This is a genomic window from Desulfocurvus sp. DL1XJH-121, from assembly GCF_054819825.1.
In genome coordinates this window covers 57,672-113,397 of sequence record NZ_JBTVWW010000003.1, presented here as the reverse complement: position 1 = coordinate 113,397, position 55,726 = coordinate 57,672, and the positions used below count along the sequence as shown (strand labels likewise).

The following is a 55,726-nucleotide window of genomic DNA, read 5'->3' as shown; positions in this document are numbered from 1 at the left end:
TTTCGAAATGGATCAGGTTCACGGCCTCGTAGGCCTTCTTCTTGGCCCCGGCCAGGTCCGCGCCCCGGGCCGTGACGCCCAGCACCCGCCCTCCGGAGCTGAGTATCTTGCCGTCCGCGGCCTTGGTGCCCGCCTGGAAGACCTTGACCCCGGGCAGGGCGTCGGCCGCCTCCAGCCCGGTGATCTCCATGCCCTTGGGGTAGGACTTGGGATAGCCCTCGGCGGCCATGACCACGCACACGCTGGTCTCGTCGCTCCAGGTCACGTCCGCCTGGTCGAGGCTGCCCTCCACGCAGGCCGTCATGATGGCGGCCAGGTCCGAGTCCAGGCGCATCAGCAGCGGCTGGCATTCGGGATCGCCGAAGCGCACGTTGTATTCCAGGACCATGGGGCCGTCCGCCGTATACATCAGGCCCGCGTAGAGCACGCCCACGAAGGGGTTCCCCTTGGCGGCCATGAAGTCCACGATGGGCCGGATGACCATCTCGGCGGTCCGCTCGTAGTCCGCCTTGGGCAGGATGGGGGCCGGGGTGTAGGCGCCCATGCCGCCGGTGTTGGGGCCCTTGTCGCCCTCGTAGATGGCCTTGTGGTCCTGGGACGAGGGCATCACGCGGATGGTCTTGCCGTCGGAGAAGGCCAGGAACGAGGCCTCCTCGCCCCTCAGCGCATCCTCCACCACCACGCGTTCCCCGGCCGCGCCGAAGATCTGCCTGACCATCATCTCGTCCAGGGCCGCGAGGGCCTCCTCGCGGGTGGCGGCCACCACCACGCCCTTGCCCGCGGCCAGGCCGTCGGCCTTGACCACGCAGGGCATGGGGCGCGCCAGGATGTGGGCCTTGGCGTCCTCGTAGTCGTCGAAGACCTCGAAGTCCGCCGTGGGCACCCCGGCGGCGCGCATGACCATCTTGGCGAAGGCCTTGGAGCCTTCGAGCTGTGCGGCGTAGGCGCCCGGGCCGAAGCAGGCGATGTTCTCGCGGTCCAGGACCTCCTTCAGGCCCAGCACCAGGGGCAGCTCCGGTCCCGTGACCACCAGGTCCACGGCCTGCTCCCTGGCGAAGGCGGCCAGGGCGGGCAGGTCGTCGTCCATGATGTCCACGTTTTCGCCCACCTGGGCGGTGCCGCCGTTGCCCGGGGCGATGAACAGCTTGTCCACCTCGGGGCTCTGGGACAGCTTCCAGGCCAGGGCGTGTTCCCTGCCGCCGGAACCGACGATGAGTATGCGCAAAGCGTCCTCCTTGCATGAGCGGCCCTGTGGCCGCGGGGTAGTCTCGGGTGCGGGCGTGGCGCGCGGCGGCGGGCCGTGTCGGCCGCGCCTGGATCCGCCCGGCGAACGGGCGGATCAGTGGGGTTTTCCTATCGTATCGGGGGGAGGAAGGCAAATGGCGCGGGCCCCGGCAAAAGCCGGGAGCAAGGCCGCAGCAAGGCCTCAGGGCACGAGGCCCCGGAAGAACATGTCCGTGAGCTCGTCGGCGTTCCGCTCCAGGGAAAAGTGGTCGGGCGCGGCTATCGCGTGGCGGATCAGGCCCGTGCAATGGGCCATCATGGAGCGGGCCACGAGTTCGGGGTCCAGGCCCGGGCGCAGGTCCCCGCATTCGATGGCCCGGCGGATCAGGGGAATGGCCGCGTTCACGTATTTCTCCACCAGTTCGCGTTCGCGCCGGGCGATGGGCGCGGCGTCCGGGGAGTGTTCCACCTTGAGGAACACGATCTCGAACACGCGGCGCAAGCGCTCGTCCGAATGGAAGGCGCGGAGCATGGCCAGATGCTTTCGCCGCAGCTTGGCCAGGGGCGGGTCGTCTCCGGCCTCGGCCTGTTCGATGACGGCCTCCATGGGCTCCATGATCCTGTCCACCAGGGACAGGAACACGTCCACCTTGCTGGCGAAATGCCAGTAGAAGGCCCCCTTGGTGACTCCGGCCCGCAGGGAGATGCCCGCCAGGGTGGTCCGGGAGTAGCCCTTTTCCAGGAACAACTCCAACGCGGCCTCCTGGACGGCCTGCCGGGTCTGTTCCGCTTCCTGCTTGGTGCGTCTGGCCATGGGTCAGCCTCCCTGCCCGTCGAAGCGCACGCGGTAGAAGAGGGCGTAGAGCACGGGCACCACCACCAGGGTCAGCACCGTGGCGAAGGTCAGGCCGGCCATGATGGTCACGGCCATGCCCACGAAGAACGCGTCGGGCACCAGGGGGATCATGCCCAGGATGGTGGTCAGGGCGGCCATGCACACCGGGCGCACGCGGGACACGGCCGATTCCGTGATGGCTAGGTGCGGCTCCTTGCCCTCGCGCCGTTCGGCGTCGATCTGGTCCAGGAGCACGATGGCGTTCTTGATGAGCATGCCCGAGAGGCTCAGGAACCCGAGGATGGCCATGAAGCCCATGGGCAGGCCCGTGGCCAGCAGCCCCGCGCTGACGCCGATGAGGGCCAGGGGCAGGCAGGCGAAGATGATGACCGGCTGCCTGATGGCGTTGAAGAGCATCACCGTGATCACGAACATGGCCGTGAAGTACACGGGCAGCGAGGCCATGATGGGGGCCAGGGCCTCCTGGCTGCTCTCGTGGTCCCCGCCCCAGTCGAGCTCGTAGCCCGGGGGCAGGGGGATGGCCTCGATGGGCCCCCGGATGCGGCGCAGCAGGGCGTCGGCCGTGCCGCTCACCGGGTCGCACTGGGCCGTGATCGTGCGCTTGCGGTGGCGGTGCTGGATGGCGGGGTATTCGTATTCCACCCGGGTCCTGGGGGCCACCTGGCGCAGGGGCACGGCGTGGATATGCACGTCCTGGAGCTGCCCGGCGTCGCTGCGTTCCTCTCGGGGCGCGCGCAGCACGATGGGCAGGAGATCGTCGCCTTCGCGGTACACGCCCACGCTCAGCCCGGAGAAGGAGGCCGCGATGGCCCGGGCCACGTCGGGCCGGGTCAGGCCGGTGCGCCGCGCCTGGACCTCGGAGAACTCGGAGCGCGCCACCTTGACCATCTGCCGCCAGTCGTTGCGCACGAAATGGGCCCCGGGGTCGGCGCTCATCACGTCCTCGGCGCGCCGGGCCAGGGAGCGCAGCACGGCCGGGTCCGGGCCGCTGAAGCGGGCTTCGATCATGGCCTTGTCCGGCGGGCCGAACACGAAGCGCTTCACGCGCGGCTCGGCCTCGGGGAAGTTCTCGTCCAGCCAGCGCTGGAGCCCGGGGACGATGGCGTCGATGGCCTCGTGGTCGTGCACCGTGACCAGGAGCTGGCCGTAGGCGTCCTTGGGCGTCTCGGGGTCGTAGGTCAGCATGAAGCGCAGGGCGCCCTGGCCCACCAGGGTGGCCACGCTGTCCACCTCGGGCATGTCCAGGATGTGGCGCTCAATGCGCTTCATGTCCGCGGACGTGGCCCGGATGTGGCTGCCCTCGGGTCGCCAGAAATCCACGTAGAACTGCGGGCGGGTGGTGTCCGGGAACAGGTTCTGGGGGATGCCCGTGAAGCCCCAGAAGGCCAGGCCCAGGATCAGGCCCAGGGCGGCGATGGTGCGCAGGCGGCGGCGCAGGCACCAGAGGAGCAGGCCGCGGTAGATCCTGAACACGGGATGGCCGTACGGGTCCTTGCCCTGGGTCTTGGCGCTGGGGCGCAGGAAGTCGTGGCATAAGAGCGGGGTTACGGTCACGGCCTGCAGCCAGCTCACGGACAGGGAGATGAGCAGCACCTGGAACAGGGAGCGGCAGAACTCGCCCGTGGCGTCCTGGGAGGTGCCGATGGGCGCGAAGGCCAGCACCGCCACCACCGTGGCCCCGAGGAGCGGCCAGGCCGTGGCCGCCACGGTGCTGGTGGCGGCTTCGCGGCGGGCCGCGCCGCGCTGGAGCTTGATGAGGATGCCCTCGGTGACCACGATGGCGTTGTCCACCAGCATGCCCAGGGCCAGGATCAGGGCGCCCAGGGAAACCCGCTGCAGGGTGATGTCGGCCAGGGCCATGAACACGAAGGTCACGGCCACGGTCTGCAAGAGGCCCACGCCGATGATCAGGCCCGAGCGCAGGCCCATGGTCAACAGCAGCACGCCGATGACGATGGCCAGGGCCTCGGCCAGGTTCAGGAGAAAGCCGTTGACCGCCTTCTGCACGGTCTCGCCCTGGAAGGAGACCGCGTCCAGTTCCATGCCCACGGGGGTTTGCCCTTCGAGTTCGGCCAGGCGCGCGCGCACGGCGCGGCCCATGTCCACCACGTTGCCCCCGGGCACGGTGGAGATGCCCAGGCCCACGGCGGGCTTGCCGTTGAAGCGCATGATGCTGTCCGGCGGGTCCTCTTCGCCGCGCGCCACCCGTGCGATGTCGCCCAGGCGGATCATGCGGCCGTCCGCCCCGGCCACCAGCAGGGACGAGAGGTCGTCCACGGATTCGAACAGCCCCGAGGGCGCGATGCGCAGATACTCGTCGCCCACGCGCACCCGGCCCGCGTCCGTGACCAGGTTGCGGGCGTTGAGGGTGGCGGCCACCTGGGCCATGCTCACGCCGAGGCGCGCCATGCGCGCCCGGGACAGCTCCACGAACACGGCCTCGTCCGGGTCGCCCCAGAGGCTGACCTTGGCCACCCCGGGCACCAGGAGCAGCTCGCGCTTGAGGAGCTCCGCGTGGTCCGCCAGCTCCTTGCGCGTGTAGCCCTGGCCCGTGATGGCGAAGAACACGCCGTACACGTCCCCGAAATCGTCCTTGACCACGGGCGGCCCGGCCCCGGAGGGCAGGGTCAGGGCCGCGTCGCCGACCTTGCGCCGCAGTTCGTCCCAGACCTGGGGCATGGCCCGGGTGTCGTATTTGTCCTTGATCTCAACCCAGAGGATGGAGGAGCCAGCCCGGGACTCCGAGCGCACCACCTTGAGCTGGGCCAGCTGCTGCACGGCCTTTTCCAGCTTGCAGGTGACCTCCTCCTCCACCTCGGCGGGGGAGGCCCCGGCATAGGAGGTCAGCACCAGGGCGGTCTTGAGGGTGTAGTCCGGGTCTTCCAGGCGGCCCAGGTCGAAAAAGGCCGCGAAACCGGCCACAAAGGTCAGCACCGTGAGCACCAGGAACACGGTGCGCTTGCAGATGGCGATGCCCGCGAGGTTCATGTCAGCGCTCCCGGCCCAGGGGGCGCACCTTCTGGCCTTCGCGCAGGTAGTGCACCCCGGCGCTGACGATGGCCTCCCCCGGGTTCAGGGGGCCGCTGACCTCGATGGTCTCGCGGCCGAGTTTGCCGGGCTCCACGGCCACGCGGTGCACCTCGCCCGTGGCCGGGTCGAAGCGCCAGACGTGGGCCTGGCCCGCGTCGTCGGCGAACAGGGCGGACACGGGGATGCGCAGGCCCGGGTTCGCATCCCCGGCGGCGGCCAGCTCCACCTCGGCGGTCATGCCCGGCAGCAGGGCCGGGTGCTTGTCCGCGTCCAGGGCCAGGGTCACGGCGTAGGTCCGGGTGGAGGCGTCGGCCCGGGCCGCCATTTCCGTGACCGTCAGGCCCAGGGCCGGGCCGGGGAAGGCCTCGAAACGGGCCGTGGCCCGGCCGCCTTCGCGCACCCTGGCGATGTCCGCCTCGGGCACGTCGATGACCACCTCCAAATGTTCGGTGTCCTGGAAGCTGGCCACGGGCTGCTGGGCCTGCACGGTCTGGTGGTCCTCCACGGCGAGGGCGGCCACGGTGCCCGCGAAGGGTGCGCGCAGGTCCGCGTAGTCCAGGTTGTTGCGGGCCTGGGCCAGCTGGGCCGTGGTGCTCCCCACGGCGGCCCTGGCCTGGTCGCGGGCGGACAGGGCGTTGTCCAGGGAGGCCTTGGCCACCAGGGCCTGGGCGTACAGGGAGCGGGTGCGCTCAAGGTTCAACTCGGCCTCGGACAGGGCCGCGCGCGCGCCGGACAGGGCCGCCTCCAGGGAGGACACGGCCTGCTGGAAGTCGGAGCGGTCCAAAAGGGCCACGCGTTCGCCCCTGGCCAGGCGCTGGCCCTCGCGCACGGGCAGGGACTCGATCTGCCCGGGCACGCGGAAGGCCAGGTCCACCCGGCGCTGGGCCTGCACGGTGCCGGGCAGGCTGCGGCCCGCTCCCGCGCCCCCTTGCAGGGTGAACAGCTTCACCGGCCGCACGGCCTCGGGGGCCGCGGCGCGCTTTTCGCGATCCTGGCCCCGGCCCAGGGCCAGGGCCGCGCCCAATGCCAGGGCGCAGGCAAGGAAGATCAGGGCCTTGGGACTCAGGCGCGGGGGCATGGCGTTTCCTCTTCGGGCCGCAAGGGCGGTTGGGTTTTACATACCTTCGGGATGTTTAATGGCGTACCGTGGGTATGTTTGTCAAGGGGGATGGGGTTATTGGTGGGCGTTGAGGGGGAATCGGGGGAAGGGGAATGGGTGACGTGAAGGCGGGGTGAGGGGGGCAAATATCGTGTGCGGCGGGCGGGGCTATTTTGTCGTGGCGCAAAACCAATTGTGCCCTCTCGCCCGCCCACCGCGTTCCCTCGCGGGTAGGGCGTTGGTTTGTCGGGAATGAGGGAAGAGGTGACGCGGCCGCGCCCCGGGCGGGTACGGGGGGCTTCGCTTCGAGGGTTACCACCCAGGTCGCTGCGCCCCCCGCACCCGCAGGGGGCGCTCGGGCGAATGCAGTAGTGCGGACCCGGGAGGGTAGCGCCCCTCGTGTCGCGGCACAGGTAGTGCCGCCCCGTCGCACGATCCCGGCTTCGCTTCGCTGATTACCATCACAGCCGCTTCGCCGGGCAGCGCGCCGGGGCTCGGGGAGTCCCGGAGGGCGGGGCGCAAGTAGCGCTGCGGTCCGGGCTGAGAATCATAGCATGGATCATGCGGAGAGATTTGGAGTCCCTGATGGCGCGGCACGAGTGATGCGGCAATCCATGGAAAAGAACCCTCGCGTCGGGCAATGTCCACGGATACCGGCCCTCATCCGCTCAACGTCCAAGCTCATCAGCCGACTTCAGCGGCGCACATCCATACCCACCCCGAAAATCGGGACCGTAAAGCGAATTCCCGGGCGTACCGTGTAGCCCGAGGAATTACGCAGGGACCGCCTGCGCCCTCGTCGTCATGACTCTGCGGCCATTCTCTTCCAGCAACGCGACTGCCGGACGCACACGCCCACCCCCTGCATCGGGGCGATCGGGGCGACGCGGAGGCGTATCGCGTAGCCCCGCCAAAGCCCCTGCTCCGCCGACACGTATGGCCTTCATGGGAGGGCATGCCTTCGCTTAGGCAATGGATTTACTTGGCCCGACATCACCCCTGCTCCAAAAGGGGGGCAGGGGAGTGCAGAGGGGCCTGGGGGGAGCCGCCCCCCGGCCCCTCTGCCAGCCGATTCAAAAGCTCCCGCTTTTGAATCGGCTGTTCCCCCCACAATGAATTTCTGCCGTGGCGCAACAGCAACGTCTCCTTCATTGCCACCCGACGAAAAAGCCCCCGCGTGTCCAACACGCGGGGGCTTGATTCCATTCCTTGAGGTCGATTATCCACCCAAATACGACTTCTGCACTTCCGGATCATCCATGAACTCGCTGGTGGGCCCTTCCTTCAGCACCTTGCCGTGCTCCAAGAGGTAGGCCCGCTGCGCGAACTTCAGCGCCATGCGCGCGTTCTGCTCCACCAGCAGGATGGTGGTGCCCTGCTGGTTGATCTCCTTGAGCGACGCGAACACGCGCTTCATCAGCAACGGCGACAGGCCCATGGACGGCTCGTCCAGGATCATCAGCTCGCGGCCCGAGACGAACGCCCGGCCCACGGCCAGCATCTGCTGCTCGCCGCCGCTCATGGTCCCGGCCTTCTGGGTCTTGCGTTCCAGGAGGCGCGGGAAGATCTCGAACACGCGCTCGATGTCGTGGGCCACGGCCTCGGTGTCCTTGCGCGCGAAGGCCGCCAGCTTGAGGTTCTCGTGCACCGTCAGGTTGCCGAACAGCCTGCGGCCCTCGGGCACGTGGGAGATGCCCAGCTGGGAGACAACCTTGTCCGGGGCGTAGGAGCGCAGGTCCTTGCCCTTGAAGGTCATCACGCCCTCGCTGATGGGCACCACCTGCGAGATGGCCCTGAGCGTGGTGGTCTTGCCCGCGCCGTTGGCCCCGATGATGGTGACGATCTCGCCTTCCTCGATGTGGAAGTCGATTCCCTGCAGGGCGCGGATATTGCCGTAGGATACGTGGAGGTTTTCTACCTTGAGCATTAGTCTTCCTCTTCTCCCAGGTAGGCTTCGATGACCTTGGGGTGGTTCTGCACCTCTTCGGGGTCCCCTTCCACCAGCACCTCGCCGAACACCAGGGCCTGCACGTGGGAGCACAGGTCGCGCACGAACTTGAGCCGGTGCTCGATGAGGAAGATGGCCAGGTTGAAGCGCTCGTGCACCAGGCGCACCACGTCGATGACCTCCTGGAGTTCCTCGGGGGTCATGCCCACGGTGGGCTCGTCCAGGAACAGGACCTTGGGCTCGGTGACCATGGCCCGGGCCATCTCCACCCGGCGCTGGGCGCCGTAGGGCAGGTTGACCACCAGGGCCTCGGCGAACTGGTCCACGTGGAATATCTTGAGGTATTCCATGGCTAGGTCCGTGGCCTCCTGCTCCTGGCGGTTGCGCTCCGGCGTGTCGAAGAACGCGCCCAAGAGCCCGTAGCTGAGCTTGGAGTAGCGCGCCATCTTCACGTGTTCGAGCACGGTCATGTGCCGCCAGAGGCGCATTTCCTGGAAGGTGCGCGCCAGGCCCAGGCCCGCGATCTCGTTGGGCCGCTTGCCCCGGATGCTCTGGCCGCCGAAGCGCACGTCCCCGTCCGTGGGCGTGTAGATGCCGGTGATGAGGTTGAAGATGGTGGTCTTGCCCGCGCCGTTGGGCCCGATGAGCCCGGTGATCTGCCCCGGGTCCAGGGTCAGGTTGTATTCGTTCACCGCGCGCAGGCCGCCGAAGTTGTGGCCCATGTTGATGACTTCGAGGAGTGCCATGCTATTTCTCCTCCCTGGGTCCGAAGACGCTGCGGATGTTGAAATCCCTGAAGGAGAAGAGCCCGGTGGGCCGGTAGATCATGACCAGGATGAGCAGGAGCGGGATGCAGATCCATTTGATGATGCCCAGAGGCCGCAGGGCCTCGCCCAGCACGCTGATGCTCACCGCGCCGACGATGGAGCCGGTCACGGAGTTCAGCCCGCCGAAGTAGACCATGGCCAGGACCTCGGCCAGCTTCTGCACGCCGAACATGGCCGGGTTCACGTACCTGAGCACGTGGGCGAAGAGCCCGCCGGCCACGCCCGCCCAGAACGCGCCGAACAGAAAGGCCGTCATCTTGGTCTTTCTGGTGTCCACGGTCATGGCTTCGGCCGCGGATTCGTCGTCGCGCACGGCGTTGAGCGCCTTGCCCAGGGTGGAGGTCACGAAGTTGTTGATGATCCAGATGCCCAGCATGACCACGCAGAAGACCACGGGCAGGGTGGCCCAGTCGGGCTGGCCCGACAGGCCCCTGGGGCCGCCCAGGGATTGGACGTTCTCGAAGAAGCTTTTGACGATGAAGAGGAACGCCAACGAGATAATGGCCAGGTAGTCGCCGCGCGTCTTGAAGGACGGGATGGCGATGATCAGCGCCCAGACCGAGGCGACGAGCCCGGCGAAAATCAATCCCAGGGGGAAGGTCAGGTAGGCCTGGGCCCAGGTGAAGGCCGCGTCGCCGATGACCTTGTCGTCCACGAACAGGCCCACGGAGAACAGGGACGCCGCGTAGGCCCCCAGCGCCATGAACCCCGGGTGGGAGCACGAGAATTCACCCATGTAGCCGTTGATGATGTTCAGGCTCAGCGTGAGCAGGATGGCGATGAGCATCAGCTTCAGGGTGATCAGCCGGTAGTCGCTGACGTCGGCCCACACGTGGCAGGCGGCATAGAGGATCGCCAGGTGCACCACTGCGGCGACGATGAGCGGCTTGTCGGCCATGGCCTTGGCCACGGCGTTGGCCGGGGCCTTGAGGACCTTCAGGGTAACGGCCATGGGCAGGACGTAAATGCAGCAGACGAACACCAGGGCCGCGGGGATGTCCACGAGCCTGACGTCGGCGAAGGGTATCTCTCCGGATATGGAGGAAACCACGTCCGCGATGACCTTGAAGGTCACGTTGATGCCGACGAGCACGGGAATCTTGGCCAAGCCCAGCAGGCCCGCCAGGGCCGGGCCGAACCAGCGCTCCAGCAGTACGCAAACCAGGGTCCCGGCCAGCCAGGCCAGAAGCGGCACCCCGGACGCGGCCCGCTTGAAGGCCTGAATGATTCCGCCTCGCGAGGAGGGGATTTGGGTCGTATCTTCCATGATCTATCCTTGTGCGCTTGCGGTCTGTTAGAGCCGGAGCTTGGCGCTGTAGGCCTCGCCGAACAGGCCGTGGGGCCTGAAGATGAGGATGACCAGAATGATGGAATAGGCGATCAGGTCGCGCAGGTTCGAGCCGATGTTCAGGCTGAACAGGTTGTTCACGACCATGATCAGGGGCACCACCATGACCTCGATGAACCCGAGCATGAAGCCCGCTATGCAGGCCCCCATGATGGAACCGCGCCCGCCCAGGATGGCGGCCACGAAGGCCTTCCAGCCGAAGGTCACGCCCATGTAGGCGTCCAGCACCGGGTAGGCCAGGCCGAAGAGGATGCCCGCGGCCGCGGCCAGGGCCGAGCCGATGCCGAAGGTCATGGCCGCGATGGTGTTCAGCGGCACGCCCACCAGGGGCACCACGGCGAAGTCGTAGGCCATGGCGCGCATGGCCATGCCCCATTTGGTGCGCATCACGAACTGGTGCAGGGCCAGCATCAGGCCCAGGGAGACCAGGACGATCATGATCTTCTTGTTGGTAACGAAGACCCCGCCGATGTTGTAGGTCTCGCTCTGGATCAGCGCTGGAAATTTGAGCCGTTCGGCGCCCAGGAACAGGAGGTTGCCCGTCTCCAGGATGATGCCGATCATAAGCCCCGTGATGGCGGCCGAGGCGCGCGGCGCCTGGCGCAGGGGGCGGTAGCCCACGCGCTCCACGAACACGCCCACGAAGGACGTCAGGAACATGGAGACCAGGATGGTGATGACCAGCACCACCCAGCCGGGCATGATCGCCGCCGCGCCCGTGCCCACCAGGGCCAGCAGCCCCGTGGCCACGGCCAGGCCGATGTAGGCCCCGACCATGAATATGTCGCCGTGGGCGAAGTTGAACAGCATCAGGATGCTGTAGACCATGGAGTAGCCCAGCGCGATGAGGGCGTAGAAACTCCCCCACTGCAGGGCGTTGATCATGTTCTGAAAAAGGAAGGTCAGCGTCATGCGAAGGACTCCCAAGACAAAGGCCGGGGATGCGGGTCCCTGGCCCGGGTTGCCGGCGAGCGGTCGGTTCCGTCCCGGTCTTGATGTTCAGGGCGGCCCGCGGTGGCGGGCCGCCCTGTGGATTGGTCGGTTAGGGGCAGACGGACTTGTGGAAGCTGAACTGGCCCTGGTCGTCGATCTTGACCACCACGGCGCACTTGATGGGGTCGCCCTCGGGGGTGAAGGTCATGCCGCCGGTGATGCCCGGGAACTCCTTGACCTTGCCCAGCGCGCTCATGATGGCGTTGCGGTTGGCCTTGAGGTCGCCGGACAGGGAGCCCGCGTCGGAGATGGCCTGCAGCATCAGCCTGGTGGAGTCCCAGGTCAGGGCGGCCACGTCGTCGGGGGTCTTGCCGTACTTGGCGGCGTAGGCGTCGATGAATTCCTTGGTCGCGCCCTGCGCGCCGGCGGCGGCGTAGTGGGTGGAGAAGTAGTAGCCCTTGCAGGCGTCGCCGCACAGGCCCATGAGGTCGCCGGAGCCCCAGGAGTCGGAACCCAGGATGGGCTTGTTCCAGCCCATCTCGCGGGCCGCGTTCACGATGAGCGGGACCTCGTTGTAGTACTGGGGCACGAAGAGCACGTCGGCGCCGGACATGACGATGTTGGTCATCTGCGCGCCGAACTCAACGTCCTTGGTGGTGAAGGACTCGAAGGCGACCACGGAACCGGGCCCGTGGATCTCCTCGAAGGCCTGCTTGAAGAACTCGGCCAGGCCCTTGGGGTAGTCCGAGGCGATGTCATAGAGCACGGCGGCCTTCTTGGCGCCCAGCTCGTTGGTGGCGAACTTGGCCACCACGGGGCCCTGGAAGGGATCGAGGAAGCAGCCGCGGAAAACGTAGGGCCGGTCCAGGGTGGTGTTGGGGTTGGTGGACCAGGGGCTGATCATGGGCGTGGCGTAGTTGTTGGCGATCTCGCCGGCGGGCACTGCCTGCTTGGAGGACTGCGGGCCCACGATGCCCAGGACCTCGTCCTCGGTGATCAGCTTGGTGGCGGCCTTGACCGCGGATTCGGCCTTGGATTCGTTGTCCTCGTACACGAAGGTCAGCTTGTACTTCTTGCCGCCAACGTCCACGCCGCCCTTGGCGTTGATCTCTTCCTTGAGCATCTCCGCGGCGTTCTTGGAGGACTGTCCCACGTCCGGGATGTCGCCCGTGAGCGGAATGTTGAACCCGATCTTGATCGTTTCGGCGGCCAGGGCCACGCTCGCCATGAGAAACACGGCGACCAGCGCCATCAAGGCAACGCGTTTCATCGAACTACCTCCTCGGTGAATAAAAAAAGAACCGTTCGCATCTGACGATAGCACGAACTACATGAAATCTTATCAAAAGAAAAGCAGATGGAATATTCAAAAATGTGCAAAAACGTACCCCCTCGCATGCGAAAACGCCATTTTGTGGGTCGGTTTTCATAAAAATCGCCAAATGCCCAGAAGTTGCGGGTGCTCAATTTTGTCAATTCGCCGCAGCGGATTTTTTGAGAAACGTATCGGATTTCTTGGAGAAGCCCCCGGCCGCCGAGGAGCCTGCCCCCGGGGGCGGGACATGGCCTCCGCGCCTCTTCCCACGGGGCCTGAGCTGTTGTCAGAATGGGCGAATTGAGGTAGCTCAAAGGGCCTCGGAACAGGCGCTATCCTGTCCCGGCACAAGGAGAACGTCATGTCCCAGGATCCGCGTAGCATAGTGTTGGAGCATTCGGCGGCCGGCTGCGAATTGCGGGAGAAATTCTTCCGCGAATGCGCGGACAAGGTCGTGGGCGTGGCGCGCGACCTGGCCGTGGCCCTGGCGCGCGGGGGCAAGATCCTGTTCGCCGGCAACGGCGGATCCGCGGCCGACGCCCAGCACCTGGCCGCGGAGTTCGTGAACCGGTTCCTGCTGGAGCGGCCGCCCCTGCCCGCCCTGGCCTTGACCACGGACACTTCCATACTTACCGCTGTGGGGAACGACTACGGCTTCGACCACGTGTTCGAGAAGCAGGTCCTGGCCCTGGGCCAGCGCGGCGACGTGCTGGTGGCCCTCTCCACCTCGGGCAACAGCCCGAACCTGGTGCACGCCCTGCGCGCCGCCAGGGAGCGTGGGGTGGCCACGGTGGGCCTCACCGGGCAGGGCGGCGGCGAGATGGCCCCGTTCTGCGACAGCCTGCTCATGGTGCCCGGCAAGCACACGCCCCTGATCCAGGAAGTGCACATCGCCGCGGGGCACCTGCTCTGCCAGCTGGTGGACCACTACCTGTTCGAGGCCGTGATGGAGTTGCAGCCCTATCTCAATGGGGAGTAGCCCGGAAACGCGAAGTACACGGAGGAAGTGGATGCCCATATACGAATTCAAATGCGGGAGTTGCGGCAAGGAGTTCGAGGAGATCGTCTTCGATTCCGAGCTGCACGTGAAGTGCCCGTCCTGCGGGTCGGAAAAGACCGACCGCCTGATGTCCTGCTGCAGCCACAAGTCCGCCGGAGCGGGAGGCTCCGTGAGCCAGGCCTCGTCCTCGGGCGGGTGTGCGGGCTGTAGCGGCGGCAACTGCTCCACCTGCCATTGAACGCCCATAGCGGCTTGTCGGCGTTGTCGCTGCGGGGAAAATGATCCCTCGCGTATTGGGATACGCGTCGGGCCCATTTTCCCCTTGCTCCTAGCCGCCAAACCACTCTGGGCGTTCAATGGGGGGCACTGTGGGCGAGCTTTGGCGGCTCTGCCGAAAGATTTCCTCAAACCACCCGGAATCCATTCATGAACAGCATCACCATCGCCACTCGCGGCAGCAAGCTGGCCCTGTGGCAGGCCAACCATGTGAAGTCGCTCCTTGAGGCGCGGTACCCCGGCATCCAGGTGGAGCTCCTGGTCATCAAGACCACGGGCGACAAGATCCTGGACGTGCCCCTGGCCAAGGTGGGAGGCAAGGGCCTGTTCGTGAAGGAGATCGAGGAGGCGCTCCTGGACGGACGCGCGGACCTGGCAGTGCACAGCATGAAGGACGTGCCCACCGAGCTGCCCAAGGGGCTGGTGGTGGGCGTGATCCCCGAGCGCGAGGACAACACCGACACGCTCCTCTCCGTGCACTACGGCTCCCTGGCCGAACTGCCCCAGGGCGCGGGCGTGGGCACTTCCAGCCTGCGCCGGGCCTCGCAGCTGAAGGCCCTGCGCCCGGACCTGGACGTGCGCGACCTGCGCGGCAACGTGGACACGCGCCTCAGAAAGCTCGTGGAGGGCCAGTACGATGCCATCGTCATGGCCACGGCCGGGTTGAAGCGCCTGGGCCTGGCCGCGCCCAGGCAGTCGCCCCTGGCCCCGCCCGAATTTTTGCCCGCCGTGGCCCAGGGCGCCCTGGGCATCGAATACGCCGAGGGCGGCCCCATGGCCGAGACCCTGGCCTTCCTGGACCACCGCGAGTCGCACATCACGGTGCTGGCCGAGCGCGGGTTCCTCACGGGCCTGGACGGCGGCTGCCAGGTGCCCATCGCCTCCTGCGCCGAGCTTAAGGGCGACGAGGTGCTGCTCACGGGATTTTTGGCCGACGTGGACGGGACGAACCCCATCCGCATGCAGGCCCGGGGGCCCGTGGACAAGGCCTTCGATCTGGGCCTGGAGCTGGCCGAGAAGGTCAAGGCCGCCGGAGGCGGGGAGATTCTGGCCCGAGTCTACGCCCAGAATTAGCAGGCCGCCCCAAAGGCGCAACCTGCTTCGTCAGCGAAAAAATCCAGACCGCTTATGTATGCCTAATACACTGCGCGTCCTGGATTTTTCCGCTTCCTCGCATCTCACGCCTTTGGAACGGCCTGCGGGATGGATTTGATTACATTTTTCGAGGCGCGGCCCATGTTTTCCGCCCGTCCCGCCCTGCGGGGCGGGCGGTTTCGTTTGCGGCGTTCTCCTGATATGCTGCGCGCAAAGGAGGGGGTGCCCATGATTCGTTTGCTTGTGGCCCTGTGCTGCGTCCTGGCCCTGGCGGGCCCGGCGGCGGCCGCCGACAACCAGGGGGAGGAGCTCCTGCAGTGCGTGACCGTGAAGTGGAACGCGGGCCGCACCTATCCGCCCAGCGTGCGGGTGGAGGTCTGGGTCTTCGCCAAGGCCGTGGCCCAGGGCGTCCTGGACCTGGAGCACGGGGGGCTGGATTTCGACTATGAGGACGGGTTCGTGCTGGCCAGGGGCCGGGTCGAGGCTTCCTTCAAACCCCTGGAAGGCAAGGGCGAGCTGCGCCTGGCCGCCCTGGAGGCCTCCTGCGATCTTTCCGGGGCCTTCCCGGTCAAGCCCCGCAAGCTCGCGGATATCGCCTTCGAGACCAAGTTCGACTACTGAGCCGCCCGGCGATTCAACAAATCGTCGAGGAAGTCATTTCCCCCAGGCCGTTCACAAATAGTGAGATGCAAGGCGCAAAAAAAATGCAAGACCGACGCGTACTCCCCGTACGCGAGGTTTTGCATTTTTTGAAGCAACGCAGCAGATCGCTGTGTGTGGATGGGCTGGGCCCCCGGCGCGTGGGGATCGCGCCGGGGGCATTTGTTCGCAGGAGCCTGCGGTATCCTAGAGAGCCTTGTGGCAGAACCACCAGTCGTAACCTTCGTACTGCTCAAGGCGCGTCTTGGCGCTTTCGTGGTCCATGGCCGGGGGCACGATGCCCCGGTCCTTGATGAGTTCGTTGTTGGGCCACCCGGCGGGCAGGGCCACGCCCTTGCCGTCGGAGGTCTGCAGGGCCTTCACGATGCGCAGGATCTCGTCCATGTTGCGGCCGATCTCCTGGGGGTAGTAAAGCATCAGCCGCAGCACGCCCGCCGGGTCCACGATGAACACCGCGCGCACGGTGTTGGAGCCCTTGCCCGCGTGCAGCATGCCCAGGCGCTCGGCCACCTGGCCGCGGTCGTCGGCGATGACCGGGAACTGGATGTCCACGCCCAGCTTCTCGCTGATCCAGTCGATCCATTTGATGTGCGAGAAGACCTGGTCGATGGACAGGCCCACCAGCTCCGCGTTCAGGGCCTTGAACTCGTCGTAGCGCTTCTGGAAGGCCACGAACTCCGTGGTGCATACCGGGGTATAGTCGGCGGGATGGCTGAACAGCACCAGCCACTTGCCCTTGTAGTCGCCGGGCAGGTTCTTTACGCCGTGGGTGGTGTTGACGGTCAGCTCCGGAAAGTTGTCGCCGAGCAGGGGAAGAGTGTTTTCCATGATAAGCCTCCTAAATGGGTTCGTGTTTATTGTTGAGAATAGTTACTAATAAACTCGCTCGGGTGCGTCAAGTATTTTTAGGAATAATTCTCAATAAAGATTTTTGGCAAATTATATCAGCTGAGAAACAGGGGTTGGAGTCAAGAGAGGAGGGAAGGGGAAAAGGCGGACTTCAAAGGCACACGGCCCCGCGCAGTCACCTGCGCGGGGCCGTGTGCGTGGCGGGAACCGGGTGCTCAGCCTGCTGCGGCCTTGCGTTTTTCCGCGGCCTTGGCGGCCAGGTCGTCGGTCTCCACCAGGTAGATGGTGCGCTCGCGCTGGTCGTTCATGCGGAATTCGATGAGACTTTCGTCCTCAAGCATGTGCAGGGCCTTGTCGATGCTTTCCTTGTTGGTGTTGAAGGAGATGGACAGGAGGTTCAGGGTGTCGAGGTAGTTCAGGTCGCGCATGCCGTGCTTGCCGTAGAGGCTGAGGACGTTGCAGATGCCCAGGAACAGGTTGGGCACGCGTAGGGACTTGGCCGTGGCGGTCTTCAGGCGGTGCACCAGCACGTTCAGCAGCGTGGCGATCATGGGCGGGCTTTGGCGGACGAATTCTTCGAAGGCGTCCTTGCGCACCTCCACGACCTTGGAGTCCTCCAGGGCCACGGCCGTTGCCGTGCGCTTCTCGTCGCCCAGGAGGATGGCCATCTCGCCGAACATGGATACGGGCTTCAGGATGGCGAAAACCTTTTTCTTCCCGTCCACCATTTTGGAGATCTCCACCCGGCCCTCCTTGAGCAGGTAGGCGGAGTCCCCTTTTGTCCCCTCTCCGAAAATCACGGAATATTTGAGAAAATTACGGACCAGAAAGGAGCCCTTGGACTGGGACATGCGTATCCTCCGGCTGGACGTAGGCGTACGGGAAGTGCGCGGGACGCACGGGTGTTTGTTTTCCTATAGCCCGTTTCAGGCGTCGGGACAACGAATAAGAGCGCAGGCCGCAAAAGCGGGAAAGGCTGCGCCGGGGCGGCGCGGGAAGGCTCAGAAGCGGGTCATCGCCCCTTCGCTGGCAAAGAAGATGTCCTCGGGCATGTGGCTCGCGGTGAGCTTCATTCGGTACCCGAAGGTGATGAACAGGTCGCTCTTGGTGGGCAGGGAGTCGGGCTTAAGCAGGAAGGAGAAGGGGATGCCTTCGCCCTGGTTCAGGGGGCCGGGTTTGCAGACCCGCAGGTCCTGGGCGATGACCCTGCCCGAGGCGTCGGAGAGATAGGCGGCGAACCAGATGTCCGCCACGGTGTCCGCCCAGGCGGGGGTGGTCCCGGCCACGGGATAGGCCGTGCCCTGCACGCTGAACTGGTCGCGCACTGACACGATGCGGTAGTCGAAGCGCCAGAACTTCATGGCCAGGCTCTGGTCGGAATCCAGGGCCCAGGGTTGGCGTACGAGATGCTTGACGTTGGTGCTGGAGCAGCCCGCCAGGAGGCAGAGGCAGATGAGGGCGAGGAGGCAGGCGGCCGTGCGTTTCATTGGCGCTTTCCGGAGGTTGGCGGGGCTGGTTGTTTCATGAGTTCGGGGCCGCTTTGCGGGCGGTCCGTCAGGCGTTCAACTCCGGAAAACCTTGCACCATCATCTCGGCCAGAGTCAAGTTCACCTTGGACAGGCGCGTCATTTTCGCGCCCAGGAAGTCCATCTCCAGCTTGGCCAGGTCGCGGTACAGAGGGGTGCGGTCGAGGGGCCGGACTCCGGCGTCGGCGGGAAAGCGGAAGCAGCCCGGGAAGTCCCGCACCTGGCCCATGGACCCGGCCAGCACGTGGGGCACCCCGTGCAGGCGGCAGATCATCAGGCGGTGGGCGTACAATCCGCACAGGCCGTCGTCGTTCAGGGGGCACATGGCGTCGGGCCGCTCCCCGCGCGCCAGGGCCTCGCGCGCCAGGCGCACGTATTCGCGGGCGCGGGCCATGTATTCCTCGCGGCGGGCTTGGTCCAGGGCGTCGAGGCCCTTCATCAGAAAGGCCCATTCCACGTAGGTATGGTGCTGGAAATAGCTGGTGCAGCAGTTGTTCGGGCAGCCCGCGCAGCTGAAGCCCGTGTCCGCCGCGCAGGCGTCGTAGGCCGTCTGCATGCGTCCGTACAGGGCCTCCAGGCGGCGGAACACGTTGCTGCGCGTGGGCTTCATTCGTCCTCCCCCGGGATCAGGCCCTGCTCGCCGAGCCATTTGGCCGCGGCCTCGGCGCAGGCCGGGGCCGAGGAGCCGGAGCTCGGGAGCGTGAGGTCCGCGGCGGCCTCGTACAGGGGCCTGCGCTCGCGGTACAGGTCGTCGAAGCTCTGGCCGTCGGCGATGGCCAGGCCGCGGCCCCGGGCGTCGCCCACGCGCTTGCGCGCCTCTTCCAGGCCGGGCTCCAGGTGGATCACCGGTCCCAGCTCCTTGAGCCGGGCCACGGCGCGGGGCCCGTAGATCACGCTGCCTCCGGTGGAGACCACGGCGCGCTTGAGGTTCAGCCCGGCCACTACCTCTTCCTCGGCCTCAAGGAAGCGCTCCCTGCCCAGGGCGTCGAACACGGCCTGCAGCTCCTGGCCGAAAAAGGCCTCGATGAGGAGGTCCGTGTCCACGTGCGCCCAGCCCAGGCGTTCGGCCAGGGCTGCGCCCACGGTGGACTTGCCCGCCCCGGCCATGCCCACGAGGGTCACGCAGGGGCAGTTGGTGCGTTGGGAGACGATGGTGCTCATGATGGTTGTCCTCCGCCGACGGGCGGTACCCGCGAAATGCTGCAAAACCACGGTTCTGTCAAGGCTTCCCAGGACATGCGGGGCGGAGTATCCTCGACCCATGGAACGACGCATTCCCTGCAACGACACGGCCGGAGCCCTGCGCGCGGCCATGGCCCAGGGGCACGCGGGCCCGGAGCACACCTCCCTGGTGCTCTACGACCTGGACCGCCTGCGCGCCCGGGCCCTGGAGGCCGTGGAGGCCTTCCCGCCCGGGACCCTGCACGCCGTGGCCGTGAAGGCCAATCCCCTGGCCTCCGTGCTGTCCTTCATTCGCGGCCTGCACCCGGACCTGGGCGCGGAGGTGGCCTCCCTGCCCGAGCTGCACATGGCCCTGGCCGCCGGGTTCGAGCCCCGGCGCATCCTTTTCGACTCCCCGGCCAAGACCGGGGAGGAGATCGCCCTGGCCCTGGCCGTGGGCGCGCACCTCAACGTGGACAATTTCCAGGAGTTGGAGCGGGTGGCCGAACTGGTGCGGACCCGGGGCGCGGTGAAGTCCTCCGTGGGCCTGCGCGTGAACCCGCAGGTGGGCGCCGGGGCCATCCCGTCCACCTCCGTGGCCGCGGGCGTGCACAAGCTGGGCGTGCCCGTGGGCGAGTGCCGGGCCCAGATCCTGGCCGCCCTGGAAAAGTACCCCTGGCTCACGGCCCTGCACTCCCACGTGGGCTCCCAGGGCTGTTCCCTGGACCAGCTCACGGCCGGGGCGCGCGTGCTGGCGGACCTGGCCCGCGAGGCCGGGGGCCGGGTGCGCACCCTGGACATCGGCGGGGGCCTGCCCGCGACCTACGCGGCCGGCGATCCCAAGCCGACCCTGGGCGACTACGCCCGGGCCCTGCGCGAGGCCTGCCCGGGGTTCTGGGCCGGGGAGTTCGCCTTGTGCACGGAGTTCGGCCGCGCTGTGCATGCCGGGGCCGGGTTCGCGGCCTCGCGCGTGGAATACGTCAAGCCCCACGGCGGCATGCCCATGGCCGTGATCCACCTGGGCGCGGACATGTTCCTGCGCGAGTGCTACAACCCCGGGGACTGGCGGCACGAGGTCCTGGCCCTGGACGCCTCGGGCCGGATCAAGGAGGGCCCCGCCATCGCCCAGCGCGTGGCCGGACCCCTGTGCTTCCAGGGCGACTTCCCGGCGCGAGAGGCCCCCATGCCCGCCCTGGAGCAGGGGGACTGGGTGCTGGTGCGCGACGCCGGGGCCTACACCCTGTCCATGTGGTCGCGCTACAATTCCCGCCAGATGCCCCAGGTCCTGGGCTTCGAGCGCCGGGACGGTGGGTACGCCTTCACGGTCCTGCGCAAGCGCGAGAGCGTGGAGGACGTGCTCCGCTTCTGGTCCTAGTCTTTTTGCTGTCCACGAAAAACGGGCCGATCCCCGAGGGGACCGGCCCGTTGTGCATGCAATGTCGTCTTAGTTCCTGCGGAATATTTAAAAGTCTTTCCCCGCAGGCCGTTCAAAAGATGTGAGATGCGAGGAAGCGGAACAATCCAGGGCGCGCAGTGTATTGGACATACATAAGCGGTCTGGATTGTTTCGCTGACGAAGCAGATCGCGTCTTTGGGGCGGCCTGCTATGCCCTGTGCTGGCGGCCGTTGCCGCCCCGGCGGGAGTCCACCGGGTGGATGAGCACGCGCTTGAGCGGGCCCTCGCCCTTGGAGCGGGTGCTCACGGACTCGTCGTCCTGCAGGGCCATGTGCACCAGCCGCCTGTGGTATGAGGACAGGGGCTTGGTGCTCTGGGTGCGGCCCTGGTCCCTGGCCTTGTCCGCCAGGTACAGGGCCAGCTTGCGCAGGTTGTCGTCCTGCTTGTCGCGGTAGTCCCCGGCGTCCAGGTGCACGCGCAGCGAGGTCTGGAACCTGCGGGCCAGGATGCGGTTGGCGATGTACTGCAGGGCCGTGATGGTTTGGCCCTCGCGGCCGATGATCAGGCCGGAGTTGGCCTCGTCGTCCACCTGGACCTTGATGCGCCCGGGCTCGTTGCTCACGGTGAGGCTGGTCTCCCCGATGATGGGGGCCAGGAGTTTCTCCATGACCTCGCGCACCTCGGCGTTGAGGGTCTCCAGGTCCGGCTCCGGCTCCCGAAGGTCCGGGCGCTCGTCTTCGGCCGGAGCGGGGGCGGCGGGGGCCGCCTCGGGGGCGGGCTCCGCGGGTTTGGCCTCGGCCTTGGGCGCTGCGGGCTCTTCGGCGGGCGGTTCGGGCACGGCGTCCAGCACGGACTCCCCCTTCACCAGGTCGGCGAAGGGCTCGCGCTTTTCGCGCAGCCGGGCCTTGACCACGGCCTTCTTGCCCATCAGCCCGAAGATGCCGGACGAGCCGCTGGAAACGATGTCGATCTCCAGCTTTGCGCGCTCCACGCCGAAGTGCGCGCAGGCCGCCGCGATGGCGGCGTCTAGGTCCTTATCCGTGAACTCCTTGAATGCTTGCATCAAAACTCCTCGCGAGGGTGGCGCGCCTGACGGCTGGGCCTGGCAAAGCTTGGTTGCTTCTGGCTATGCCTTGCGGGTCAGGGACCACTGCTGGGCGATGGAAAGGACGTTGTTCACCAGCCAGTACACCACCAGTCCCGAGGGGAAGTTCAGGAACAGGAAGGTGAAGATTACCGGCATGAAGAGCATGACCTTGGCCTGGGTCGGGTCCCCGGGAGCGGGCGTCATCTTCTGCTGCAGGAACATGGTCGCGCCCATGATCAGCGGAGTGATGTAGTAGGGGTCCTTGGCCGAGAGGTCGGCCAGCCAGATCATGTCGGTGAAGGGCAGGTGCGGGATGAAGCTGGCGTGGCGCAGCTCGATGGCCCCCAACAGCGCCTGGTAGAGCCCGAAGAACACGGGGATCTGCAGGGCCATGGGCAGGCAGCCGCCGGCCGGGTTGACCTTGTAGGTCTTGTAGAGCTGCATCATCTCCTGGTTCATCTTCTGGCGGTCGTCCTTGTACTGCTCCCTGATCTTGGCCATCAGCGGCTGGATCTTCTTCATGGAGTTCATGGAGCGGTAGCTCTTGTTGGACAGGGGCCAGAACACGATCTTGATGATGATGGTCAACAGGATGATGGCCACGCCCCAGTTGCCCACCCAGCCGTACAGGAAGTTGAGCAGCTGCAACAGAGGCTTGGACAGGATGTCGAAGAACCCGTAGGTCACCAGCTCGTCCATGCCGTGGGGGGCGGCGGCCAGGGTCTTGGCCGTGACCGGGCCGAAGAAATAGGTGTTGGTCACCTCGCGCATGCCGCCCGCGGGCACGTCCACGTTTTCCTTGTCCACCTGCAGGCGGTACAGGCCGCCGTCATAGCGGGCGTGCATGGCCAGGTCGCCCTCTTCGGGGGTCACGGCCATGGCGAAATAGTTGCTCTGGACGGCGCTCCACTGCAGGGCGTCGCGCCGGGAAAGGCCCTCGCCCAGGTCGCCGGTGTCGTTCTCGTTGTCCACGCCATCCTTGTCCAGCCAGGACACGCGCGTGGGGTTGTAGCGGTCGTTCTCCGCGGACAGGGCCTTGCTGGCCAGGGTGAAGCCCAGGCGTCCGGACAGGGGGGTGGCCCCGGCGTTGACCAGGGACACGCGCTCCTGGATCAGGTAGCTGTCGGCCTTGAAGGTCAGGGTGCGCTTGACGTGCAGGTCGCCCAGGGCGCCGGAGAAGGTCACGCTGGTCTCGCCGCCGGGCTCCAGGGCCACGGCGGGCGCCTCGGGGGCGGCCCACTGGGCACCGCGCCAGGTGCCCTCGCCGTTCCACAGCAGGCCCAGGAGGCCCTTGTTCACGGCGTCGGGGGAGACCAGGTTCACCAGGGGCGCGCCGTCCTCGATGCTTTCCTTGAAGTTCTTGAGCTCGAAATCCGTGAGCACGCCGCCGGCGGAGTTGAACACGGCCCTGAACAGGGGGGTGTCCACGGTCACGTCCTGGCCCGCGGCCGGGGTGAACGCGGGCGGGGCAACGGGAACCACGGGCGCGGTGGGCGCCACGGGGGCCGTGCCGCCTTCCTGTCCGGGCTGCACCTGGGCGGTTTCCTGTCCGGGCTGCACGGGCTGCTGCTTGGGGCTGAAGAAATACGACCAGCCCACCAGGACGATGGTGCACAGGACGATGGCCAGTATGGTGCGCTTGGTATTGTTGTCGTTGTCCATGATCTTAGGTCCCTGTGGAGGTGTTGGCCTGCGTCGACCCTGCGGGCGCGCCGGATGGTTTCGGGGGTACGGGGTCATAGCCGCCCTTGCATAAGGGGTGGCAGCGCAGGAGCCGCAGCAGGGTGAGCCAGGAACCCTTGAGCGCGCCGTGCACGGTCAGGGCTTCCAGGGCGTAGGCGGAGCATGTGGGAACGAACCTGCACGTGGGCGGGAAAAGAGGGGAAATGGCGCGCTGGTAAACGCGGATGAGCAGACAGAGTACGGTTCTCATGCTCTATGGCCTGCGGGGGTTACCCCGTCGTAGGGCCTGGCGCGCGCTGGGTCCTGTCCAGGAGGGGGAGCAACTCCTCCCTCACCGTGTCCATGTCGAGGCGCTTGGCGTCCACATGGCGCTTGGGCACGACCACATAGTCCACGGGGGTCTGGATGCGGTCCCTGTTCAGGCGGAAGAACTCGCGCAGCAGGCGTTTAATGCGGTTCCTGCGAACCGCGACCCCCAATTTCCTGCTCACTGCGACCCCGAGTCGCCAGGTCGTCTCGGGGTCGGGGTTGGGAAGCGCGAAAAGCAAGAAATGCCTGGAATGGAATTTCTTCCCGTGGTCGTAGCAGGCCAGGAACAGGGGCCGCCTCAAAAGGCGGTTTTCACGCGGAAAAGCTAGACGGCTAATCTCTTGCGTCCCTTGGCGCGCCTGCGGCGCAGCACCGCGCGGCCGTTTTTGGTGCGGGAGCGGACCAGGAAGCCGTGGGTCCTCTTCCTTCTGGTTTTGCTGGGTTGATATGTTCTTTTCATGGCTGTTTCTCCTTAGCGGGTGATGTAAACGCGACTTGTTAACCGTTGCACGGGGCGAAGTCAAGCCGCCACCGGACGCGCCAGGGGGCTTGGGCCGGGGCCGAACTGTGTGCCCCAGGGTTGGTTCGATGTCAAGACCGGAGAGCGGGCCGTTACCCGCCGATGAGTTGAAGGGCCATGCGCGGCAGGCTGTTGGCCTGGGCCAGCATGGCCGTGGCCGTCTGCGACAGGATCTGGGCGCGCACGAACTGCGTCATCTGCAGGGATACGTCCACGTCGGAGATGCGGGACTCCGAGGCCATGAGGTTCTCGGCCATGATCTCCAGGTTGGTCACGGCGTAGAGCCGGTTCTGCAGGGCCCCGAGGTTGGCGCGGATCTTGTCCTTGGAGACGATGGCCTCGTTCAGGGCCGTGAGGGCGTGCTGGGCCGCGGACTGGGTGGAGATGGAGAAGCCCGCGCCGGCGGCCGACGAGTTGCCCACGCCCAGGGCCGAGGCCGTGATGTCGCCTATGGAGATGTAATAGTAGTCCTCGGCGCAGTCGTTGCCCGAGCCGAAGTGGACCTTGAGCGGGCCCGTGGCCACCAGGCCCGAACCCCTGTGGGCCGAGTTCTCGCCCGAGAGGTTGCCGTTGAGCAGATGGATGCCGTTGAAGTCCGTGGCGTTGGCGATGCGGGTGATCTCCGAGGCCATGGCCTGGTACTCGGAGTCGATGATCAGGCGCTGGTCGGAGTTGTAGGTGCCCGTGGCCGCCTGCTCGGCCAGCTCCTTCATGCGGATGAGTTTCTCGTCCACCACCTGGGCCGCGCCGTCGGCGGTCTGGATCAGGGAGATGGCGTCGTTCACGTTGCGCACGCCCTGGTGCATGCTGGCGATCTCCGAGCGCATGAGCTCGCGGATGGCCAGGCCGGCGGCGTCGTCCGCGGACGAGGTGATGCGCAGGCCCGACGACAGGCGGCTGACGGATTCCGTCAGCATGCCGAAGGCCGTGCCCAGGTTGCGCGCGGCCGTGGTGGACATCAGGTTGTGATTGATGACAAGGGACATGGGGCCTCCGTCTCGCTCGGTTGTCCTCAATCCTATTGGGTCGGTCCCAGACTCAACATCTATCGGAGGGGAGGAGGGAAATCTTTAGGGTTGCCAGGCGTTTTTGGGGAAATCGCGCGATTTTCCCGCCGCCTTGGCCGTGCACGGGCCTTGACCCGGGCGCCGGGGCTGGGGCAGAGCATGGGAAAGAAACCCCAACGGAGACAGGAGCATGGACAATCCCGTAGCCGCCTACAACGAGGCGCGTCTGAACAGGATGAAAAAGGCCCTGGCCCGCAACAACTTCGAACCCTACGTGGTCGCCGGGGCCGGGGCGGCCAAGGCCCTGGTGCTGGACGAGCTGCTGCCGCGGCTCATGGAGGAGGAGAAGGTCAAGAGCGTGTCCTTCGGCGGGTCGATGACCCTGGTGCACACGGGCATCTACGAGGGGATCAAGGCCGTGGAGGGGCTGGAGGTGCTGGACACCTACGACACGGGCAAGCGGCGCTACGAGGTCCTGGCCATGCGGCGCAAGGCGCTCACCGTGGACCTGTTCCTGTGCGGGGCCAACGCCATCACCGAGCGCGGGCGCATCGTGAACCTGGACGGCACGGGCAACCGCGTGGCGGCCATGGCCTTCGGCCCCAGGTTCGTGGTGGTGGTGGCCGGGCGCAACAAGCTGGTGCCCAACCTCACGGCCGCCTTCGAACGGGTGCGCAACTACGCCGCGCCCCTGAACTGCATGCGCCTGGAGCGCAAGACGCCCTGCGTGAAGACCATGCGCTGCGAGGACTGCACCGCCCCGGACCGGATCTGCAACACCTGGTCCATCACCGAGAAGTCCTGGCCCAAGAACCGCATCAAGGTTATCCTGGTGGACCAGGAACTTGGATTGTGACCACGAGTTCGTAGGGCGCGCCCGGAGCGCGCCCACGCATCTTTCAAGGAGTCTTCATGCCTTTCGCCACGCCGGGCTTCGACCTGGCCCTGCTGGAGTTTTTCAACCAGAATCTGCGCTGCGCCCCGCTGGACGTGCTCTCGCGGCTGTTTTCCTGGCCCCCGTTCCTTTGGATCCTCGTGCTCGCGGGGCTGGTGCTGGGCGTACGCCGCCTGGGCCTGCGCACGCAGCTCGCGGGCACGCTGCTGCTCCTCGTGGCCGTGGGCGTTTCCGACGGCGGGACCCATCTCATCAAGGAGATGAGCGGCCGGGTGCGGCCCCTGAACGCCGTGGCCGGGACGTGGTTCGTGGAGGACGGGCAGTGGAACCAGCGCCCCGCGGACTTCGTGCAGACCAAGGAGAAGGGCAGCTCCTACCCCTCGGCCCACGCCTCCAACGCCATGGCCGCCGCCGCGCTGATCTGGCTGCTCTGGCCGGGCACGCGGCGCTGGGTCTGGCTCCTGCCCCTTCTGGTGGGCTGGTCCCGGCTGTACCTGGGCAAGCACTACCCCACGGACGTATTCATGGGCTGGCTCATCGGCCTGGGCGCGGCCATGCTGGTGCAGGCCGCAGCCTCCCTCCTGGCGGGCGAGGTCTTTCGCCTGCCGGGGCGTCCTTTTTCTGATCAGTAGGAGTTTGTAACTTTTCGTTCCAGAGATGTGAGATGCGAGGCGCAAGGGCGATGCAGCCCCGACGACCGACTAGCTGTTAGGCGAGTCTTCGAGCCTTACAGATATCGAGAGCAGAGCTGTACTCCTAATACGCGAGGGGTTGCATTGCCCGCAGCAACGAAGCAGATCGCGCCTCTGGGACGAAAAGTCAGTCGCCGTTGAGGACGGTGGATGCTCGCTTCTTCCGATAGAGCACGAATCCCCACCACGTGGACAGGACGAAGAGGATGGCGGCCAGGGTCACGCGCCAGGCGAAGTCCACCTTGAACCCGCTGCCCAGGAGCGCGAAGATCAGGGTCTGGGGCACGAAGCCCAGGGTCGAACCCGCCAGGAACGGCAGCGCGCCCACGGAGCTGACCCCGGCCACGAGGTTGGTGAGGATGTTGCTGCCTACGGGCATGAAGCGGATGATCAGGGTCATGGAGAAGGGGTTTTCGCGCAGGAACGCGTCCACCTTGGCGATCTTGCCGCCGAAGCGCCGGGCCACGTAGCCCCGGCCCAGGAAGCGCGCGAAGAAGAAGGCCAGGGCGCAGCCGAGAGCCGTGCCCAGGGTCCCGGCCAGGGTGCCGCCCAAAAAGCCGTAGGCGTAGCCGCCCAGGAAGGCCACGATCTGCCGGGGCAGGCCCAGGCCCGTGAAGGCCCCGGCCGCCAGCAGGAACAGCCCCCAGCCCCAGAGCCCCTGGCCCCGGATGTGGGCGTCGATCCAGTGCTCGTCCAGGGCCTGGTCCAGGCCTGCGGCGCGCAGGCCGAGGCCCAGCCCGGCCAGCACGGCGAGCATGGCGAATCCCTTGAGGTAGGCGCGGGCTTGTTTGCGGTCCATGGAGTGTGGCCGTGGCGGAGAGCGCGCGGGGCGCTACTTCCGTTCGTCGATTTCGTAGTTGATGGCCCGGTCCAGGAGCCAACGCACGCCGATGAGATCGTAGATCCCGGCCTTGGCGCGGTCCCAGGTGCCGTATTTGCTCTCCCCGTGCACGCGGTGGCGGTGGTTCACGGGGATTTCCAGCACGCGCGCGCCCTGCATCTTCATGAGCGTGGGCAGGTAGCGGTGCATGTTCTTGAACACGGGCATCTTGCGGGCCATGTCCGCGCGCATGATCTTCAGGGAGCAGCCCGTGTCGTGCACGGTCTCGCGCGTCCACCAGTTGCGCACGGCGTTGGCCAGGCGCGAGGACAGGCGCTTGACCTGGGTGTCCTTGCGCGTGGTGCGCCAGCCGATGACCATGTCCGCGCCCTCGGCGTCGTACAGGCGCAGCATGGCGGGCACGTCGGCGGGGTCGTTCTGCAGGTCCGCGTCCATGGTCACGATGGCCCGGCCCCGGGCCTCCTGGAACCCGGCGGCGAACCCGGCGGACTGGCCCCGGTTCTGCCTGAAAGACAGATAGCGCACGTGCTCGTCGGCCTCGGCCAGTGAGCGGATCACGGCAAGCGAGGAGTCGGTGCTGGCGTCGTTTATGTACAGGACCTCCCAGGGGCAGGGCAGGTCGGACAGGGCGTCGGTGATCTCCCGGTGCAGGATGGGGAGGTTTTCCTCCTCGTTGAACACGGGGATGACCAGGGAGATGAGATTGGTTTCCGTCATGACGGGGAGAGGAATACGGGAATGAAAAAAAAATGTAAATAGCGTTTGACAAAGCACGGGCCGGAGTTTAAACCCTCCTTTCTACAGCGTTGCGGGGTGGAGCAGTACGGTAGCTCGTCGGGCTCATAACCCGAAGGTCGCAGGTTCAAATCCTGTCCCCGCTACCAAAGAAATCAAGCGGCTACGTTCAATGAACGTAGCCGCTTTTTCGTGTTTGGCGGAGAAATTCGGGGCTCAGTGCAGGCCCGGGGCTGTGCCTGTTCTTGACGGCCTTGCCGTCTACGACAGCGACGATCTGGGCGCGGCACGATTGCCCGCGCCCGAAGGCGCCATCCAGAAAGGCCGAAGCCCGCTTGGGGGCTCCGGCCTTTGTTTTGTTTGCTGCAAGCGGGTGGCGCTAGAAGGTGTACTTGATGCCCAGGCAACACTTGGTGAAGGTGGTCACGCCGCCAAGGCCTATGTCCTTGCCCTCCCAGGTCTCCTCGTCCAGGTCCGCGCGGATGAAGGCCAGCTCGGACCACAGGGTCAGGTTTTCGTATAGGGCGTATTCGGAATGCAGCTCCACGTCCCAGTAGGAATCCTTGTCCGTGAAGCCGGTAAATGTATTGCTCCTTAATTCGGAGTGGTTCTTTACCAGGTCGGCGTCGTTGGTGCCCTGGCCGTAGATCACGGTGAAGGTCTGGGTCAGGTTCCGAACAAAGGAGAAGTCCTTGAAGGCGATGCCCAGGCCCCACATGCCGTAGTTGTTGTACTTGTTGCACAGGACCCTGTCCGAGGTCCCGGCATAGGAGCCGTTGAAGCCCGTCCTGGAGGGAGCGAAGGATTCAAAGCCGCCGTCGCCGTTCGTGAAATCCGTCATGGTCGGCATGGCCTCGGAGCCGTCGGCGGCGTTGGCGTTGTCTCCGGACCCGTAGAAGGCGATGAGGGCCGGGGTCACGCTGTCCAGCTTGTAGTCCAGGTCCAGGGCCGCGAACCAGCCTGTGCGGTCCCTGTCTTCTGCGCAACCATGTTGCGCGGAGCCGTAGATCAGGTCCAGGCCCAGCACAAAGGGGTCGAATGCGTCCAGCTTGAAGGCCCCGCCAGCCCAGTAGATTTCGGTGTCTTGAGTCCCTGTGGAATGGTAAGGATTTATTGTCCCCCTCAAGGTCTGATACGCTCCCTCGGCCCCATAGATCGCATAGGGAGTACAGGCCCAGCCCTGGCCGGCCAGGGGCAACATCACGGTGAACAGGTCGTACTCGTCGTTCCTGCTGGCAGAGCCCGTATCGCTGGCGTTTAGGTCAATGAGGCGGGACCAGGCGACGGTCAGCCCGACCATGTCGCTGAACTGGTAGCTGGCCGCAATGCCCGCCACGTCGTCGTCCCACAGGGGCGTTCCAAAGGCGCAGGACGGGAAGCTCAGGGGTTGCAAACCCACGCGCACATCGGCTCCGGCCAGTTTGAAGTCCGTGTAGGCGTGCTTGACCTCCACGGTGACTCCGTCGGTGCCCAGCGCGCCGCCGTTGGCCGGGGAGCCCCAGGTGGAGTCGATCTCAAAGCCCACCACCCCGCGCAGGTCCTTGGAATCGATGTATTCGAAATACATGCGCACGCGCTGGGCGGCCTGGAAGTCGTCCTCGCTGTCGCCCTTGTGATTGGAGTCCGCCAGGCCGGAGCTGTTGCTCCATTCCAAAGACTGCCAGAATTGGCTCGTGAAGTTCATTTCCTTGGCGTTGGCCATGCCTGCGCCGAAAAGGACGCACCAGGCCAGGGCTACAATGATGAAGCGTTTCATTCCGTCTCCGTTTTTGTGGAAGAAAAATGGGGGACTATCTGATATGTCATGCCCTGTCCATCCTCCAAAACACGCGCAAATGCGGTTTGTCCGCTCCTGCGGGTGCTTTTCATCCTCGCCTCCAAAGGCAAGCCGCCCGGCTGGAAGTGGCTCCGGCCGGTTTTTCCGTGCCGTAGCCGGGAAGGGGCCCTGGATAGGCCGAAAAGTATTTCTTTTGGGGGTGGCCATAGGTAAGATTTCAGTAGGTTTGATAAGCTCTCTTTACGAATTGGGAACCGAAGAAATAAACCCCGTGGCGCAGTGACGACGGGGCGAAGGGAAAAGCGGGCGGCCATGCTTTGGGCATGGCCGTTTTTTTGTGCCAGGCTGGAAAGACCGGGAATTTAGTGCAGGCCCGGGGCTTCGGGCTGGGCCGGGGGGGCGGCCGGGGCGATTTCGATGCGGTTCCGGCCCTGGCGCTTGGCCTGGTACAGGGCCTGGTCCGCCTGCTTCAGCAGCTCGTGCAGGGTGTCCTCGCCCTGGGCCGCGTCGCAGTCGTAGCCGGACATGCCGAAGCTGGCGGTGACGGTGATTTCGCCCTCGTCCAGGACGATGCTCCGGGCCGCCAGTTCGCTGCGCATGCGCTCGACGATTCTCTTCCCGTCCTCGGGGCGGGTTTCGGGCAGGACCATGACGAATTCCTCGCCCCCGTAGCGGCCGAAGATGTCGTGGGAGCGCAGGTTGTTGCGGCAGACCTGGACCACGCTTTTGAGCACCTGGTCCCCGGCCTGGTGGCCGTGGGTGTCGTTGATCTTCTTGAAGTGGTCCAGATCGGCCAGGACCACGGTCAGGGGGTGCTGGTAGCGCTTGGCGCGCGTCAGCTCCTCCCTGGCCAGGGTCATGAGGTGGCGGTGGTTGTAGGCCCCCGTCAGGCCGTCCACGTTGGCCAGCTCGCTCAAAAGGTCCAGGAGCTGCTGGCGGCCGGTGATGTCGTGGAGGATCATGGCCCGGCCGACCCGGCGCTGGGTCCTGGTCCTGATGGGGATCACCGAGAGCTCGAAAACCTGCGCCTCGTCCGGTCCCTGGATGTGCAGGGCGCCCTGGCCGTCCCGGCCCTGGCGCACGAGGGCCAGGAGGTCCGGATATGCGGCCAGCACCAGCGCGGCCGCCTCTCCGAACACCGTCCTGTCCAGCTCCGGGAACACGGTGGCGGCGGCCGGGTTGAAGTCCGCGATGTGGTTGGTATCGTCCAGCACGATGACCGGGTCGCGCATCAGGTCGAAGATGGTGTCCCGGGCGATGGGCACGAAGCGGAATATCCTGAAGCGGAACAGGCCCCAGGCCATGATCGTCCCGGACAGGGCCAGGGCGAAGGGCACGATGTCCATGCCGTAGGGAGTGAATCCCATCTGGTAGATGAAGTTGCCGACCCAGGGCAGGAGCGAGGCCGCGAACAGGGATCCGGCCTGCTTGCGGTAGGGGCCCACGGTTTGCAGCGCCATCTTCAGGAAGATGACGTTGCCGACGAGCACGCTGATGTTCGTGTAGTACAGGTTGACGTGGTACCAGACGCCCCTGGTGATGTCCGCCAGGGGGAAGGGGCCGGAGTCGTTCACGGCGAGGCTCGCGTAGAACAGGTGGTGCCGGGCGTTGGTCCAGTGCAGGACGACGGTCAGGACCGGGATGACGAGAATCGCCGCGTAGAGCCCGCGGGGGATGGACATGCCCGGCTCGGCATAGCGGATGGCCAGGATCATCCAGAAGGCCGGGATGAACGGTATGCCCAGGTACTCCAGGCGCAGGGCCGTGCGGATGCCTTCCAGGGTCCCGCTGTGGAGCTCCAGGGCGTAGCCCAGGGTGTAGGCCGTGATGCTCGCCATGAGCAGGGCGTAGGCCTTGGCCCCGGGCGTCTTGAACCTGCTCCCGCAGTACGCGGACAGGAAGGCCGTGACCACGGACGAGACGGTGAGCAGCGCTATGAAGAGGAGCTTTACGTCCACGAGTCGAATCCTTGCCCCGTGAGGGAGGGGGGCGGCGGCGCGTCTGTGCGCACGCATGCGCTTCTCGCATTTCTCGCAATGTTTGTCTAATGGCGGGGCGTGACGTTTGTGTTGCCGCGCGCGGGAATTCCCGGATTCTGTGGCAGGTTCCTGGTTTTCCAGACGAAAAAACCGCCCCCGGTTCTGCCGGGGGCGGTTTTTGTTTGCGGTGATATCGCGCCGGGTCAGGCCACGGGTTCGCGCCCGGCCTCGAGGATGGCCGCGCGGGCCAGCATGCGCAGGGAGTCGAAGTACGGGCAGCCCGGCAGGTTCGCCTGGGACAGGAGCAGGGGGATCTCCGTGCACGAGGCCACGATGGCCTTGGCTCCGGCCGCGAGCAGGTTCGCGGACACGCTGGTCAGCTTGGCCGTGAGCGCGGCCGGGGGCTCGCCGCCCTTGATGCCGTAGATGGCCTCCATGACCCGCTCCTGGTCCGCGTCCGTGGGGACGTGGGCCTTGATTCCGGCCCGCGTGAGGCGCGCGGCGAACAGCCCGGCCCGCACGGTGCCCGTGGTGCCCACCAGGCCCACGGCGTCCATCTCGGGATGCGCGCCGCGGATGGCCTCGGCCACCACGTCGAACATGGAGAGCATGGGCAGGGGCGAGACCTCGGCCAGGGCGTCGAACCAGTAGTGGGCCGAGATGCAGGGCATGATCACGAAATCCGCGCCCGCGCGCTGCAGGGCCTCGCAGCCCGCCTGGAGCATGGGCAGGGGCGAGGGGCCCCGGCCCAGGATGGCGTCGGTGCGGTCCGGGACCTTGGGGTTGGCGTCCATGACCACGCGGATGTGGTCCTGGTCCCTGTCCGCCGGGGTGTTGGCGATGATTTCGGCGTAGCAGCGCATGGTGGCCTCGGGCCCCATGCCGCCCAGGATGCCGATGGTTTTTTCCGTCATTGTTCGTGCGTCCTAGCCCAGGATCTGGCTCAGGAATTCCTTGGCCCGGTCGGTCTTGGGGTTGTTGAAGAATTCGCCATAGGTGCCGCGCTCCACGATCTTGCCGGCGTCCATGAAGATGATCTCGTCGGCCACCTCGCGGGCGAAGGCCATTTCGTGGGTCACGCAGACCATGGTCATGCCTTCCTTGGCCAGGCCGATCATCACGTCCAGAACCTCTTTGATCATCTCGGGGTCCAGGGCGCTGGTGGGCTCGTCGAAGAGCATGTACTGGGGCTCCATGGCCAGGGAGCGGGCGATGGCCACGCGCTGCTGCTGGCCGCCCGAGAGGTTGGCGGGGTAGGCGTCGGCCTTGTCCGGGATGCCCACGCGCCTCAGAAGCTGCATGGCCTTGTCGTAGGCCTTTTCCTTGGGCCATTTGCGGACCTTGATGGGGGCCAGGGCGATGTTCTGGATGGCGGTCATGTGCGGGTAAAGCTCGAACCGCTGGAAGACCATGCCGATGTGCTGGCGCAGCTCGTAGAGGTTCGTGCCCGGGTCGCCCACGGAGGTGCCGTTGACCAGGATCTCGCCCTGCTGGAAGGGCTCCAGGCCGTTGATGCAGCGAAGGAGCGTGCTCTTGCCCGAGCCGCTGGGGCCGCAGATGACCACGGTCTGGTTCTGTTCGATGGTCTCGTTGACGTCGATGAGCACCTGGAAGTCGCCGAACCATTTGTTGATGTTCTTGATCTTGATCATAAGATGTTGGCCTCGCGGTATTTTGTCTCGAAGTGATGGCTCAGCTTGGAGGCTGAATAGCAGAGGAGCAGGAAGACCACGGCCACGAATCCGAAGAGCTGGATGGAGGCCACTTCCATGTTGTCCACGATGGATGCGCGGCGCACCAGCTCGGGCAGTCCGATGACGTAGGCCAGGCTGGTGTCCTGGAAGGTCACGATGGACTGGGTGATCAGGCTGGGCAGCATGCGCTTGAACGCCAGGGGGATGGTCAGGTAGCGGGCCGTCTGCCAGTAGGTCATGCCCGTGGAGTACGAGGCGTTGACCATGTCGCGGCTGATGGTCTGGTACCCGGCGCGGAATATCTCGCCGAAATAGGTGGCCTCGAACACGATGAAGGACACGATGGCCGAGGGCAGGGGATCGATGGAGCGGCCCACCAGGATGGGCATCACGAAATAAACCCAGAAGATGACCAGGATGAGCGGTATGTTGCGCAGGATGTTCACATACCAGGTCACCGGGTAGTAGATCCACTTGTTGGAGGAGAGCCGCGCCAAACCCACGAGGATCCCCAGACCGATGCCGCCGCTCAGGGCGAAGGCCGTGAGGAAGAAGGTGATCTTCAGTCCGCCCAGCAGGAAGCCGATGTTGTTGATGACTGCGTCGAACATGCTCTATCTACCTACCAGGCCTTTGATTTTGTATTTCGCTTCCGCCAGGGTCATGACCTTGACCACCGCGAATCCCAGGACCAGATAGATGAGCATGGCGCCGGTTGTGGCCTCCAGCCCGTGGAAGGTGTCGGCCTCGATCTGGGCGCTCTGGAAGGTGACCTCGGCCACGCCGATGGTCATGGCCACGGAGGTGTTCTTGTACACCGTGAGGAATTCCGTGGTCAGGGGCGGAATGATCAGCCGCAGCGCGTAGGGCACGATGACGTAGCGGTACATCTGCACCTGGGTCATGCCCGTGGCCAGCACGGCCTGGTATTGGTCCCTGTTGATGGACGCGAACCCGGCGCGCACGTGCTCGGCGATGCGCGAGGCCGTGTACATGCCGAGCCCGATGATGGCCACCAGCACGTTCAGGTTGGCCATGCGGTTCAGCTCCCGGCCGAGGGTGTCGCCGAGGAGCATGGGGCCCGCGAAATACCAGAAGAAAAGTTGTACGATCAGGGGGATGTTGCGAAATACCTCGACGTAGGCCGTGGCGATGCCGCGCAGGAGCTTGTATTTCGTAACCCGGAGCGTGCCGAGAAACACGCCCAGGAAGAATGCGATGATCAGCGCCAGACTTCCGATGAGCAGGGTCAGCCCCAGCCCCTTGATCAGCCATGTGCTGTATGGCTGGGCGTAGAGCACGCTCCAATCGAATTTGTACGCCAGGTTCATTCTGTTCTCCGTGTGAGTGGGGGGAGGGAATACGCTCGTCGGAAAAAGGACGTCGGGGAAGAGGCCTCCCCCGACGGTCCTTCTCAGATTTCAGTAATCGGGGGCCGTGCTACTTCTTGACCCACCAGCCGTCTTCCATGGGGTAGACCATCATCTGCAGGTAGTCCTTGTAGGCCTGGGACATCTGCAGCGGCACGAGGCCCTTGGGGCCCATCCACTTCTCGTACAGCTCGTAGAACTTGCCGGTCTTGATGGACCAGAGGATGGTGTCGTTGATGAAGTCGCGGAAGTCGGACTCGTTCTCGCGGGTGATGTAGGCGTAAGGCTCGTAGGCGATGGCGAAGTCCACGGTCATCCAGTGGTCGGGGTCCTTGTCCTTCATGCGCAGGCCCTCGAGCAGGCTGCGGTCCGTGGTGTAGGCGTCGATCTTGCCGGTCTTCAGGGCCAGCATGCCCTGGGGGTGGGTCTCCACGGTGACGATGTCGGCGGGCTTGATCTTGCCTTCCTTGGCCAGGTCCTCGACGGCCTTCAGGTTGGTGGTGCCGCGGGCGCCGCCGATGCGCTTGCCGCTCAGGTCGGCCATGCTCTTGATCCCGGAGTCCTTGGCCACCAGGAAGGTGGTCTCGGAGAAGAAGAAGATCATGCTGAAGTCGGCGATGTCCTCACGCTTCTGGGTGTAGGTGGTGGAGCCCATCTCGCAGTCGATGGTGTTGTTCATGACCAGGGGGATGCGGGTCTTGGGGGTGATCATGGTGGGGACCACCTTGATCTCCTTGCCGAAATGCTTGCCCAGGTAGCCGGCCAGTTCATCGGCCATGTCCACGGAGAAGCCCTGGTACTTGCCCACCTTGGGGTCCATGAAAGCGAACGGGATGGAGCCCTCGCGGAAGCCCACGCGCAGTTCGCCGGTGCGCTCGATGCGCTCCATGGTGGTTTCCGCGCTGGCCGTGGCGGCCAGCATGCCGACGAGGAGCGTGACGACGCTCAGAACAACAGCAAATTTCTTCATGATTCATCCTTCCCTGTGGGGGTGGTGCTTGCCTTGTCAGCGGCGGTGTGCGTGCGTCCAAGGCCTTGAATGGGCCACTAGCTTGGAGTGACGGTGTGCAAAAAATCTACCAAACTGTTTGTTCGTACCACGAGCCGGGGGCGGTTTCCAGCGGGGCGTGGGTTTTCGCTGGGGTCTTTTTGCGAAGTCTTTTCGCCGCAAAGGCGCGCCAGTCGCGAAATTTCAGCGTCGTGGCAGGAGCCCGGGCATCGCCCTGCGGCCGGTCCGAAGCGGGCCGAATATTCCTGCCGCGTGCTCCGGGAACGTGTGATTCCTGCGCAATCAAGGGATTTCATCTGACAAAAATGAGAAACGGCACTCGGAGGACACTAGCCGCCAGCAAACAGTATTGTCAATTTTTTTCCAGTAAAATAAAGGGTTCCTCGGTGCATAGCGGAACTGTTGCAGTCATTCATTGTTGTATGTTTTGGGCGTCGCCAGGCTTGTAACACCAGGGCGTTGCATGCGTCTGGTCTTCATAGGCAAAGGTGTGCTCCTGTATCGGAAAAATTCAGCCTGCCGCAAGGCGCAAATGGGGGTGTTTGTATGTTGTCGACAGTATACCAACTGCGCGTCGGCAGGTGCTCAAGGCGGCACTGTGCGGGTCGTGAACGCATTGGCGGTTTCCGCGGGCGGAGGCGGCGGTAGGATGCGGCCGTGAACGGCCCGGGAGGCAAACGGGCTGTGCCAGGGGCCGGGGATCAATAAAGGAAATGGGTGCGGTCGTCGCCCGCGTGATGGGCGCGGTCGTTTGGGCGCGTGCCGAGCCGGTAAAATCCCCGCTCAGGGGCGTCCGTTCCCGGGATGCGGGCTGGTTGACGACGTTCGGGCTGGTATTCACATTTTTGTGATGGACGATGAGGGCCGCCAACACATGAGAAATGCCTGGGGGCCCGGGGCGTTTGGCTTCCCGACGGGTTCACGGTCGGAGGGGCGGGCGGAGTCGGACGTTGTCCGGGGCTGCCGGCGCGCCCGCTAGTCGTCCAGGGGTAGGCGGATGTCCACTACCAGCCCGCCGTCCGTGGCGTTGGCCGCTGTGATGCTGCCGCCGTGCAGGCGCACTGCGCGCGACGCGATGGCCAGGCCCAGACCCGTGCCCCCGGTGCCCCTGTCGCGCGAGGCGTCGGCCCTGAAAAAGGGGCGGAAGAGGTCCGAGAGGTGCTCCTCCGGCGCTCCGGGGCCGTAGTCCCGCACCCGGACGAGGATCTCCCGGCCGCCTTCTTCCCGGGTCATGAGGATGTCCACGCTGGAATTCTCGGGCGTGTGGCGGATGGCGTTGCGGATCACGTTTTCCAGGGTCCGGCGCAGGAGCTCCTGGCTGGCGCTGAGCACGGCCGTGGACTGCACGTCCACCTTCAGGGTCACGTTCTTGGCCTGGGCCTCCAGGTCCGCGTCCCGGGCCACGGCCACCAGAAGCGCCCCAAGGTTCACGGTCTCCTCCAGGGATTCTTCCGGCAGGTTGTCCATCCTGGCGAAGGCCAGGGCCTGGTCGATGAGCTCCTCCAGGCGCGCCGAGTCCGTCTCGATGCAGTCCAGGGCGTTGCGGGCCTTGGGGCCGGAACGCTGCCGCGCCAACTCCAGGGACAGGTTCAGCCGGGTCAGGGGCGAGCGTAGCTCGTGGGAGATGTCGCAGATCAGGCGCTGCTGGGTGCGCACCAGCTTTTCCAGGCGCTCGGCCATGCTGTCGAAGTCCCGGGCCAGGTTGCGGATCTCCGAGTAGTGCAGGCCCTTTTCCCGGCCCACGCGCACCGAGAGGTCCCCGGCGCGCAGCCGCCGCGTCGCGGTCTGCAGGGTGCGCACCGGGCGCGAGAGATGGCGCGCCAGGAGATAGCAGAACAGGAATCCGGCCCCCAGGAAGATCAGCAGGCGCGAGGTGAAGGCCTTGTCCCTGAACAGGCGCAGCAGGTGCAGGGGCGAGGGGAACTTCAGCAGGCGGATGTAGGGCGTGCCGTCGTCGGAGAATACCCATGCGGTGTCCATGAAATGGCCGTGGCGCATGACGCCGGGGGGCGGCCCCTTGGGCGGGGGCGGCATCCGGAACGTGCCGTCCTCGGCCTGGAACCTGGGGCCCCAGTGTTCGCTGGTCGAGCGCGCCCCGGGCGTGGGCAGGGGGACTTCCAGCAGGTGCTGGGCCACGGCCGCGGAAAAAGCCTTGGACCCGCCCAGGCCCGAAAGCTCGTTGCCCTGGTCGTCGTACAGGCGGCTGACCAGGTCCGCGCCCTTTTCCAGGGATTGGAGATAGGTGCGCAGCTTGGCCGGGCCTCCGGTCTCGAAGGCCACGAGCATGTCCCGCCCGGTGATGCGCAGCAGTTCGGGAATGGGGCCGCGCCGGTCTCCCGGGCCGGGCAGGTTGAAGAAATACCCCGCCGAGATGGTGCTCACGAGCCCCAGGACCACGGTGGCGCAGAACCAGATGAATATCTTGCCGAACAGGCTGCGCATGCGGCGGCCTAGCCCTTCGCCGCCCTGGCCGGAAGCGTGAACAGGTAGCCCGCCCCGCGCACGGCCTTGATGCGCGGCGCGTCATCCGCGGGCTGGCCCAGCTTGCGGCGCAGGTTGCTGATATGCACGTCCAGGCTGCGGTCCTCGGGCCCGGCCTCGCGGCCCAGGGCCGTGCGGCAGAGGCGCTCCCGGGAGACCACGCTGCCGGCCTCGGCGAGCAGGGATTCCAGGATGGTGAATTCGGCGTCCGTGAGCCGGACGTTTTTCCTGTCCACCCGCGCCTGGCGCGCGCCGGTGTCGATCTCCACGTTGCCCACGCGCAGGGATTTCCCCGTCCCCATGTCGTGCTCGCCCCGCTGGGCGCGGCGTAGCACCGCCCGGATGCGCGCCGTGAGTTCGCGGGGCAGGAAGGGTTTGGGCATGTAGTCGTCGGCGCCCATTTCCAGGCCCACGACCCTGTCCACGTCCTCGCCCCTGGCCGTGAGCATGATCACGGGCACGGGCGACATTTCGCGAAGCCTTCGCAGCAGATCAAAGCCGTTGAGCCCCGGCAGCATCACGTCGAGGATCACCAGATCGTGCCCTCCGGCCAGGGCTATTTCCAGACCCCGTTCGCCGTCACTCACGGTTTCCAGGCCGAATCCTTCCGGCCCGAGGTATTCCTCGAGGAGCGCGCAGAGCTCCGCGTCATCGTCGATGACGAGGATCTGTTCCATCGTTTCCCTCACTGCGTCAGCCTCCCCTCTTTCTGCATACCTCACTCCTCCGCAGGAGTGAACGGAAAACACGTTCCTGTGTCTGTTAAGATTTGTAAAGCAATATTTACGAATGTTGATGCACTACAATGTTCATTAATCATCCATGAAATAGACTGACACATCTAAACAAAACATAATCCAAATAAATAAAACAGGGTTCGGAAGTAGCAGTCCAGAAAAACATCCACCGGACAGCGTCAGAAAAAAGTCACACTTTTTTTCGCTGCCGTGGATGTTTTCGATTTTGCGCTCGTAAGACCTCGTAATGACGCGAGCAGGCGTAGGGAACCCGACTCGCATCACTGGTTTCATGATGATCTGGGGAGATCATTGCTGAAGCGGCTCTTTGGAGTGACAATGGCTACTGCTCTTTCGGTCACTGTTGATTTGGGAAATTGTATTTCGGGTGACAGGAAATCATGGGATGATTTCGTAACGCGGTATATGTCCGTAGTATATTCCGCAGTGAAGAAGGTCATCCAGTCCAAAGTCCACAGGGTCAACCACGAGGACATTCGCGACGTTACGCAGAACGTCTTCATCCGTCTGGTGAAGCGTGATTTCAATCTGCTGCGCCGCTACGATTCCTCGCGTTGTTCCCTGGCCACCTATTTGACCATCATCGCCCGTAGCACGGCCTTGGACTACGTCCGGTACGGGTTCTTCAACTCCGTCCCCCTGGACGACTTCGACCGCGATTTGCGCGTGGAGGCCGAGGTCCCCCCGGAGGAGCCCGAGTTTCCCGATGGCGTGCTCACCGAGCGGCAGCTCACCGTGCTGCGTCTGTTGTACTGCAAGGACTACGACGTGGCCATGGCGGCCGACGCCCTGGGCATCAAGGCGCAGACCGTGCGCTCCATCAAGCATCAGGCGCTTTCCAGGTTGCGCGACCACTACAGCGAGGCCAGGGCCTCCTAGGGACCAAGCAGGGGTACTGACAAGATGATGACGAACGTGATCAAGGCTTGTTTCGACCGGGGTGTTGGTGAGCGGCGCGGACTGGGGAGTGCGCGCGGCAGGGGCAAGGACTGCCCCGAGCTCACGATCCTCGGGGGCTACCTGGACGGAACCCTTCCCGAAGCCGAGCGCACGGCTGTGGAGGCCCATATGGTGGCCTGTTCCGCCTGCCGCAGGGTGGTGGTGGAGCTGTACATGCTCCTGGGTAACAAGCCCGCATCCGTTCCCGAGGACCTGGCGGCCTCCCTCCGGGCCCTGGTGCCGGGCGGCGCGCCGAGGGAAGGCGCCGTCACGGCCTGATGATTCGGACAGGGAGCGGCCCGCACTTGCCGTCTCCCGGTCCTGGGCCGCGTACCCGACCCGCAGCCCATGCGGCCTCATGGACGAGGCCGCGCGTCTAGACTCCATCGCCTCCCCTCCCGCACACGAGGGGGAGCGCCGACCAACCCGCCTGCTCGCGAAACGGTTCGGCCCCGGACGCCACGCGTCCGCGCCGGGCATTCGCAAAAGCGAGGAGGCGAGGCCATGTACACATCGGCCACCGATCTGATCACGGCATCCTATGGTTCGAGTTCCTCCAGCGACACAGCGTCGTCGGAGCTGGGCAAGGACGCGTTCCTGCATCTGCTCATCGCGCAGCTGGAATGGCAGGACCCCCTGGACCCCATGGACGACACGGAGATGGTCGCGCAGCTGGCCCAGTTCACCACCCTGGAGACCATGCAGGGAATCAGTTCCAAGATGGACGAGACCCTGGAGATCATGGACCAGGAGCTGTTCGCCCATGCCACCGGCTACATTGGCAAGGACGTCGAGGCCGCCGGATCGACCATCGTCAAGGACGGCGATTCCATCAGCACCGTGACCTTCACCCTGACGAGCGACTCCGCCAGCACCTACGCCCACATCCTCACCACCGGTGGCGATGTGATCACCACAGTGCCTCTCGGGGGGCTGGCCGCCGGGGAATACTCCTATGTCTGGGACGGGTTGGACCTCGACGGCAACGAGGTCGACGACGGTTCCTACTACATCGCCTTCAAGGTCTTCGACGAGAACGGGGATTCCTCCGTCGTTTCCACGCAGGTCTCGGGCACGGTCCAGTCCGTGTTCGCCGAAGACGGCGAAGTCTACCTTGAGCTCTCCGACGGCCGCACCATCGCCGCCTCGGGCTTGAGCAAGGTCGTGAACAGCAAGGCCGGCTCCTCCGAGGAGTGAGGCCGCCACTAACATTCAACCGAGGCACACGAGGTATAAGATGAGCGTTACCAGCAGCATGTACACCGGCATAGCGGGCATGCTCACGGCCAGTCAGGGCATTTCCGTCGTGGGCAACAACCTCGCGAACGCCGCCACGGTGGGCTTCAAGGGGTCGGTCATAAACTTCGAGGATTCCTTCTACCAGGCTCTGAACACCTCCGCCGGGGTGGACCAGGTGGGCACGGGGTCGTCCGTGGCCTCCATCCATGGCAATTTCTCCCAGGGCGCCATGGAGACCACCACCAGCGCCACGGACCTGGCCGTCGCCGGCAACGGCTGGTTCATCGTGGAGAACCCCACCAACGGGAGCACGTACTACACCCGCGCCGGGGCCTTCACCTTCGACAGCCAGGGCTACCTGATAGACAGCAACGGCTACCGGGTCCAGGGCTGGGGCATGGACGACGACGGCGACATCGTGGGCGCCATGGGGGACATCCAGATCGACGCCTCCCAGTCTCCGCCGGCCGCCACGGGAAAGGTGACCTTCTATTCGAACCTGGACTCCGATGCGAAGGACCACTGCACCAGCGCCACAAACCCGTTCTTCGCCATGGCCGAGAGCTGGGACGGCACCGAGGACACGCCCCTGGGCGACGCCCTGTACGAGCACACCACCACCATCACGGTCTACGACGAGAACGGCTCGTCCCATGTCCTGACCGTGTACTACGACAAGGTGGATGATGACTCCATCACCAACGAGACTTCGGGCTACACGACCTACGAGTACATCGTGACCTGCGAGCCCGACGAGGACGGGCGGACCATCGACGGCCAGGCCATGAGCGAGACCTCGGCCGCGGGGCTGCTCATGAGCGGCACCATGACCTTCAACACCTCGGGCGAGCTGACCAGCGTGACCGCCTACACCCTCAAAAGCGACGCCGGCGGCGACATGAAGGACCTTTCCAACTGGACCCTGGCCGACCTTTCCGAGAATGGACTGCCCTCGTTCTGCGCCAACTTCACCGGCGCGGAGAACGCCAGCTGCACCAACGAGGCGGACGCCCGGCCCATCGAGCTGAATTTCGGCCTGAGTTCCTCGGAGATCTCCATCGGCTGGGAGACGGGCACGGCCTCCAACGCCGGGGTCATCGGCTCGGACTACAGCAACGTGGGCAACCTCTACGCCCCGGAGTTGGCGGCCGACTCCACCACCAGCGTCAACGGTTCGTCCTCCACCCGGAGCCGGGCCCAGGACGGCTATCCCACGGGCTACCTGATGTCCATTTCCGTGAACGGCGACGGGGTGATCAGGGGCTCTTACTCCAATGGGCAGATCGAGGACCTCTTCGTGGTCGGGCTGGCCAACTTCCCCAACGACGACGGGCTGGAGCGCCAGGGCAACAACCTGTACAGCGCCACCCGCGAGTCGGGGGAGGCCGTCACGGGCACGGCCAACACCGGCAGCTTCGGGTCCATCGAGTCCAACACCCTGGAGCAGTCCAACGTGGACATGGGCACCGAGATGGTCAAGATGATCACCTTCCAGCGCGTCTATGACGCCGCGAGCAAGGTCATCTCCACGGCCGACACCATGCTGCAGACGGTCATCGGACTGAAGCGCTAACAACGGCGCGCCCGCCCCCGGGCTCGGGGGCGGGCTGCCTCGCCGGAGGTTAATCATGGCCGATCCCCTTCTCTATACCGCTTGGAGCGCGCTGAACGCGGCGCAGTACGCCATCGGCGTGCACACCAACAACATGGCCAATGCGGACAACGAGAGCTACCACGCCCGGACGGTGCGCCTGGCCGAATCCTACGTCATCAGCACCGGCAACGGCAGCCTGGGCACCGGCGTCAACGTGGCCGCCGTGAACCGCGCCTTCAGCAAATACGTGGAGAAGATGTACCTCTCAGAGTCCACCATGGAGGAGCGCTGGACCACCCAGGCGGAATGGCTCGGCTATGTGGAAAGCATCTTCAACCAGTCCGAAGAGAAAGGCGTCAACCAGGCTCTGGCCGCGTTTTTCCTGGGCTGGGAGAAGCTTTCCGCCGACGCGGACGGCGAGTCCACGCGCTCGGCGCTCCTCGGCGCCACCTCCACGCTGCTGACCATGCTCACGGACATGGCCGACGACCTGGAGCAGCAGACCGAGCTCATCGAGGGCGAAATCGGCGACCAGGTGGGGACCGTAAATACCATCCTGGAGAGCCTGGCGGACTTGAACGCCAGTATCCAGCGCGACCCGGACAACGGTAGTCTGCTGGACGACCGCGATGCACTGATCCGCGAGCTGGCGGAGTACATGGACGTGGAGGTCCAATACTACGACAGCGGCGAGGTTGCGGTTAACCTGGGTACCGGGCAGCCTCTGGTCAGCGGCTCCAAAAGCTACGAGATCAAGTACGAAAACGCCAAGTCCTGGGCGTCCCTGACCTCCCAGTCCACCTTCGACGGCCAGGTCTACTTCGACGGCGAGTCCAGCAACGAGATCGTCCTGAAGGTGGTCAACCCGGGCACGGCCGACGGTTCGGGCGCGGCCGCCCAGTTCAGGGTCTCCCTGGACGGGGGCCAGACCTGGCTCACCGACGACAACGGGGACTACGTTCTCTACACCGCGGACAGCCAGACCGGGGCCGTGGAAGTGGACGGCGTGACCATCTGGTTCGGCGCGGACGACGACCCCGCGGGCACGGCCACGGGCGCCCTGGCCAAGGGCGACACCTTCACGGTCATGGCCAAGAGCGGCCTGTACTGGTACAAGAATACCTCCTCCTTCGAGAACATCACGCCCCTTGCATCCTCCACCGGCGGAGACGAAGACGAACGGCTCACGGGCGGCAGTCTCACGGGCCTGTTCGCCACGCGCGACTCCATGATCGGCGAGTACACCGATAAGCTGGACGCCTTTGCCGAATCCCTGATCTGGGAGGTCAACTACGCCTTCAGCCAGGGCGCGGGCACCTCCAATTTTTCCACGGTCACGGGCACCTACCAAGTGGATGACGCCACCGCGGCCCTGGCGGAAAGCGATCTGCACTTCGCGGACAAGCTTACCTCCGGGTCGTTGTCCATCGCCCTGTACGACGAGTCCACCGGCGACGCCCTGGGCGTCACTTCCCTGGATTTTTCCAGCATCATTCCGCCCGGCACCAGCACCTTCGATCCCGCGGTGCATTCCCTGGCGGACGTGGCCCAGGCCATCAACGCCTCCTTCGGCGGCAACGTCACCGCCTCGGTGACCAACGGCACCCTGACCATCGACGCGGCCAGCGGCTACGAGTTCCAGTTCGCCGGGGACACCACCGGGCTGCTCGCGGGGCTGGGCATCAATACCTATTTCACCGGCACCGGCGCTTCGGACATCGGGGTCAACGCCGTGGTCTCCAGCGACGTGACCCGCATCAACGCCGGCATGGTGGACGCCTCGGGCGAGGTGGTCGACGGCAGCAACGATACGGCTCTGGCCATCTGCGGCCTGGAGACCAAGGATGTCACCATCACCACCTCGGCCGGGGACAGCAGCACCATGACCCTGCAGGAGTATCTCAACGCCCTTGTCTCCGGGGTGGGCTCGGACTCGGCCGCCGCCCAAAGCAACAAAGCCTACTATGCGATTCTGGCCAACGAGTTGGAGAAGGAGCAGGAATCCATCTCCGGCGTGAACTCGGACGAAGAACTGATCAGGGTCGAGCAGTTTCAGCGCCTGTACCAGGCGGCGGCGAACATGATCGAAGTCTCCAACGAAATGTTCGAGACCTTGATGAGCATCGCCTAGGAGGGAGCCGTGCGCGTTTCCAACAGCATGATCTGGGGCTCGGTGATCTACAACACCAACTCGGCCCTGTCGGACTACTACGCGTTGTCCGCGCAGAACGCCTCGAAAAAGAAGGTCAACACGCCCAGCGACGACCCCGCGGGCACCGGGGCCATTCTCAATCTGCGCGACAGCCTGAGCGCCATGGCGCAGTACGTCGAGAACATCGGGACCGCCAAGGGCTGGCTGGTGCAGGCCGACGACGCCCTGACCACCATGAGCGAACGGATCACCAACGCCAAGGAGCTGGCCGAGCAGGGGGCCACGGAGACCATGAACGCCTCGGGCCGCCGCAACCTGGCCGAAGAGCTCAGGGAGGTCTTGGCCGAGATGCTCACCGTGGTCAACACCGAGTACCTGGACGAAAGCATCTTCGCGGGCCAGAAGACCGGCGCCAACGCCTACGAGGAATGCCTGGGCACCGACGTCACGGGCGGCACCCTCACGGACGACGATTTGCTCTACGTGACCGGCGACTCGGACTCCTGCATCCTGGTGGAGTTCCTGACCACGGGCACCGTGGGCGCGGCCGCCACCGGCGACATCGACTACCAGTACTCCACGGACGGGGGCGAGACCTGGGCCACGGGCACCCTGGCCGCGGGCGACACCACCTTGGACCTGGGCGGCGTGCAGGTGGAGATGGCCGACGGCGCCGCGACCAGCGTGGAGGCCGACGCGGGCGGGGCGTCCACCTTTGTGGTGCGGCCCTCGGCCAGATATCTGGGTGACGACGAAGACGGGGCCGACGCCGTCCAGTACGGCGACTCGGACATCAGCTGCGCGGCCGAAGGCAGCTTTTCCGGCAAGGTGGTGGTGCGCGTCGACACGGGCGGCGACATCGCCACCGACACCATCGAGTACTCCTACTCCACGGACGGCGGCTCCACCTGGACCACGGGCAACACTTCCACCAACGGCATCCTCACGGTGCCGGGAGGGACCTTGCGGCTGACCGCGGGCCCCCTGGGCGGCACAACCGTGGCCGACGGCGGGCAGTTCGTGATCACTCCGCATATAGCGGACATCACCCTGGGCATCTCGGACTCCAGCTCCATCACCATCAACAACGTGGGCAAGGATATCTTCGGCGGTCTGTACCAGGCCACGGGCGAGGCTTACGCCACGGCCGAGGATGGACCCAACCTGTTCGAGACCGTGGGGGAGCTCATCGGCGCCCTGGAGACCAACGACACCGAGGCCATCTCCGAGGGCCTGGAAAAGCTTGCGGAATGCCAGAGCCGCGTGACCTCTGCGGCCGCGGACGTGGGCGCCAGGGAGACGCGGCTGGAGGCGGCTCAGACCTATCTGGAGTTGCGCCAGACCAATTCCGATTCCCAACTCAGCGACATCGAGGACGTGGATCTGCTGACCCTGTCCGTGAAGCTCGAAGCCGCGAAGACCGTATACATGTCGGTGGTGGAGACCAGCACTAACATCATGCAGCTCTCGCTGCTCAAGTACCTGTAGGAGCCGATTATGGCCGACTACACTTCCGGAGCCATCTATTTCACCGGCCTGGGCAGCGAGACGGACTTCGACTCCATCATCAAGGCCATGGTGGAGACCGAGAGCGTCCGCCTGAATCAGTTGGAGGATTGGGAGGAGTACTGGCAGGAGAAGTCCGACGCCCTGGCCGAATTGAACACCGAACTGGGCACCTTGCGCAGCACCCTGGCGGGCATGGACACGGTGGCCGAATTCTCGGAAAAGTCGGCCGCCTCCACCAAAGAGAACGCCCTGACCGTGCGCACCGACGGCGACGCCGAAGACGGCACCCACACCATCACCGTGGGGCAGCTGGCCCAGAACGACATTTGGACCAGTTCCGTCAGCGTGTCGGATCTCACGAGCGCCATCACCACTTCCAACGCCACGTTCACCTTCTCCTACGCCGGCGAACAATACTCCGTCGCGCTTTCGGCCAACGCTTCCCTGCAGGACCTGGTGGACGCCATCAATTCCAACCCCGACAGCAAGGCCGACGTCAGGGCCGCCACCATCAACGACGGAACAGGCCATCATCTGCAGATCTACGGCATGGACATGGGCGCGGCCAACGCCATCACCATTGATGCCTCCACCCTGACCGGGCTCTCGGCGTCGGACTTCGACAACACCCAGGCGGCCCAGAGCGCGCGCATCAAGGTGGATGGATTTCCTTTGGCCGCCGACGAATGGATCGAGCGCAACACCAACACCATCAGCGACGTCATCAAGGGCGTGACCCTGGACCTGCACGACGAGGCCACGGACATCACCATCACCATCGGCACCGACACCGACGCGATCAAGGAGAAGATCGTGGATCTGGTGGAGGCCATCAATTCCGTGCTGATCAAAATCCAGGATTTGACCTCGGTGAAGGTGGAGAGTGAAACCAAGGCCACGGGATCGCTGATGACGGGCAACTACGGCGTGGACATGGTCAAGTCGAATATCAAGAACATCACGGCCTCCGCGGCGCTGGGGTTCGAGTACTACGATGCGGACACCGGGCTCGGGGACCTGTACTCGGCCCTGTCCCAGATCGGCATCGCCACGGACCCGGACGAGAGTTCGGAGACCTTCGGCCAGCTGATTATCGACGAGGGCGAGCTGGACGAGGCCCTGGACACCGACGCCCAGGCCGTGATCGATCTGTTTGCCTGCACCGAGGACGGCACCACGGATTCCACGGACATGACCTATGTTTCTTCGGTGGAGGGCATCACCAAGGGCGGCGACCACAAAGTGGAGTACGAGGTCGTGGGCGGCCAGATCGTCTGGGCCACCGTGAACGGGGAGGAGGCCCTGGTCAGCGACAACTTGATCACCGGGCAGTATGGCAACAGCGGCGCCGGTTTGGCCGTGCGCGTGAACAATCTCGCCGACGGCACCTATTCCGGCACGGTTTCGGTGAAGCAGGGCAAGATCGGCCAATTGGCGGACATGCTGGCCGACATGACGGATTCCGAGGACGGCATCCTGGTGATCATTGGGGAAAACTACGACAGTATCGTCGCCAACACCCAGGAGTCCATCGACCAGGAAGAGGACCGCCTGACCCTGTACGAGGACCGCTTGCGCGAGCGTTTCGCCACCTTGGAGAAGGTGCTCACGGAGCTCAAAGCCATCAACACGTCCCTGGAAACCACCCTGAAGTCTTTGAATTCGGATTAAGCAAGCTTGATTTGTCTTGGGCCGCGCGAGCGCGTCCCCTGAATTTCAAGGGTTGTTTCGTCCCGGGCCGGACCGCCTGCCTACCAAACGCAACAGCCGGTGAGACGTTCTCCCGGCAGGCTCCCCCCCCATGCGGTTGGAATGAATGTGTCTGGCCCGGGACGAACTCCGGCCCCCGCGGCGAGCGCCGCGGGGGCCTTTGCGTTTGTCCGGGGAATTTCGGGGGGATGCGGCGCGGAGCGCTGGCACGCGGGGGCAAGGTTCAGGCGCGAGGCGTTTCGTCCCCGCGCGCGTCGTCCCTGGCATCCACGATGCGCCCCTTGTCGCTGGCGGCGCGCCCTTCGTCACGCTCCTCTTCGGGCGGTTCGAGGACTTCCACCTTGATGATGTTGCTTCCCCAGATATTGTACAGGCGGGTGATGCGCATGGATTCGGAGAGGATGGCCGACAGGCGCAGGAGACCGCCGGGGCGCTTGGCGATACCCGTGGCCTCGGCGAGGCTGCGGCGTCGGTCCACGGCGCGTTCGGCCTCGGCGCGCACGGCCTGGTCGGCGCGGGCCTCGTGTCCGTTGCGCGCCAGGCGCAGCCAGCGGATGAATCCTGTGGGCAGAAAGCTCATGTGAGTGTCGAAGAACCCCGCTATCAGGACGCCGATAGCGGGGCCCGGTCAGCCCCGGGCCCCGCCTCACGGCGCATATCCTCCATGTCTCCGGTCCTAGCCGCCCAAGAGCTGCAGCGCGAGCTGCGGCAGGCTGTTGGCCTGGGCCAGCATGGCGGTGGCTGATTGGGTGATGATCTGCTGCTTGGTGTACTCGGTCATCTCCGTGGCCACGTCCACATCGGAGATGCGGGACTCGGCGGCCTGCAGGTTCTCGGCCTGGATGTCCAGGTTGGAGATGGTGTTGGAGAGTCGGTTTTGCATGGCGCCAAGGTGGGCGCGGATGGTGTCCTTGGAGACGATGGCTTCGTTGATGGCGTCCAGGGCGTCCTGGGCCGCGGCCTGGGTGGAGATGGTGTAGCCCGCGGAACCGGGGGCGCTCGCGCTGCCCACGCCCAGGGCCGAGGCGGTGCAGCAGCCGATGGTCACGTAATAGTAGTCTTCGTCCGAGTCGTTGCCCGTGCCGAAGTGGACCTTCAGGGGGCCGGTGGACTGCATGCCGCTGCCGTCGTGGTCGCCTTCCACGCCCGAGAGGGTGCCGTCCAGGAGCATGATGCCGTTGAAGTCTGTGGCCATGGCGATACGGGTGATTTCCGAGGCCATGGCCTGGTACTCGGAGTCGATGATCAGGCGCTGGTCGGATCTGTAGGTGCCCGTGGCCGCCTGCTCGGCCAGCTCCTTCATGCGGATCAGTTTTTCGTCCACCACCTGCAGGGCGCCGTCCGCCGTCTGGATCATGGAAATGGCGTCGTTGGCGTTGCGCATGCCCTGGTCCAGGGTTTCGATGTCCGCGCGCATCAATTCGCGGATGGCCAGCCCTGCGGCGTCGTCCGCCGCGGTGTTGATACGAAGGCCGGAAGAAAGCTTGTTTGTCGACGAGGCAAGGGCGTTATACGATGAGTTAAGGTTCCTTGCGGCATTCATAGCCATCATGTTGTGGTTGATGACAAGAGACATGATCACCTCCGTGTGATTGTGTTGCCATGCATGCTCATTGTTTTTTGTTTCTCAATTATTCCATTAAAAGAGAAACAGTGGGCATGCAGGATGCAATGATCTCTATAAAATGTTCACAGCGTCAAAATACTGATACTTTTGTTGTTGAGCTGAAAAAATAGAGAACAATGTCAACTCAGGTTTTGGAAACGTTATACGAGTTGATTTGATCGATGTATCCATGATGTTAAAATTTTCTCATGATACAGTTGGCCCGCCTGGCATTGCAGTGCCAGGCGGGCCTCCAAGTGAGGATTGAGGTCCTGGGACCGGGAATGTCTTTGGTCAGAAGAAGAAGGCTGGAAGGTGCCTCCGCCCGGTCCTTGCAAGGTTATACGGGGAACGGGGCGGATTCATCCATACAGGCCGCAAAAAAAGGCCCCGCCCGAAAAGGGCGGGGCCGCGAAGGCGCTTTTCGCCGTGCGCGTCCGGGGCGTTAGCCCAGGAGCTGCATGGCCAGCTGGGCCGTGCTGTTGGCCTGGGCCAGCATGGCCGTGGCGGTCTGGGTGATGATCTGCTGGCGCGTGTACTCGGTCATCTCCGTGGCCACGTCCACGTCGGAGATCTGGGACTCGGCGGCCTGCAGGTTTTCGGCCTGGATATCCAGGTTGGAGACCGTGTTGGACAGGCGGTTCTGCAGCGCGCCGAGGCTGGCGCGGACGTTGTCCTTGGAGGTGATGGCCTCGTCGATGGCCTCCAGGGCGGCCTGGGCCGCGGACTGGGTGGAGATGGTGTAGCCCGCGGAGTCCGCGCTCGAGGCGTTGCCCACGCCCAGGGCCGAGGCCGTGCAGTCGGCGATCTGGATGTAGTAGTAGTCCTCGGCCGAATCGTTGGCAGTGCCGAAGTGGACCTTCAGCTTGCCGGTGGACTGCAGGGCGGACCCGCTGTGGGTGTCGCTGGAGAGCGCGCCGTTCAGGAGGTAGATGCCGTTGAAGTCCGTGGCGCTGGCGATACGGGTGATCTCCGAGGCCATGGCCTGGTACTCGGAGTCGATGATCAGGCGCTGTTCGGAGCTGTAGGTACCCGTGGCCGCCTGCTCGGCCAGTTCCTTCATGCGGATGAGCTTTTCGTCCACCACCTGCAGAGCGCCGTCAGCGGTCTGGATCAGGGAGATGGCGTCGTTGGCGTTGCGCATGCCCTGGTCCAGGGCGGCGATGTCCGAGCGCATGAGCTCGCGCACGGCCAGACCGGCCGCGTCGTCGGCCGCAGTGTTGATGCGCAGGCCCGAGGACAGCTTGTTGGTGGAAGAAGACATGGCCGAGTAGGCCGTGTTCAAGTTCCGCGTGGCGGTCATGGCGTTCAGGTTGTGGTTGATGACAAGAGCCATAATCTGTTCCCTCCATAGATGGTTAATGCTTCCCTGCTTGGTTCCCTATGATGCCTATGGTTCGAAATGCCTTCCTGTGGCATGCTCCCCTTGAATCCCGGCCGGTGTCGGAGCCCTCCTGGTTTTCGCCGAGGCTGTTGCCCACTTGGTCGTCAGGGTGGCGAAAGCCATTAGTCGGGGTGCCTGGCCCTTTAGGGAGGGAGCAAAAGAAAGTTTATAACCAACTGAAATAGAAAGATTTAAAAAATAATACCCGGTTCATGAAATGTTCAGGCCGGGCCTCGGGCATCCATGAGCCGGGGGCCCCGCGCCCGGGTCCGGACCAGGTGTGGCGGAGGACGCGAATAGCGGTCCTCAAACAGTCAAAAACCTGTTTGATTGAACAGCCAATGAATACGTATTATGAATTGGTATGCATCGAGAGCGCAGGTTGATTGAACAACCAATGGCCGCAAAACGGAGCGGTCGAGGCGGCCGGCGGGCAATAACAGGCCGATTTCGCGGCTTTTGCCGAGGGGCGGCCGCCGCCGGGGCGGGGTGGTGGGGGCGTGCGTTCCAGCGCGCCCCACGGGGTCCTGAATTTATTTGAAAGCTAAGTAACCTGGGGTAATTGACCTGATGTATCTGATGCCATATGAACGAATTTCATCCCATTCGTGGGCCATGGGCCCAGGATACGGCATGGCGTCGATGTGGCAGTCGGCGCCATGAGGCGTGTGTTGTTTTGGTGGCAATTCTTCAGAAGGGGTAACCATGTCGAATCTGCTTGTCGCTCTTATTCTTTTGCCGTTCGCGGCCGGCTTGGCGTGCTGGCTGTTGCGTGCGGCCGCCGTCAGATCGCTGGTCGTCCTGGGCACGGGCGGCGTGCTGGCGGCGGCGTCGCTGGGCCTGCTGCTGCACGGCCCGGCCAGCGTCACCGTCGGGACGCTCCTGGGCCTGCCCTGGGACTGGCTGGTCACGGCGGCGGACTTCGCGCTCCTGGCGGCCATCCTGTTCTACGGCTTCAAACACGACAACCTGCTCATCAAGGTCTTCTCGGTCCTGCAGATGGCGGGGCTGGCCGTGCTGGAATTCTTCTGGGTGGACCACGCCGCGCACGTGCCTACCTTCCATGTGGACCAGCTGGCCATCATCATGGTGCTGATCATCTCCATCGTGGGTTCGCTGATTTGCATCTTCGCCATCCCCTACATGCGCGAGCACGAGGCGCACCTGCGCCTGGAGACGTCGCGCCAGCCCCGGTTCTTCCTCTGGCTGGTGCTGTTCCTGGGGGCCATGAACGGCCTGGTCCTGGCCAACAACATCCTCTGGCTGTACTTCTTCTTCGAGGTCACCACCTTCTGTTCCTTCCTGCTCATCGGGCATGACGGCACGGAGACGGCCGTCAAGAACGCGGTGCGCGCCCTGTGGATGAACAGCCTGGGCGGCGTGGCCTTCGTGGCGGGCATGCTGTTCCTGTACGCGTCCTCCGCCACCCTGGACATCCAGCTCCTGCTGAACGCCGGGGCCGGGAACGCGGCGCTGTTGGTGGGCATGGCCTGCCTGTGCTTCGCGGGCTTCACCAAGGCCGCCCTGGTCCCGTTCCAGAGCTGGCTCCTGGGCGCCATGGTCGCGCCCACGCCGGTGTCCGCGCTGCTGCACTCGTCCACCATGGTCAAGGCCGGGGTGTACCTGGTGCTGCGCATGGCCCCGGCCTACGCGGGGACCTTCGTATCCGACGGCGTGGCCCTGTGCGGGGCCTTCACCTTCCTGGCCTGCGCGGCCCTGGCCATGGGCCAGTCCAACGGCAAGAAGATCCTGGCCTATTCCACCATCTCCAACCTGGGCCTGATCATCGCCTGCGCCGGGGTCAACACCCCCGCGGCCATCACCGCGGCCATCCTCCTGATCATCTTCCACGCCGTGTCCAAGGCCCTGCTCTTCCTCTGCGTGGGCACCATCGAGCAGGAGATCGGCAGCCGCGACATCGAGGACATGCGCGGCCTCTACGGGCGCATGCCCCGCACTGCCTGGATCACCATCACCGGCATCCTGACCATGCTCCTGCCGCCCTTCGGCGTGCTCTTGGGCAAGTGGATGGCCATCGAGGCCGCCTCGGGCCAGTTGTTCACCGTGGCCATGCTGGCCCTGGGCTCGGCCCTCACGGTGGTCTACTGGGCCCGCTGGGCCGGGTCGCTCCTGGACATCCCGGGCGGCGAGAAGCCCCAGCCCGAGGCCCAGGACACGCTGACGCGCATCCCGTTGCTGATCCTGGTGGCCGGAGCCGTGGTCCTGTCCCTGGGCGCGCCCCTGGTCTACGAGGGCCTAGTGGCCCCGTTCCTGGGCGCGGCGGCCCTGCCCGGCGGCCTGGGGGCCTTTGCCGTGTATCCGCTGTTCGTGGTCCTGGGCGCGGGCCTGCTGTATGCCCTGCGCGCGGCCAAAAAGTCCCGGCGCATGGTCTACACCGCCCCCTACCTGGGCGGGGCCAACGCCCCGGGCAGCATGGACGGCACCTACGTCGGCCCCATGAACGCCCCGGTGAGGATCGCGGCGGGCAACTACTACATGCCCGCGGTGTTCGGTGAACAGCGCCTGACCACATTGGCCAACATTACCGCGATCGCGCTGATCGTGCTCATGATGGGAGGGGCGCTCTGATGACCATCGACATTCTGCTCATAGTCGCGGCCCTGGTGGGCGCGCCCCTGGCGGGCGGCCTCATCGCGGGCCTGGACCGCAAATTGACCGCCCGCTTCCAGTCGCGCCAGGGCCCGCCCGTGGTGCAGGCCTTCTACGACGTGGCCAAGCTCTTCGGCAAACAGCCCATGGCCTCCAACCCCTGGCAGATATTCTCCGCCTGGGTCTATCTGGTGGCCGCGGCCCTGTCCGTGGCGCTGTTCTTCTTGCAGAGCGACCTCTTGCTCATCTTCTTCGTGCAGGCCATCGGGGCCGTGTTCCTGGTCATCGGCGCCATGAGCGTGCCCAGCCCCTACAGCCAGGTGGGCGCGCAGCGCGAGCTGATCCAGGTCCTGACCTACGAGCCCCTGCTGATCCTGGTCTTCGTGTCCATGTACCTGGTCACGGGCAGCTTCCGGATCGATGAGATCATGGCCGTGCAGCAGCCGCTGCTCTACAAGCTCCCGCTGATGTTCGTGGTCCTGACCTACGCCCTGACCATCAAGCTCCGCAAATCGCCCTTCGACTTCTCCACCTCCCACCACGGGCACCAGGAGCTGGTCAAGGGCGTGCTCACGGAATATTCGGGGCCGTTTCTGGGCCTCATCGAGCTGGCCCACTGGTACGAGACGGTCCTGGTCCTCGGGCTCTGCGCCCTGTTCTGGAGCACCAGCGTGGCGGGCATGGTCGTGCTCGTGGCCCTGACCTATCTGGCGGAGATCGTCATCGACAACACCATGGCCCGCATGACCTGGCGCTGGATGCTCAAGTACGTCTGGAGCGTGGGCCTGGTGCTCAGCTTCGTGAACCTGATTTGGCTTTATGCAAAGGTCTAGGACATCATGATAAAATCATTCATCAAGAAAGCCCGGATCAAGTCCCCGTGGATCATGCATTTCGACTGCGGGAGCTGCAACGGCTGCGATATCGAGACCCTGGCCTGCCTGACGCCCATGTACGACATCGAGCGCTTCGGCATCGTCAACGTGGGCAACCCCAAGCACGCGGACGTGCTCCTGGTCACGGGCACGGTGAACCACCGCAACAAGAAGGTCCTTAAGAACATCTACGACCAGATGCCCGAGCCCAAGGCCGTCATCGCCATCGGCGCCTGCGGCACCTCGGGCGGCGTGTTCCGCGAGGCCTACAACGTGGTGGGCGGCGTGGACAAGGTCATCCCCGTGGACGTGTACGTCCCGGGCTGCCCGGCCAAGCCCGAGGCGATCATCGACGGCGTGGTCCTGGGCCTGGCCAAGTTCGCGGAGAAGGTCGAGGCCAACGGAGGTGCGTCGTGAGCATTGAATTCCTGGAAGTGAGGCCCGACACCGTGGCCAGCGAAGTCCTGAAGCTGAAGAACGGGGGCTGGCGGTTCGTGACCATGTCCTGCACCGAGCTGGACGAGGAGAACGTGGACATCCTCTACCACTTCGACAAGGACCTCGAACTCAGGCACCTGCGCATGACCCACAAGAAGAGCGAGCCCGTGCCCAGCATTTCGGGCATCCTCTTCGCGGCAATGCTGGTGGAGAACGAGATGCGCGACCAGTTCGCCCTGTCCTTCGACGGCCTGGTGCTGGACTTCAACCGCACGCTGCTCCTGGACGAG

52 protein-coding genes and 1 tRNA gene (2 of these 53 only partly in view) are annotated in these 55,726 nt (G+C 65.2%); 19 read left to right on the top strand and 34 right to left on the bottom strand.

Features of this window, described 5'->3' with window-relative positions; all coding sequences use genetic code 11:
* From purD to ACYYG1_RS03380, 9 genes are all read right to left on the bottom strand, one after another.
* Positions 1–1,225 carry the 5' portion of a phosphoribosylamine--glycine ligase gene (purD, locus tag ACYYG1_RS03420; RefSeq protein WP_461208874.1) on the bottom strand. Its footprint begins 50 nt before the window's first position, so only the first 1,225 of its 1,275 coding nucleotides appear in the window; it begins with the start codon at positions 1,223–1,225; its stop codon lies off the left edge, out of view.
* Positions 1,226–1,426: 201 nt separating this feature from the next.
* Entirely contained in the window at positions 1,427–2,038 is a 612-nt protein-coding gene (locus ACYYG1_RS03415) for a TetR family transcriptional regulator (protein WP_461208873.1), read from the bottom strand.
* A 3-nt stretch (positions 2,039–2,041) separates the two neighbouring features.
* Positions 2,042–5,068, bottom strand: a complete 3,027-nt coding sequence (locus tag ACYYG1_RS03410; protein ID WP_461208872.1) for an efflux RND transporter permease subunit — start codon at positions 5,066–5,068, stop codon at positions 2,042–2,044.
* Position 5,069: 1 nt separating this feature from the next.
* Positions 5,070–6,188: an efflux RND transporter periplasmic adaptor subunit gene (locus ACYYG1_RS03405; protein WP_461208871.1), complete on the bottom strand. Its 1,119-nt coding sequence runs from the start codon at positions 6,186–6,188 to the stop codon at positions 5,070–5,072.
* Positions 6,189–7,428: 1,240 nt separating this feature from the next.
* Entirely contained in the window at positions 7,429–8,136 is a 708-nt protein-coding gene (locus ACYYG1_RS03400; RefSeq protein ID WP_461208870.1) for an ABC transporter ATP-binding protein, read from the bottom strand.
* Positions 8,136–8,903, bottom strand: a complete 768-nt coding sequence (locus ACYYG1_RS03395; protein ID WP_461208869.1) for an ABC transporter ATP-binding protein — start codon at positions 8,901–8,903, stop codon at positions 8,136–8,138. The genes ACYYG1_RS03400 and ACYYG1_RS03395 overlap by 1 nt, the downstream gene beginning before the upstream one ends.
* Position 8,904: 1 nt before the next feature.
* Positions 8,905–10,251: a branched-chain amino acid ABC transporter permease gene (locus tag ACYYG1_RS03390; protein WP_461208868.1), complete on the bottom strand. Its 1,347-nt coding sequence runs from the start codon at positions 10,249–10,251 to the stop codon at positions 8,905–8,907.
* A gap of 27 nt (positions 10,252–10,278) precedes the next feature.
* Positions 10,279–11,244 (bottom strand): branched-chain amino acid ABC transporter permease, encoded by a 966-nt coding sequence (locus ACYYG1_RS03385; protein WP_461208867.1) that lies wholly within the window; start codon positions 11,242–11,244, stop codon positions 10,279–10,281.
* Between the two features lie 130 nt (positions 11,245–11,374).
* Positions 11,375–12,535, bottom strand: coding sequence for an ABC transporter substrate-binding protein (locus ACYYG1_RS03380; RefSeq protein ID WP_461208866.1), 1,161 nt, complete (start codon positions 12,533–12,535; stop codon positions 11,375–11,377).
* A gap of 406 nt (positions 12,536–12,941) precedes the next feature.
* Between ACYYG1_RS03380 and ACYYG1_RS03375 the strand changes: the two genes are divergently transcribed.
* From ACYYG1_RS03375 to ACYYG1_RS03360, 4 genes are all read left to right on the top strand, one after another.
* Positions 12,942–13,559 carry a D-sedoheptulose 7-phosphate isomerase gene (locus ACYYG1_RS03375; RefSeq protein WP_461208865.1) on the top strand — a complete coding sequence of 206 codons (618 nt, stop codon included), beginning with the start codon at positions 12,942–12,944 and terminating at the stop codon, positions 13,557–13,559.
* A 31-nt stretch (positions 13,560–13,590) separates the two neighbouring features.
* A complete protein-coding gene (locus tag ACYYG1_RS03370; protein WP_461208864.1) occupies positions 13,591–13,818 on the top strand; it encodes an FmdB family zinc ribbon protein in 228 nt (75 codons plus the stop codon).
* A 188-nt stretch (positions 13,819–14,006) separates the two neighbouring features.
* Positions 14,007–14,930 (top strand): hydroxymethylbilane synthase, encoded by a 924-nt coding sequence (hemC, locus tag ACYYG1_RS03365; protein ID WP_461208863.1) that lies wholly within the window; start codon positions 14,007–14,009, stop codon positions 14,928–14,930.
* A gap of 249 nt (positions 14,931–15,179) precedes the next feature.
* Positions 15,180–15,572 carry a hypothetical protein gene (locus ACYYG1_RS03360; protein WP_461208862.1) on the top strand — a complete coding sequence of 131 codons (393 nt, stop codon included), beginning with the start codon at positions 15,180–15,182 and terminating at the stop codon, positions 15,570–15,572.
* Positions 15,573–15,797: 225 nt separating this feature from the next.
* Here ACYYG1_RS03360 and ACYYG1_RS03355 read toward each other — a convergent pair whose 3' ends face one another.
* The 5 genes from ACYYG1_RS03355 to thrB all read right to left on the bottom strand — a co-directional run bounded on the left by ACYYG1_RS03355 (position 15,798) and on the right by thrB (position 19,147).
* Positions 15,798–16,439 (bottom strand): peroxiredoxin, encoded by a 642-nt coding sequence (locus ACYYG1_RS03355; RefSeq protein WP_461208861.1) that lies wholly within the window; start codon positions 16,437–16,439, stop codon positions 15,798–15,800.
* Between the two features lie 236 nt (positions 16,440–16,675).
* Positions 16,676–17,311, bottom strand: coding sequence for a cyclic nucleotide-binding domain-containing protein (locus ACYYG1_RS03350; protein WP_461208860.1), 636 nt, complete (start codon positions 17,309–17,311; stop codon positions 16,676–16,678).
* A gap of 150 nt (positions 17,312–17,461) precedes the next feature.
* Positions 17,462–17,947, bottom strand: coding sequence for a hypothetical protein (locus ACYYG1_RS03345; RefSeq protein WP_461208859.1), 486 nt, complete (start codon positions 17,945–17,947; stop codon positions 17,462–17,464).
* Between the two features lie 67 nt (positions 17,948–18,014).
* Positions 18,015–18,596, bottom strand: coding sequence for a hypothetical protein (locus tag ACYYG1_RS03340; RefSeq protein ID WP_461208858.1), 582 nt, complete (start codon positions 18,594–18,596; stop codon positions 18,015–18,017).
* Complete coding sequence (gene thrB, locus ACYYG1_RS03335) at positions 18,593–19,147, bottom strand: homoserine kinase (protein ID WP_461208857.1); 555 nt, start codon at positions 19,145–19,147, stop codon at positions 18,593–18,595. The genes ACYYG1_RS03340 and thrB overlap by 4 nt, the downstream gene beginning before the upstream one ends.
* Before the next feature lie 100 nt (positions 19,148–19,247).
* Here thrB and ACYYG1_RS03330 point away from each other — a divergent pair, with 100 nt between their 5' ends.
* Positions 19,248–20,522: a type III PLP-dependent enzyme domain-containing protein gene (locus ACYYG1_RS03330; protein WP_461208856.1), complete on the top strand. Its 1,275-nt coding sequence runs from the start codon at positions 19,248–19,250 to the stop codon at positions 20,520–20,522.
* Positions 20,523–20,751: 229 nt separating this feature from the next.
* Here the strand turns inward: ACYYG1_RS03330 and ACYYG1_RS03325 are convergent, their stop codons facing one another.
* The 6 genes from ACYYG1_RS03325 to ACYYG1_RS03300 all read right to left on the bottom strand — a co-directional run bounded on the left by ACYYG1_RS03325 (position 20,752) and on the right by ACYYG1_RS03300 (position 25,128).
* Entirely contained in the window at positions 20,752–21,606 is an 855-nt protein-coding gene (locus ACYYG1_RS03325) for a Jag family protein (protein WP_461208855.1), read from the bottom strand.
* Between the two features lie 63 nt (positions 21,607–21,669).
* Complete coding sequence (yidC, locus tag ACYYG1_RS03320; protein WP_461208854.1) at positions 21,670–23,292, bottom strand: membrane protein insertase YidC; 1,623 nt, start codon at positions 23,290–23,292, stop codon at positions 21,670–21,672.
* Positions 23,293–23,296: 4 nt separating this feature from the next.
* Positions 23,297–23,563, bottom strand: a complete 267-nt coding sequence (gene yidD / locus ACYYG1_RS03315) for a membrane protein insertion efficiency factor YidD (RefSeq protein WP_461208853.1) — start codon at positions 23,561–23,563, stop codon at positions 23,297–23,299.
* Between the two features lie 19 nt (positions 23,564–23,582).
* Positions 23,583–23,960 carry a ribonuclease P protein component gene (gene rnpA / locus ACYYG1_RS03310; protein WP_461208972.1) on the bottom strand — a complete coding sequence of 126 codons (378 nt, stop codon included), beginning with the start codon at positions 23,958–23,960 and terminating at the stop codon, positions 23,583–23,585.
* Complete coding sequence (gene rpmH, locus ACYYG1_RS03305; protein WP_243547311.1) at positions 23,948–24,082, bottom strand: 50S ribosomal protein L34; 135 nt, start codon at positions 24,080–24,082, stop codon at positions 23,948–23,950. The genes rnpA and rpmH overlap by 13 nt, the downstream gene beginning before the upstream one ends.
* Before the next feature lie 152 nt (positions 24,083–24,234).
* Positions 24,235–25,128, bottom strand: a complete 894-nt coding sequence (locus tag ACYYG1_RS03300; RefSeq protein ID WP_461208852.1) for a flagellin N-terminal helical domain-containing protein — start codon at positions 25,126–25,128, stop codon at positions 24,235–24,237.
* Positions 25,129–25,339: 211 nt separating this feature from the next.
* Here ACYYG1_RS03300 and ACYYG1_RS03295 point away from each other — a divergent pair, with 211 nt between their 5' ends.
* Positions 25,340–26,005 (top strand): lactate utilization protein, encoded by a 666-nt coding sequence (locus tag ACYYG1_RS03295; RefSeq protein WP_461208851.1) that lies wholly within the window; start codon positions 25,340–25,342, stop codon positions 26,003–26,005.
* 56 nt (positions 26,006–26,061) lie between these two features.
* Positions 26,062–26,676, top strand: a complete 615-nt coding sequence (locus ACYYG1_RS03290) for a phosphatase PAP2 family protein (RefSeq protein WP_461208850.1) — start codon at positions 26,062–26,064, stop codon at positions 26,674–26,676.
* A 187-nt stretch (positions 26,677–26,863) separates the two neighbouring features.
* Here ACYYG1_RS03290 and ACYYG1_RS03285 read toward each other — a convergent pair whose 3' ends face one another.
* Both ACYYG1_RS03285 and ACYYG1_RS03280 read right to left on the bottom strand, forming a co-directional pair.
* Complete coding sequence (locus ACYYG1_RS03285) at positions 26,864–27,535, bottom strand: TVP38/TMEM64 family protein (RefSeq protein WP_461208849.1); 672 nt, start codon at positions 27,533–27,535, stop codon at positions 26,864–26,866.
* A gap of 33 nt (positions 27,536–27,568) precedes the next feature.
* On the bottom strand, positions 27,569–28,294 hold the full coding sequence (locus tag ACYYG1_RS03280; protein WP_461208848.1) for a glycosyltransferase family 2 protein: 726 nt from the start codon (positions 28,292–28,294) through the stop codon (positions 27,569–27,571).
* Positions 28,295–28,384: 90 nt separating this feature from the next.
* Here ACYYG1_RS03280 and ACYYG1_RS03275 point away from each other — a divergent pair.
* Positions 28,385–28,461 (top strand) — tRNA-Met (locus ACYYG1_RS03275).
* Between the two features lie 230 nt (positions 28,462–28,691).
* Here ACYYG1_RS03275 and ACYYG1_RS03270 read toward each other — a convergent pair.
* The 9 genes from ACYYG1_RS03270 to ACYYG1_RS03230 all read right to left on the bottom strand — a co-directional run bounded on the left by ACYYG1_RS03270 (position 28,692) and on the right by ACYYG1_RS03230 (position 39,299).
* A complete protein-coding gene (locus ACYYG1_RS03270) occupies positions 28,692–30,068 on the bottom strand; it encodes an outer membrane homotrimeric porin (RefSeq protein ID WP_461208847.1) in 1,377 nt (458 codons plus the stop codon).
* Positions 30,069–30,451: 383 nt separating this feature from the next.
* The gene (locus tag ACYYG1_RS03265) at positions 30,452–32,047 is read right to left on the bottom strand and encodes a histidine kinase N-terminal 7TM domain-containing diguanylate cyclase (RefSeq protein ID WP_461208846.1); all 1,596 of its coding nucleotides are present in this window, start codon (positions 32,045–32,047) and stop codon (positions 30,452–30,454) included.
* Between the two features lie 224 nt (positions 32,048–32,271).
* Entirely contained in the window at positions 32,272–32,982 is a 711-nt protein-coding gene (gene cuyB / locus ACYYG1_RS03260; protein WP_461208845.1) for a cysteate racemase, read from the bottom strand.
* Positions 32,983–32,994: 12 nt separating this feature from the next.
* Positions 32,995–33,720 (bottom strand): amino acid ABC transporter ATP-binding protein, encoded by a 726-nt coding sequence (locus tag ACYYG1_RS03255; protein ID WP_461208844.1) that lies wholly within the window; start codon positions 33,718–33,720, stop codon positions 32,995–32,997.
* Positions 33,717–34,373: an amino acid ABC transporter permease gene (locus ACYYG1_RS03250; protein ID WP_461208843.1), complete on the bottom strand. Its 657-nt coding sequence runs from the start codon at positions 34,371–34,373 to the stop codon at positions 33,717–33,719. The genes ACYYG1_RS03255 and ACYYG1_RS03250 overlap by 4 nt, the downstream gene beginning before the upstream one ends.
* Before the next feature lie 3 nt (positions 34,374–34,376).
* Positions 34,377–35,093, bottom strand: a complete 717-nt coding sequence (locus tag ACYYG1_RS03245) for an amino acid ABC transporter permease (RefSeq protein ID WP_461208842.1) — start codon at positions 35,091–35,093, stop codon at positions 34,377–34,379.
* A 109-nt stretch (positions 35,094–35,202) separates the two neighbouring features.
* Entirely contained in the window at positions 35,203–36,102 is a 900-nt protein-coding gene (locus ACYYG1_RS03240; RefSeq protein WP_461208841.1) for a transporter substrate-binding domain-containing protein, read from the bottom strand.
* 1,014 nt (positions 36,103–37,116) lie between these two features.
* Positions 37,117–38,583 (bottom strand): ATP-binding protein, encoded by a 1,467-nt coding sequence (locus tag ACYYG1_RS03235; protein WP_461208840.1) that lies wholly within the window; start codon positions 38,581–38,583, stop codon positions 37,117–37,119.
* A gap of 8 nt (positions 38,584–38,591) precedes the next feature.
* Complete coding sequence (locus ACYYG1_RS03230; protein WP_461208839.1) at positions 38,592–39,299, bottom strand: response regulator transcription factor; 708 nt, start codon at positions 39,297–39,299, stop codon at positions 38,592–38,594.
* 399 nt (positions 39,300–39,698) lie between these two features.
* Between ACYYG1_RS03230 and ACYYG1_RS03225 the strand changes: the two genes are divergently transcribed.
* The 7 genes from ACYYG1_RS03225 to fliD all read left to right on the top strand — a co-directional run bounded on the left by ACYYG1_RS03225 (position 39,699) and on the right by fliD (position 48,484).
* Positions 39,699–40,259, top strand: coding sequence for an RNA polymerase sigma factor (locus ACYYG1_RS03225; RefSeq protein WP_461208838.1), 561 nt, complete (start codon positions 39,699–39,701; stop codon positions 40,257–40,259).
* A gap of 24 nt (positions 40,260–40,283) precedes the next feature.
* Complete coding sequence (locus ACYYG1_RS03220) at positions 40,284–40,598, top strand: anti-sigma factor family protein (protein ID WP_461208837.1); 315 nt, start codon at positions 40,284–40,286, stop codon at positions 40,596–40,598.
* 225 nt (positions 40,599–40,823) lie between these two features.
* Positions 40,824–41,516, top strand: a complete 693-nt coding sequence (locus ACYYG1_RS03215) for a flagellar hook assembly protein FlgD (protein WP_461208836.1) — start codon at positions 40,824–40,826, stop codon at positions 41,514–41,516.
* A gap of 40 nt (positions 41,517–41,556) precedes the next feature.
* Positions 41,557–43,131 (top strand): flagellar hook protein FlgE, encoded by a 1,575-nt coding sequence (locus tag ACYYG1_RS03210; RefSeq protein ID WP_461208835.1) that lies wholly within the window; start codon positions 41,557–41,559, stop codon positions 43,129–43,131.
* A gap of 55 nt (positions 43,132–43,186) precedes the next feature.
* Positions 43,187–45,283, top strand: a complete 2,097-nt coding sequence (gene flgK, locus ACYYG1_RS03205; protein ID WP_461208834.1) for a flagellar hook-associated protein FlgK — start codon at positions 43,187–43,189, stop codon at positions 45,281–45,283.
* A gap of 9 nt (positions 45,284–45,292) precedes the next feature.
* Complete coding sequence (locus ACYYG1_RS03200) at positions 45,293–46,792, top strand: flagellin N-terminal helical domain-containing protein (protein ID WP_461208833.1); 1,500 nt, start codon at positions 45,293–45,295, stop codon at positions 46,790–46,792.
* A 9-nt stretch (positions 46,793–46,801) separates the two neighbouring features.
* Entirely contained in the window at positions 46,802–48,484 is a 1,683-nt protein-coding gene (gene fliD / locus ACYYG1_RS03195; protein WP_461208832.1) for a flagellar filament capping protein FliD, read from the top strand.
* 262 nt (positions 48,485–48,746) lie between these two features.
* Here the strand turns inward: fliD and ACYYG1_RS03190 are convergent, their stop codons facing one another.
* The 3 genes from ACYYG1_RS03190 to ACYYG1_RS03180 all read right to left on the bottom strand — a co-directional run bounded on the left by ACYYG1_RS03190 (position 48,747) and on the right by ACYYG1_RS03180 (position 51,465).
* The gene (locus ACYYG1_RS03190; RefSeq protein ID WP_461208831.1) at positions 48,747–49,103 is read right to left on the bottom strand and encodes a hypothetical protein; all 357 of its coding nucleotides are present in this window, start codon (positions 49,101–49,103) and stop codon (positions 48,747–48,749) included.
* Between the two features lie 96 nt (positions 49,104–49,199).
* Positions 49,200–50,099 carry a flagellin N-terminal helical domain-containing protein gene (locus ACYYG1_RS03185; protein WP_461208830.1) on the bottom strand — a complete coding sequence of 300 codons (900 nt, stop codon included), beginning with the start codon at positions 50,097–50,099 and terminating at the stop codon, positions 49,200–49,202.
* A gap of 475 nt (positions 50,100–50,574) precedes the next feature.
* The gene (locus tag ACYYG1_RS03180; RefSeq protein ID WP_461208829.1) at positions 50,575–51,465 is read right to left on the bottom strand and encodes a flagellin N-terminal helical domain-containing protein; all 891 of its coding nucleotides are present in this window, start codon (positions 51,463–51,465) and stop codon (positions 50,575–50,577) included.
* A 753-nt stretch (positions 51,466–52,218) separates the two neighbouring features.
* On the opposite strand from ACYYG1_RS03180, the gene ACYYG1_RS03175 reads away from it, so the two are divergent.
* The 4 genes in view from ACYYG1_RS03175 to ACYYG1_RS03160 are tightly spaced (at most 6 nt apart) and all read left to right on the top strand, a layout consistent with a single transcriptional unit that may run on beyond the window.
* The gene (locus tag ACYYG1_RS03175; RefSeq protein ID WP_461208828.1) at positions 52,219–54,102 is read left to right on the top strand and encodes an NADH-quinone oxidoreductase subunit 5 family protein; all 1,884 of its coding nucleotides are present in this window, start codon (positions 52,219–52,221) and stop codon (positions 54,100–54,102) included.
* On the top strand, positions 54,102–54,956 hold the full coding sequence (locus ACYYG1_RS03170) for a respiratory chain complex I subunit 1 family protein (protein WP_461208827.1): 855 nt from the start codon (positions 54,102–54,104) through the stop codon (positions 54,954–54,956). Before ACYYG1_RS03175 ends, ACYYG1_RS03170 begins: the two co-directional genes overlap by 1 nt.
* A gap of 6 nt (positions 54,957–54,962) precedes the next feature.
* Positions 54,963–55,415 (top strand): NADH-quinone oxidoreductase subunit B family protein, encoded by a 453-nt coding sequence (locus ACYYG1_RS03165; protein ID WP_461208826.1) that lies wholly within the window; start codon positions 54,963–54,965, stop codon positions 55,413–55,415.
* A protein-coding gene (locus ACYYG1_RS03160; protein WP_461208825.1) for an NADH-quinone oxidoreductase subunit C crosses the window boundary here: on the top strand, positions 55,412–55,726 show its 5' portion. The gene runs 57 nt beyond the window's last position; only the first 315 of its 372 coding nucleotides appear in the window; the start codon lies at positions 55,412–55,414; its stop codon lies beyond the right edge, outside the window. Before ACYYG1_RS03165 ends, ACYYG1_RS03160 begins: the two co-directional genes overlap by 4 nt.

Coding starts and splice junctions, on each gene's coding strand:
- ACYYG1_RS03340 (WP_461208858.1), bottom strand. CDS start 18,596: ATGAAGCCCACGCGCAGCAACGTGTTCCGCCGCCTGGAGGCCCTGTAC.
- ACYYG1_RS03345 (WP_461208859.1), bottom strand. CDS start 17,947: ATGAAACGCACGGCCGCCTGCCTCCTCGCCCTCATCTGCCTCTGCCTC.
- ACYYG1_RS03270 (WP_461208847.1), bottom strand. CDS start 30,068: ATGAAACGCTTCATCATTGTAGCCCTGGCCTGGTGCGTCCTTTTCGGC.
- ACYYG1_RS03175 (WP_461208828.1), top strand. CDS start 52,219: ATGTCGAATCTGCTTGTCGCTCTTATTCTTTTGCCGTTCGCGGCCGGC.
- ACYYG1_RS03390 (WP_461208868.1), bottom strand. CDS start 10,251: ATGGAAGATACGACCCAAATCCCCTCCTCGCGAGGCGGAATCATTCAG.
- ACYYG1_RS03380 (WP_461208866.1), bottom strand. CDS start 12,535: ATGAAACGCGTTGCCTTGATGGCGCTGGTCGCCGTGTTTCTCATGGCG.
- ACYYG1_RS03375 (WP_461208865.1), top strand. CDS start 12,942: ATGTCCCAGGATCCGCGTAGCATAGTGTTGGAGCATTCGGCGGCCGGC.
- ACYYG1_RS03355 (WP_461208861.1), bottom strand. CDS start 16,439: ATGGAAAACACTCTTCCCCTGCTCGGCGACAACTTTCCGGAGCTGACC.
- ACYYG1_RS03285 (WP_461208849.1), bottom strand. CDS start 27,535: ATGGACCGCAAACAAGCCCGCGCCTACCTCAAGGGATTCGCCATGCTC.
- ACYYG1_RS03215 (WP_461208836.1), top strand. CDS start 40,824: ATGTACACATCGGCCACCGATCTGATCACGGCATCCTATGGTTCGAGT.
- ACYYG1_RS03290 (WP_461208850.1), top strand. CDS start 26,062: ATGCCTTTCGCCACGCCGGGCTTCGACCTGGCCCTGCTGGAGTTTTTC.
- ACYYG1_RS03395 (WP_461208869.1), bottom strand. CDS start 8,903: ATGGCACTCCTCGAAGTCATCAACATGGGCCACAACTTCGGCGGCCTG.
- thrB (WP_461208857.1), bottom strand. CDS start 19,147: ATGAGCACCATCGTCTCCCAACGCACCAACTGCCCCTGCGTGACCCTC.
- rpmH (WP_243547311.1), bottom strand. CDS start 24,082: ATGAAAAGAACATATCAACCCAGCAAAACCAGAAGGAAGAGGACCCAC.
- ACYYG1_RS03350 (WP_461208860.1), bottom strand. CDS start 17,311: ATGTCCCAGTCCAAGGGCTCCTTTCTGGTCCGTAATTTTCTCAAATAT.
- ACYYG1_RS03410 (WP_461208872.1), bottom strand. CDS start 5,068: ATGAACCTCGCGGGCATCGCCATCTGCAAGCGCACCGTGTTCCTGGTG.
- ACYYG1_RS03360 (WP_461208862.1), top strand. CDS start 15,180: ATGATTCGTTTGCTTGTGGCCCTGTGCTGCGTCCTGGCCCTGGCGGGC.
- ACYYG1_RS03170 (WP_461208827.1), top strand. CDS start 54,102: ATGACCATCGACATTCTGCTCATAGTCGCGGCCCTGGTGGGCGCGCCC.
- ACYYG1_RS03185 (WP_461208830.1), bottom strand. CDS start 50,099: ATGTCTCTTGTCATCAACCACAACATGATGGCTATGAATGCCGCAAGG.
- ACYYG1_RS03300 (WP_461208852.1), bottom strand. CDS start 25,128: ATGTCCCTTGTCATCAATCACAACCTGATGTCCACCACGGCCGCGCGC.
- ACYYG1_RS03210 (WP_461208835.1), top strand. CDS start 41,557: ATGAGCGTTACCAGCAGCATGTACACCGGCATAGCGGGCATGCTCACG.
- ACYYG1_RS03325 (WP_461208855.1), bottom strand. CDS start 21,606: ATGCAAGCATTCAAGGAGTTCACGGATAAGGACCTAGACGCCGCCATC.
- ACYYG1_RS03245 (WP_461208842.1), bottom strand. CDS start 35,093: ATGAACCTGGCGTACAAATTCGATTGGAGCGTGCTCTACGCCCAGCCA.
- ACYYG1_RS03220 (WP_461208837.1), top strand. CDS start 40,284: ATGATGACGAACGTGATCAAGGCTTGTTTCGACCGGGGTGTTGGTGAG.
- ACYYG1_RS03370 (WP_461208864.1), top strand. CDS start 13,591: ATGCCCATATACGAATTCAAATGCGGGAGTTGCGGCAAGGAGTTCGAG.
- yidD (WP_461208853.1), bottom strand. CDS start 23,563: ATGAGAACCGTACTCTGTCTGCTCATCCGCGTTTACCAGCGCGCCATT.
- ACYYG1_RS03180 (WP_461208829.1), bottom strand. CDS start 51,465: ATGGCTCTTGTCATCAACCACAACCTGAACGCCATGACCGCCACGCGG.
- ACYYG1_RS03240 (WP_461208841.1), bottom strand. CDS start 36,102: ATGAAGAAATTTGCTGTTGTTCTGAGCGTCGTCACGCTCCTCGTCGGC.
- ACYYG1_RS03255 (WP_461208844.1), bottom strand. CDS start 33,720: ATGATCAAGATCAAGAACATCAACAAATGGTTCGGCGACTTCCAGGTG.
- ACYYG1_RS03165 (WP_461208826.1), top strand. CDS start 54,963: ATGATAAAATCATTCATCAAGAAAGCCCGGATCAAGTCCCCGTGGATC.
- ACYYG1_RS03400 (WP_461208870.1), bottom strand. CDS start 8,136: ATGCTCAAGGTAGAAAACCTCCACGTATCCTACGGCAATATCCGCGCC.
- ACYYG1_RS03250 (WP_461208843.1), bottom strand. CDS start 34,373: ATGTTCGACGCAGTCATCAACAACATCGGCTTCCTGCTGGGCGGACTG.
- fliD (WP_461208832.1), top strand. CDS start 46,802: ATGGCCGACTACACTTCCGGAGCCATCTATTTCACCGGCCTGGGCAGC.
- ACYYG1_RS03225 (WP_461208838.1), top strand. CDS start 39,699: ATGGCTACTGCTCTTTCGGTCACTGTTGATTTGGGAAATTGTATTTCG.
- ACYYG1_RS03280 (WP_461208848.1), bottom strand. CDS start 28,294: ATGACGGAAACCAATCTCATCTCCCTGGTCATCCCCGTGTTCAACGAG.
- ACYYG1_RS03230 (WP_461208839.1), bottom strand. CDS start 39,299: ATGGAACAGATCCTCGTCATCGACGATGACGCGGAGCTCTGCGCGCTC.
- ACYYG1_RS03405 (WP_461208871.1), bottom strand. CDS start 6,188: ATGCCCCCGCGCCTGAGTCCCAAGGCCCTGATCTTCCTTGCCTGCGCC.
- ACYYG1_RS03295 (WP_461208851.1), top strand. CDS start 25,340: ATGGACAATCCCGTAGCCGCCTACAACGAGGCGCGTCTGAACAGGATG.
- ACYYG1_RS03190 (WP_461208831.1), bottom strand. CDS start 49,103: ATGAGCTTTCTGCCCACAGGATTCATCCGCTGGCTGCGCCTGGCGCGC.
- ACYYG1_RS03235 (WP_461208840.1), bottom strand. CDS start 38,583: ATGCGCAGCCTGTTCGGCAAGATATTCATCTGGTTCTGCGCCACCGTG.
- ACYYG1_RS03385 (WP_461208867.1), bottom strand. CDS start 11,244: ATGACGCTGACCTTCCTTTTTCAGAACATGATCAACGCCCTGCAGTGG.
- hemC (WP_461208863.1), top strand. CDS start 14,007: ATGAACAGCATCACCATCGCCACTCGCGGCAGCAAGCTGGCCCTGTGG.
- ACYYG1_RS03415 (WP_461208873.1), bottom strand. CDS start 2,038: ATGGCCAGACGCACCAAGCAGGAAGCGGAACAGACCCGGCAGGCCGTC.
- cuyB (WP_461208845.1), bottom strand. CDS start 32,982: ATGACGGAAAAAACCATCGGCATCCTGGGCGGCATGGGGCCCGAGGCC.
- flgK (WP_461208834.1), top strand. CDS start 43,187: ATGGCCGATCCCCTTCTCTATACCGCTTGGAGCGCGCTGAACGCGGCG.
- yidC (WP_461208854.1), bottom strand. CDS start 23,292: ATGGACAACGACAACAATACCAAGCGCACCATACTGGCCATCGTCCTG.
- ACYYG1_RS03330 (WP_461208856.1), top strand. CDS start 19,248: ATGGAACGACGCATTCCCTGCAACGACACGGCCGGAGCCCTGCGCGCG.